The following is a 57,671-nucleotide window of genomic DNA, read 5'->3' as shown; positions in this document are numbered from 1 at the left end:
ATTGGCGCAGACTCTCTTGCCCTTGCGCGGGAAAGCGGTTCATAAAGGCGATTGCGGCAGAATTCTGGTGGTGGCTGGTTCTCTTGGCATGACTGGGGCGGCAGCCCTTGCGGCGACCTCTGCCCTGCGGGCGGGGGCAGGTCTTGTGACCCTTGCCGTACCTGCTTCCGTTCAGCCCATCTTAGCCGGACAGTTACTGGAGGTCATGGTTCAGCCGGTGGAGGAGAGTACGCCGGGCATGTTCAGCGGTGAAGTTGCCTTAAACCGCCTGCTGGAACTTGCGCAGAGCCATGATGTGGTATTGATTGGCCCGGGCATGGGGCGCGCCATGGAGACGCAGGAACTTATCCGCATGTTTACCGCCAGAGTCAACAAGCCCTTGATTATGGATGCGGATGCAATTTTTGCCTTTAACAGCACACCGGACGATTTGAGCAAGCTGCCTCAGGTGCCGGTGCTGACCCCGCACTTAGGGGAAATGGCGGGGCTGCTGGGCGTTTCCGTGCCGGAACTTCGCGAATCCCTGCTGCCCATCGTGCGGGAAGCGGCGAATGAGTATCAGTGCATCTTAGTGGTGAAGAGCGAGTGTACCTTGGTGGCCTATCCCGATGGCATGGCCTTCTTCACCTCGGTGGGCAACCCGGGCATGGCAACCGCAGGCAGCGGGGATGTGCTGGCAGGTACCATTGCCGGACTCATGAAACAGACGGAAAGTGGTCTGGCGCCTTTGGCAGGAGTGTACCTCCATGGCCGGGCCGGTGACATTGCCTATGGCGAAAAAGGAGAAGCGTTGCTGGCCAGCGATATTCGGGAAAATCTGGCACAGGCCCTAAAGGAATTACGTCAGAAGCAGATGGCAAGCCGCTAAACAGATGTCCTGTTAACAGGAACAGATTTGTAAAATAGGTATCTTTTTTGTAAAAATGCCAGCAAATCCTTGACATTTGTGTATTACAGGAATAGAATGTAGTTACTTTGAGGAAAAGAAAAGGGGTTTTAGCATGGCAAATGTAAACATTGACTGGTCAAATCTCGGCTTTAACTATCAGCCGATTACCAAGCGTTATGTGGCGAACTATAAGGATGGTCATTGGGAAAAGGGCGGTTTGACAGAAGATGCCACAATCGTACTCAATGAGTGTGCCGGTATTTTACAGTATTGCCAGGAGGTATTTGAAGGCTTGAAGGCTTATCGCACGAAGGATGGCCGTATCGTAACCTTCCGTCCTGACCTGAATGCCAAGCGCATGATGGATTCGGCTAAGCGCCTGGTTATGCCGCCTGTGCCGGAGGAAATGTTCATGGAGGCCGTAGACCAGGTGGTATCGGCCAATAAGGACTGGATTCCGCCTTACGAGTCCTGCGGTGCTCTGTACCTGCGTCCGTATCTCTTTGCTACGGGCCCGGTTATCGGTGTTAAGCCGTCGGATGAATATCAGTTCCGTCTCTTTGGTACGCCGGTAGGTTCTTACTTCAAGAATGGCATTAAGCCCATCACCATCTGTGTCAGTGACTTCGACCGTGCGGCACCTCATGGCACTGGTGATATCAAGGCTGGCCTGAACTACGCCATGAGCCTGCACCCCTACATCCTGGCCCATGAAAACGGCTTTGATGAAAATATGTATCTCGATGCGGCTACCCGCACCTACGTTGAGGAAACTGGCGGCGCCAACTTCCTCTTCGTCACCAAGGACAACGTCATCGTGACGCCGAAGTCCAACTCTATCCTGCCCTCCATCACCCGCCGCTCTTTGGTGGCTCTGGCTGAAAAACTGGGCTACAAGGTGGAACACCGTCCGGTTAAGTTCACCGAATTGGAGGAATTCGCCGAAGCAGGTCTTTGCGGTACGGCAGCCGTTATCTGCCCTGTGGGCAAAGTGGTTTCCAAGGACAAGACTATCGAATTTGCCAGCGGTATGCAGGAAATGGGCCCTGTTCTCACCAAACTCTACAACACTCTGCGTGGTGTGCAGCTGGGCACGGTGGAAGCACCGGAAGGTTGGATTCGCGAAATTAAATAAGTTTTTTGAAGCCGTCTCCTGTTGGGGATGGCTTTTTTCATATTATTTTTAGAAAAAAAGCGTAAAATTTTACAATAGCAACAAGGAGTTCTTTACAAAGGACACGAATTCTTCATATAATAGTAGATAGCAATATAACGGAAGTGTAACACTAGGGAGTTTTGTTTTATGCCGATTGATTTATCCTTGCCTGTACAATTTCATGGAATTCTCTCCACCATTGGCTGGTTCGATGTGCTGGATATCCTGATTGTGGCGGCAATTCTGTATAAAGTATATGAAATGCTTCAGGACACCCGGGCCATTACGCTGGTGAAAGGTATTCTGGTTCTGCTGGCGGTGACCATGGTCTGCAGCTGGCTCGATTTGCATGTCATTTCCTGGTTGCTGCAAAAAACCGTGACACTGCTCTTTGTGGCCTTGCCTATCGTCTTTCAGCCGGAACTTAGGCGGGCATTGGAGCATCTGGGGCAGGGAAGATTCTTAGGAAGTTCGGCTCTGCTGGATGATGAGGAAGCCCGGTCGGTTGTCAGCGAAATCACCAAGGCGGTGAAGCAGCTGGCTGCCACGAAAACAGGTGCCCTGCTGGTTATTGAGCGCAATATGGGGCTTAATGACGTAAGCGCCACAGGCATTCGGATTGACGGCTTGATTTCGGCAGAATTCCTGCTCAATGTCTTTATTGTCAATACGCCCCTTCACGATGGTGCTTCCGTTATCCGCGGCAATCGTCTGATTGCCGCAGGCTGCCTTCTGCCCTTGACGGAAAACCGCACCTTGTCTACGGAACTGGGCACCCGCCACCGGGCAGCTATTGGTCTGTCTGAGCAGTGCGATGCCCTTATTGTGGTGGTCAGCGAGGAAACCGGCACCATTTCCGTGGCGGAAAACGGCCATATCATGAGGCATTTAAGTCCTGAGTATCTGCAGGAAGTCCTGATGCCAGCCTTTGAAGTGCCAGCCACCGGCATCAAGGATATGGTGATGAACTGGAGGAAGAAGAAATGATTTCACGCTTTCGCAGTTTGATTCAACGAAATATCGCAGCAAAGATAGTAGCTATTCTGGTGGCCGTGATTCTCTGGGGCTATGTGATGAATGAGCAGAACCCGTCCACCGAGGGCAGCTTCACGGCGCAGGTGCAGCTCGTCAATGTGCCGGAGGGGTACAAGGTTACCCAGGGGACTGATAAAGTCAAGATTACCGTGCGCGGGGCACGCTCCCTCTTTGTCAGCAACAGCGATGTCAATTTTGAAGCCAGCGTGGACTTGCGGGAGGCAAAGTCCGGCAAGGGCGAATATAAGGTTCGCGTCAAGATGCCCCAAGGCTTTGAACTTGTGGATGTGCAGCCCGGCACGGTGGAAGTCACCCTTGACCCCATTGTGCGCCGCAAGGTGCGGGCGGATATCAACGTCAATGGTTCTCCCGCCAGTGGCGTGACCGTGGCCAAAGTAACTCAGGCCAGCTCTGAAGTCATGGTGGAAGGCCCGTCCACGGCCGTGAAAGAGGTGGAACGCCTTATCGGCTATGTGGGACTGACCAGCAAGAATGATGCAGACTTTGCTTTGCAGGTGCCCTTGACTGCCATCAATGCCGATGGCAAGGAGGTTTCCGGCGTAACCATCCAGCCAGCTACCATGTATGTGACGGTGCAGATGGCCCGGGGGCTTACCAAGAAAATTGTTACCATTCATCCCGTGAGCGAGGCGGATTTGCCTGCTTATTTGGAACTGGTGTCCATCAAGCCGAATCCGCTGCAGATTGAAGTGGCCGGTGCAGAAAACATTATTTCCGGTCTTACGGCGGTAAACACGGAAAAGATTACGTTGGCGGATGTTTTGCAGAACACCGACAAGACCGTAAAACTGGCCCTGCCGCCGGGGGTTACGGTGACGAACCATGATGTGCTGGTGCATATCGTGGTCAAGGATAAGAAAACAGGAAAAAGTATGGAGTGAAGCTACAAGTGATTCGCATAAAAAATTTGCAGGTGGCCTTTGATGATGAGCGCCCTCTGACAACACTTGCAGCCAAACGCTTGCAATTACCACCTCAGGCCGTTACTGAGGTGGTAATTGTGCGTAAGGCTGTAGATGCCCGCCGTTACCATGGGGCACCTGTGCAGTTTGTTTACATGCTGGATGTGACGGTGAATATGCCGGAGAAAAACATCCTCAAAAAACTGCGTAAGGATAAAAACGTGGAGCTGGTGGCGGGGACTAAGCCGGTTAACGCGAACTTCCGTTCCCGCAAGGAGGGTGAATTGCGCCCTGTCGTGGTGGGCTTTGGCCCCGCGGGTATGTTTGCGGCCCTGACCTTAGCCAAGGCTGGATGGAATCCTTTGGTACTGGAGCGTGGCGGTGATGTGGACAGCCGCAAGGCGGCTATCGAGCGTTTCTGGCAGACAGGCATATTAAACGAGCGTTCCAACGTGCAATTCGGCGAGGGCGGCGCAGGTACCTTCTCTGACGGCAAACTCACCACCCGCATCAGTGACAGCCATATACAGGATGTGCTGGCGGCTTTTATTGCGGCCGGAGCGCCCGAGGAAATCCGCTACTTGCATAAGCCGCATATTGGCACGGATTTGCTGCAGGGCGTGGTGAAAAACATCCGTCAGGAAATTATCCGCTTGGGCGGCGAAGTGCGCTTTGAGGCACAGGTGACGGATATGGAAATCGAAAATGGCCAGGTGCAGGCGGTAATCGTCAATGGTGAGGAACGTATCGCCTGTCATGATGTTTTCCTGGGTATTGGCCATTCTGCGCGTGACACGTATCGCATGCTGCTGGGCAAGGGCCTTAAGATGGAAGCAAAACCCTTTGCTATTGGCGTGCGTATTGAGCATCCGCAGGAATTTATCGACAGGGCACAGTATGGTGAGGATGTAGGACATCCCCGACTTCCGGTGGCCGACTATGCGCTGACCTATAAAGACCCTAAGACTGGGCGGGGGGCATACTCTTTCTGCATGTGTCCCGGCGGTCAGGTCGTTGCGGCAACATCTCTTAAAGGTCAGGTCTGCACCAACGGTATGAGCAATTACAAGCGCGATTCCGGCATTGCCAATAGTGCCCTATTGGTACAGGTGGGCCCTGATGACTTCGGCCAGGAAGTGCTCGCAGGTATGAATTTGCAAGATAGGCTCGAAAAACTGGCCTTTGAGCTCGGTGGCAGCAACTACTACGCCCCAGTGCAGACGGTTGGAGATTTTCTGGGCGGCACATCCGGTTCCACCCAGTTCCTGACCAAACCTACCTATCAGCCAGGTGTAAAAGCCGTGGATTTGCATAACTGCCTGCCAAACTTCCTGACGCAGACACTCGAAGGCGCACTGCCGCACTTTGACTGCAAAATCAAAGGCTTTGCCGATAAAGGCGCGGTGATGACCGGTGTAGAGGCTCGCTCATCCGCCCCCTGCCGCATCTGCCGCAGCCGCGAAACCATGTTGGCCGAAGGTGTAAACGGCCTCTATCCTATGGGAGAGGGGGCAGGCTACGCCGGTGGTATTATGAGTGCCGCCGTGGATGGCATGAAGGCTGCTCTGTCATTTTTGTCAGGTGATTAAAAAAATAGCAAAAGTAGGTTTTCTTAAATATTGGGGGATGAATATAATCATGAAAAAATATATTAGCAAGGAAGCTATAGAAAGACGTATATACATATATTTGTGCGCGTTTGCTTTTATGAATGTTATATCAGTAGCTGGTGCAAATATCTTTTTGGGGCTGGTAACAGCTGCTTTATTGCATCGATTGGTCAGGTATCATGAAGATGTAAAAGAGGCTTTCGCTGAATATAAAAGTTTGTTTTGTTTGCTTGGTCTGCTACTGATAGCATTATTATTATCATTGCTAAATGCTTTGGAGCCTGGGAAGGGCTTGACGAATATTATCAACGCATATATATATCGTCCTATACCTTTGTTGGCAGTGTTGTTTTGTGTGCATGAAAAACGAAAATTGATTAATATTGCTCTATGTATGGTTTTAGCGGCTTTTTTGAATAATATATGTGCTATTGGCCAAGGGATTATGGCATATCCTTTTGTAAATGGGCGATATTCAGGTTTTATGAATACTATGGTGCACGGGACACTATTATCTGTATTCCTACCTGCAACTATGGTGGTTTTTCTGTCAGCTAAAAAGGCAATAGTTCTCTGGGGAAGTGTTGTCTTTGGAGTAGTAGGACTGGCGGCTTTTGTTTTCAATGGTACTAGGGGGGCTTGGCTAGCAGCGGTATGCTCCATTCTTGTTATAGCTTATTTGCAAGTGAGGGATAAGCGGAAATACTTTGCGGGTATGCTGGTGGCTGGAATAATTATTAGTAGTATAACTTATATGGTACCTGACTTCCAACAGCGTGTTTATTCTATTTGCAATGCTCAGGAGAATTCCAATACTGAGAGAAGGCTATTGTGGCAGAGTGCTTGGCATATGTTTATGGATCATCCGTTTACTGGTGTTGGCTATGCAAATTTTAGGACAAATTATCAAAAACACTATATTTTGCCAGAGGCAAAACAACCATATTTGGAACATGCCCATAATAATTTTTTCCACTACCTGGCAGAAACAGGCATTTTGGGATTAAGTGCATTGGTGGCGTTATGGGGCTACTTGCTTGCATATGCTGTAAAAGGCTGGTGGGCGTATCGGGAACCGGTGTTTTTGTTGATGCTAGCAGTGTTGCTCGGGGTAATTATGCATGGTTTGACTGAATATACTTTTGGTGCAGCAGTGACGGTGAAAATGTTTTGGCTAGCTATGGGGCTAGGTTTTAAGTATCGTATATAAAAACGAGGCAATGACAAATGCGAATTTTGTCATTGCCTCGTTTTTATGTTTTACTCTGCTTCAAACAGCGGCAGAGCTTCCAAGAAGATGATATCCGTGCGCTTTGCGGCATCGCCTTCGGCTAATACGCAGGCTTCGCCGATTACTTTACCGCCGGCTTCTTCGGTGAGCTCGGCGAGGGCTTTCATGGAGCCGCCGGTGCTGATTACGTCATCGAGCAGCAGGACGTTTTTGCCTTTGAGGCGGTCAACGTCTACGCCGTCCAGGCAGAGTTTCTGTACGCCTTTGGTGGTGATGGAGATGTCTTCCACCCATACGGCGTTTTCCATGTAGGCCTTGACGGATTTGCGGGCTACGATGTAGCGTTCCATGCCCAGTTCGCGGGCAAGGTCTGCAGCCAGGGGAATGCCCTTGGTTTCTGCGGTGAGAATCACGTCCGTGCCTTCCGGAATTTTTTTCGCCAGTTCCTTGGCGCAGGCCAGCGTCAGTTCCGGGTCGCCGAGCATGATGAAGCCGGCAATTGCCAATTTGTCCGTGACATTCAGAATGGGCAGCGAGCGTTTGCAGCCGGCCACCGTCAATTCATAAAATCTATTTGCCATTTCCTAAATCTCCTCGTCTGAGAATTTTGCGTGTTGCAGAACTATTATACGCTCTTTTGGGCGTGAGCGCAAATATTATTGTAAGAAAAGAGGAAAATTGGTAGAATAGGAATGATGTGTTGCGGTGCAACGGTGAAGGAGGTTTTTGCTTGCGAATTTTATTATCCAATGATGACGGCATTAAGGCACCGGGGATTGAAGCCCTGGTGCGGGCCTTGCATAAAGAACATGAGGTGATTGCTTCGGCGCCGATGAAACAGCAGAGCGGCATGAGTAACGCGCTGACCATCGGCAAGCCGATTGAGGTGGCCCGTGATGCGGAGCTGGAAGAAAAGTACGGTATTGAGGCCTGGGTCGTGGGGGGGACGCCTGCGGACAGTGCCAAATTATATATCGAAGCCTTTATGACGAAAGAAAAGCCTGTGGACCTCGTGATTTCCGGCATCAATCATGGGGCCAATCTGGCCACGGATATCATTTACTCCGGCACGGTGGGAGCGGCCATGGAAGGTTATTTCCATGATATTCCCTCTTTTGCCTTGTCTCTGGATGTGGAAAGCGAGCTTTCCTATGATGAGGCGGCGGAGATTTTTGCGCGGGATTTACAGTCCTTGATGCCGGAGAGTGGCAAAACTTTCCTTTATAATATGAATTTTCCTTTATTCCTGAAGGATGGTGTGCCTCAGTATGTCTTTGGCCGTCAGGGCAAGCGGGATTATCTGAACGCTTTTACGAAGGAAGAGCGGGATGGCAAGGTCTTTTATACCATGGCGGGAGAGATTTATGACCGGGATAAGGGCAATGCCACGGATATCTATGCCACGGAGCAGGGGTATATTTCCATTACGCCACTTGTGGCGGATTTGACGGATTATGTGGAACTGGACCAGCGGCTCGAAAAATAGGGTGACGGCGAGAGGTCTTTCGTGCTACAATTAAGGTTGAGATTTTTACTGTATTTAGGGAGGTTGCTGACATGAAATCTATGATTAGAGATATTAAACTTGCACCAAGCGGTCACGATAAAATCGAATGGGTAAAGAACTTTATGCCTGTGATGCGTGCCGTAGATGAAGAATTTTCCCGGACCAAACCCTTTGCTGGCAAAAAGATGGTGATTACGCTGCATCTGGAAGCGAAGACTGCCTATATGGCGGAAGTCTTTATGCATGCCGGGGCAGAAGTAGCCATCACGGGCAGCAACCCCCTGTCCACGCAGGATGACGTGGCAGCCGCTTTGGTGGAAGACGGCGTCAATGTCTTTGCCTGGCATGACTGCACGGAAGAAGAATACTTTAAGTTCATTGATGAAGCCTTGAAGATTGAGCCGGATTTCATCATTGATGATGGCGGCGATTTGGTGCATGCGCTGCATACGACGCATCGCGACTTGTTGCCGAAAATCGTTGGCGGTTCTGAGGAAACGACTACGGGCGTACACCGTCTGCGTGGTCTGGCGCAGGACGGCAAGCTGGAATTCCCGATGATTGCGGCCAATGATGCCTATATGAAGTTCCTGTTTGACAACCGTTATGGTACGGGCCAGTCCACCTGGGACGGCATCATGCGCACGACGAATCTCGTGATTGCGGGCAAGACTGTGGTCATTGCTGGTTACGGCTGGTGCGGCAAGGGCGGCGCTATGCGGGCGCGCGGTCTCGGTGCAAATGTCGTGATTACGGAAGTTGACCCGATTAAGGCCATCGAAGCGGTCTTTGACGGTTTCCGCGTAATGCCCATGGATGAAGCGGCCAAGATTGGCGATATCTTCCTGACGCTTACGGGCGATAAGGATGTTATCGTGAAGCGTCATTTTGAATCCATGAAGGATGGCGCCATGCTCGCGAACTCCGGTCATTTTGACTGCGAAATCAACATTCCGGAACTCGAGAGCCTGTCTAAGTCCCGCCGCAAGGTGCGCAATAATATCGAAGAATTCCTGCAGAAAGATGGCCGCAAGATTTACCTGCTGGCCGAAGGCCGCCTCGTAAATCTGGCCGCTGGTGACGGTCACCCGGCAGAAATTATGGACCTGTCCTTTGGCGTACAGTTCTTCTCGATGATGCACCTCTTGGAGCATGGCAAGGAACTTAAGAAGGAAGTTCATCTGATGCCCAATGAAGTCAATGTGAAGCTGGCAGAGCTTAAGTTAAAGTCCTTGGGGATGGCGATTGACACGCTGACGCCGGAACAGCGGGCATATCTCAATATGGAGTAACAGGAGGAAGTAATTTTGAAAACGTTAATTAAAGATGTATATGTGGTTAAGCCGGACGGCACGACGCCACTTACGAATATCATGTTGGATGGGGATAAGATTGCCGCTATCGGCGATGTGCCGGAGGATTTCCGTCCGGGCAAGGTGATTGATGGCAAGAATCATCTGGCTACGCCAGGCTTTGTCAATGCCCATACCCATGCCTCCATGACACTTTTGCGCAGCTATGCAGACGATATGGCGCTGATGGATTGGCTCAACAATATGATTTGGCCGATTGAAGCCAAAATGAATGAGGACGATATCTACTGGGGCGCCATGCTGGCCATGCTGGAAATGGTGCGCAGCGGCACCACGACCTTTGCGGATATGTACGGCCCCTATATGAACCGTGTGGCTGAGGCGGCTATGGATGCAGGCATTCGTGGTGTGCTCTGCCGCGGCATTATCGGCGTGGCTCCGGATGGGGAGCAGAAACTGCAGGAAAATGTGGAGCTCTATAAGGATTACCATGGTGCCAATAACGGCAAGATTACGGTAATGTTTGGCCCGCATGCTCCCTATACTTGCCCACCGGAATTCCTCAAGAAGGTAGCCAAGGCTGCGCAGGATTTGGGCGCCGGTATCCATATCCACATGCATGAGACGAAGACAGAAGTGGAAGATTCCCTTAAGCAGTATGGCAAGCGTCCTTTCGCCTGGGTAGAAGAAACGGGCATCTTTGACAATGACCATGTACTGGCTGCTCACTGCGTGCATCTCGACGACAATGATATTGAAATCATCAAGAAGCACAAGATTGCCGTAGCTCATAACCCCGGCAGCAATATGAAGCTGGCCAGCGGTTTTGCACCGGTACCCCGCCTGCTCAAAGAAGGTGTTGTGACGGCTCTGGGCACGGACGGTGCTTCTTCCAACAACAATCTGGATATGCTCGAAGAAGTGAATCTCGCCGCTATGCTGCATAAGGTCAACGAGTATGACCCGCTGGCTGTTCCTGCTTTTGAAGCGCTGAAGATGGGCACGGAATACGGTGCGCAGGCTGTGAATATTGAAGGTCTGGGCCGTCTGGAGGCTGGCTATAAGGCCGATATTACGCTTTGGAATATGAACAGCGCGGTCTGGTTCCCGCGTAACAATCTCGTTTCCCTGCTCGTTTATGCAGCTAATGCCGGTTCCGTGGATACGGTTATCTGCGGCGGTCAGGTGATTATGGAGAAAAATGAACTCAAAACCCTCGACGAAGAGCGGATTTGTTACGAGGCTCAGCGTTGTGCTGACCGCCTCAAAAAGTAAGTACTGAGGTGATCCCTTGAATAAGAAGACGACGGAGCGCAAGACGGCTCCGCGGCGCAGAAAGGCTTCCGGGAAGAAGCGGGCTCCGGCCCAGCAGCCCGGAAGCCCGGAGCGCAAATATGAACTCTGGGGCCTCTTTTTGACAGCGGTAAGCCTGATTTCCATCTGTGGTCTTTGCGGGCTCAATGTGGGATTTGTGGGACTCTACTTTGCCAAATGCCTGAACTATATGTTTGGCATTGGCGCCATCGTGATTTCCCTGCTGATTCTCTTAATTGGCTATCAGTATATCGTCAAGCATCATGGCCTGCGGTATTCGCCGCGGTTTTTCGGGCTGGGGCTGTTGTTTTTGTCGGTGCTGGCCATCTGGCATCATATGGCCGTGGAACCAGGAGCGGAAATTCTGCCGGAGAGTCTGCCGCGGGGCGGCGGCCTTATGGCCGGCGGGCTGCTCTTAATTTTGCGGAAGTTCTTCGGTGTGGATGGTTCCATCATTTTGCTCGGGGCAGGCGTGATTGGCTCCATTTTGCTCTCCACGACCTGGTCTTTGGCGAACGGCGTCCTGCGCACGCAGCGCACGGCGGCCAAGAGTGCCGCTGTCACTGGCAAGGCCATGGCGGTGGCCTATGAAAAGGTCGCTGATGTCAGCGAACGGGTAGAGGAAAAGGTCGTGGAGAAAGTCAAGGCCTCCTTCTACAATCAGGAAACGGATGACCATTTTGCCGAGCCGCCTGCAGAAGAAAAAGCGGCAGCTGCCGAGACGGTGGCTGAACCTGCAGTAAGTACACCCGCACCTGAAATGGAAACAAAGGCAGAGGACTTGCCGCAGTTTACCATTGAATATGGCCGTCCGGATGATGGGGCGGAGGAAGAAAGCGTTGATTTGGAGGAAGTTGACATGTCAGAAATTGACATGTCAACAGTTGACCAGTCAAATTTGACAAGTCAGCCTGCTGTCAATGTGGCCCAGCCAAAACCGGTGGCTCCTTCGGCTAAGCCCATGAAGGATGCGGCCAAGCGTACGGCGATGCCCAGCTATGGGGAGATTGCGCCCATCCGGCCTGCGGCGGCTATTCTGGATGGCTCCGAGCAGGCGGCAGCAGAACCGTCCAAGCCGGTTAAGCCCTATGAACTGCCGAAGGTCACGGAGATTTTAAGCAAGCATGCCAAGGCCAAGAATACGGCCTTGGAAATGGAAATTGCCGATAATGCCCGGGTGCTGCAGCAGACGCTAGCTGACTTCAAGGTCAAGGCTACCATTCTCAATGCCTGCCATGGACCGGCCGTTACGCGCTACGAACTCGAACCGGCTCCCGGAGTGAAGGTCAGCAAGATTACCAATTTGGCGGACGACATTGCCCTAAGACTTGCGGCCGCTTCTGTGCGTATCGAACAGATTCCCGGCAAGAGCGCCATTGGTATCGAGGTGCCGAATAAGGAGCTTGAAGGCGTGCAGCTTCGCGAAGTTTTGGAAAATGCCAAGTTTGACAAGGCCAAGTCCAAACTTACCGTGGGCCTCGGCATGGATATCGGCGGGCAGGGCATCTTTGCCGACTTGGGCAAGATGCCGCATCTTTTGGTGGCTGGTGCCACAGGTTCCGGTAAGTCCGTCTGCATTAATACACTGATCACGAGTATTCTCTTTAAGGCCAAGCCGGATGAAGTCAAATTCATCCTCGTGGACCCCAAGATGGTCGAGCTGTCCAATTACAACGGCATACCCCATCTGATGGTGCCGGTAGTTACCGACGCCAAGAAAGCGGCATCGGTACTCAACTGGTCGGTGCAGGAGATGGAGAAGCGCTACAGCAAGTTTGCGGAAAAAGGTGTCCGCAATATGCAGGGCTATAACGACAGCTTCCCGGACGATAAGATGCCCGCCATCGTCATCATCATCGACGAGCTCGCGGACTTGATGATGGTCGCGCCCCATGATGTGGAAGACGCTATCTGCCGTCTGGCACAGAAGGCGCGTGCGGCTGGTATTCACATGGTGCTGGCTACCCAGCGTCCGTCCGTTGATGTTATCACGGGTATCATCAAGGCCAATGTGCCGTCAAGAATTTCCTTTGCGGTGTCCAGTCAGATTGACTCGCGTACCATCCTTGACCGCAGCGGTGCCGAAAAACTGTTGGGGCGCGGCGATATGCTCTTCTTCCCGATTGGCGCGTCCAAGCCCCGCCGCGTGCAGGGCGCCTTTATTAGCGATGAGGAAGTGGAAAAGTTGCTCGAGTTCATCCGCGCACAGGGACAGGAAATGGAACCCAACGAGGAAATCGAAGCCTTTACCCAAAAGGAAATGTCCGAGGCGGCAGAGGAAGACAGCGGCAAGGGGGCGCGCAGTGCACCCAAGACCGATGCGCTGCTAGCTGATGCGGTCAATCTCGTCATGAGTACGGGGCAGGCATCGGCATCGAGTATTCAGCGGCGCTTCCATATCGGCTTTACTCGGGCCGGGCGGCTGATTGACACGATGGAAGAGTTGAATATCGTGGGGCCGAATGTCGGCAGCAAGCCACGTGAAATATTGATGACCAGTGATGAAGCATTGGAAGTGCTGGCCAATTTGTAAGAGGTGTAAGTTTTTTGCATATTGTTTTAATCGAGCCGGAAATTCCCGGCAATACGGGCAATATTGCCCGTCTTTGTGCCGCTACCGGCATTGAGCTGCATCTGGTAAAGCCCTTGGGCTTTTCCACCGATGACAAGCATTTGAAGCGGGCGGGACTGGATTACTGGCATTTGGTGAAGGTTCATTATCACGAGAACTTCAATGAAGTGCTGGAAAAATATCCCGACCATAATTTCTACTATTGTTCCACCAAGGCGCCGCATGCCCATACGGAAGTGCAGTACACCTCCGAGGATATGCTGGTGTTCGGCAAGGAGTCGGCGGGGATTCCTGAGGAAATCTTAAACGCCCATTGGGATTCCTGCGTGCGCATTCCCATGATTGCGGATGCCCGCTCGCTGAACCTCTCCAACGCGGTGGCGGTAGTGGCCTATGAGGCTTTGCGGCAGCTTGACTTCGGGCAGCTCGCAGAAGTGGGCCCGGGCCTGCGCATGTGGAAAAAGTAAGTAATGTAAGATAGGAATGAATGCGAAAGATGATCAATGAGAATTTCATCGGGGCCTGCCGGGAATTTTTGCAGCCGGAACAGATTATGCTGAACGCTCCCATGAGTGAACATACCACCTTTCAGATTGGCGGCCCAGCAGATTGCCTGATAAAACCGGCCAATTTGGAAGAAACCCAGAAAATCCTGCAGCTCGTGCAGGAATATGAACTGCCGTTGACTTTTGTGGGCAATGGCTCCAACATGCTGGTCAGCGACAAGGGCATCCGCGGCGTGGTGGTAAACTTCGCCGATACCATCAGCAGCATTGCTGTGGATGGTACGAAGATGACCGTAGGGGCTGGCGCCCTGCTCAAGGATGTGGCCGAAGCTGCTGCCCAGCACAGTCTGGCCGGGATGGAATTTGCCTGTGGCATTCCCGGCAGCATCGGCGGTGCCGTCTTTATGAACGCCGGTGCTTATGGCGGAGAGACCAAGAATGTGGTCAAGGCCGTTAAGGCTGTTACCCGTGCCGGGGAAATCAAGACGTACACTCTGGAGGAGTTGGAGTTGGGCTATCGCCACAGCATCTTCCAGAATAACGGGGAAGCCATCGTGGAAGTGGAACTCGAACTGGTGCCCGGCAGCGAAGCAGAAATCCGCGCCGGTATCGCGGATTTTACCCAGCGCCGTGAGTCCAAGCAGCCGCTCGAAATGCCCAGCGCGGGCAGTACGTTTAAGCGGCCCGAGGGCTACTTTGCCGGTACGCTTATCGATCAGACGGGACTTAAGGGCTTGTCTGTGGGCGGCGCGCAGGTTTCCACCAAGCATGCAGGCTTCGTCGTGAACAAAGGCGGCGCCACCGCGGCGGATGTGCTGAACCTCATCCGCGAAGTGCAGAAGCGCGTCAAGGAAGCGCATGGTGTTGAACTGCAGCCGGAAGTCCGCCTGATTGGCGAAAAATAAATAAGCAGGAATTTCCCGCTCCTTTAAGGAATTATACAAGTATAATCCTGAAAGGAGCGGATTTTTATGCGGTTGGAATTTTTAGGCGCAGCGCATACGGTGACAGGTTCCTGCTATTTGCTCGAAACGCAGGAACGGCAATTCCTCATCGATTGCGGCATGTTTCAGGGAGCCCGGCGGATTCGCGAGCACAACTACGAGAATTTTCCCTTTAACCCCGCGGGAATTGAGGCGGTCATTCTCACCCATGCCCATGTGGACCACTGCGGATTGATTCCGAAACTGGTAAAGGAAGGCTTTAAGGGCACGGTATATGCTACCCAGGCCACCTGTGACCTGGCGCAGATTATGCTGCCGGATTCGGCCTTTATCCAGCAGTCCGACGCGGAATCCTTCAATCGCAAGAATCAGCGGCGGGGCGAAGAACCGGTGGAGCCCATCTATTCCATCGACGATGCCATGGATGCGCTCAAGCATTTTGTCCCCATGCCCTATGAGCAGGAATTTTCTCTGGGGGACAATGTGCAGGTAAAATTCTTTGATGCAGGGCATATCATCGGCTCGGCCATTGTGGAACTGATGGTGACGGAAGGGGATAAAACCACCAAGCTCGTGTTCTCCGGTGACCTGGGCCAGCCCAAGCAGCCCATCATCAAGGACCCCACGGTGATTGAAGGGGCAGATTTTCTGGTGGTGGAATCCACCTATGGTGACCGCAAACACAAAACCTACGACAAGGAAACAAAGCTGCTCGAAATCGTCAACGATACCATGGACAGGGGCGGCAATGTAATCATTCCTTCCTTTGCGGTGGGCCGCACCCAGACCCTGCTCTATTACTTCTATAATCTCTGGAAGCAGGGACGGTTGGATGGGGATATTCCCATTATTCTGGACAGTCCTTTGGCTATCAACGCCACCCGTATCTTTTTGAAGAATTATCAGGACTTTGACGAAGAAGCCATTGAGATGTTTGGCAACAGCGAGAAATTGACGGAATTTCCGCAGCTGCGCATCTGCAAGACGCCGGAAGAGTCCCGGGCACTCAACAGTTCCGAAGGTTCGGCCATCATCATTTCGGCTTCGGGTATGGCCGATGCCGGCCGCATCCTGCACCATCTGAAACACAATCTCTGGCGGCCGGAGTCCACGATTCTCTTCGTGGGCTATCAGGCGGAAGGCAGTTTGGGCCGCCGTCTCGTGGAAGGCATCAAACGCGTGCGGATTATGGGTGAGGAAGTGGCGGTCAAGGCGCAGATTCAGGTTATGAACGGCTTTTCGGCTCATGCGGATACCGACCAGCTTATGGATTGGATTAGCAATTTCCAGAATCCCAAGCCGGCGAAAATCTTTATCGTTCACGGTGAGGCACAGGGGCAGGAGTATTTGAAGGGGCGGATTCAGAAGGAGTATCAGGGCGAGGCCTATATTCCCTTCCGTGGCGATGCTGTGGTCATTCATGGCCGGGCCAGTGAGGTTCAGCCTTCTAATATTCCTGAAGTGTCGGTGGAAATGGAGATGGAGGAGCAGCTGGCAAACTTCGATGCAGAATATCGGAATCTGCGGCATAAGGTATTGCAGCTGGCCATTCGTCAGCCTAAGACCATGGAGCCGCTGTTAAAGGCCATCAGCAAAGGATTCAATTACCTGCGGAAACTCTTTGCGCCGTTTAATATTTAATCTTATAGGGATAACAGCGAAAATGTAATTGACAATGGTGGTTCTCTTTGATACTATACCTATAAGTAATACCTTATAGAAATTTATGGAGCCCCATGAGTAAATCGTGGGGCTCTTTATCGGTTCAAGCAACTGGTTCGAGGTGTATAAATATGTTCCGTTGTCATCTTTTGGTCGTTATGGCGGGTATGCCAGAGATTGCAGTCAGGGCTATGAAGAGTGCGGATATCCCTGCAAATTGTCAGGTGGAGCTGGAAGTGGTGGATTCTTTAGCTGCTTTGCCATCGATGGCCGAGCGAAAATGCGCTGCTGTGATCTTAAACACCGACGCTGACGGGGATACTGAACAATTTGATGCGCAATTTGGCCCGGATACGCGCTTAATCATTTGTTCCGACAAACTGGATGATTTATCGTCGGACAAAATTGCGCGTGCCTGTCGCGTGTGGCCGCTTAAGGGCATTGATAAGTATTGGCCGTTCTTCTGTCAGCACTTATTGGAAGACCTTTATAAGCAAAAGGAGCTTTGGCATACACGCAACTGCCTGCAGACGGTGGTGGACACCATGCCGGGCTTTGTCTGGTTCAAGGATATGGAAGGTCATCATCTCAAAGTCAATCAGGCTTTCTGTGAGATGGTGGGCAAGGACATGGCCGAAGTGGAAGGCAAAAAGCATTATGAGATTTGGGGCATCAGTCCGGAGCAGTATGCGGAAGGGGAGTATGTCTGTCTCGAAACGGATGCGGCGATTGCCGCCAATCCCAAGCCGACACTGTTTCAGGAGCAGGTGCTGCATTCCAAACTAGGCCTGCGGCAGTTGGAAACCTATAAGGCACCGATTTTTGACGAAGATGGCAAGATGATTGGCAATATTGGCGTGGCCAAGGATGTGACCGACGAATACGCCAATAAGGAACGTATTCTCCTGCTCTCCCGCACAGACGATTTGACGCGGTTGGCGAACCGGCGGTACTTCTATCAATTTGTGGACCATCACCGCAGCCACAGCGGCGGGGCACTGACCCTCTGCTATATGGATTTGGACCAGTTCAAGCAGCTCAATGATACCTTCGGTCATCAGTATGGTGATGCGGCTTTGATGGCGGTGGCGGAACTGCTGCAAAATGCGTTCCCCAAGGACTTTATCGCCAGAATTGGCGGCGATGAGTTCATCGTGGCCATCTTTGCTGTGCCGGAGCGGAAGAGTCTGATGTATAAGCTGGACCAGCTCTATAAGGCCGCCAGGGAATTTTTCAATCAGGACATCAGTTTTCGCGGGCTGGGCATGAGTATCGGGGTGGCTTCCACGGATCAGGCAGCGGTGACTTTGGACACCCTGCTGCAGCGCAGTGATGATGCTCTCTATTACAGCAAGGAACATTGTCGGGGACATTACACCTTCTACGAGGACATCAAGGAAGAAATCATTTCCCGCCGGGGAAATGGTGAAAATAATGGATAAGCATAAGGGCTTTGCGGATAATTTGCAAAAATTACCGCAAGCCCTTTTATTTATGGCCTGTTTTGTGCTAAAATAGGAACGTTAAGTTTGTAAATTACAGCAGAGCCCATCTGCTGCAAAATACCTATATGGGGGTAGATTTGTTTGAAGTATATGAGTGGTAACGAACTGCGCGAAGCTTATTTGCAGTTCTTTGCAGAAAAGAAAGGGCATCTTCGCCTGCCGAGTTTCTCGCTGATTCCGCAGGATGACCCGACCCTGCTCCTGATTGGTGCAGGTATGGCACCGTTGAAGCCGTTCTTCACGGGCAAGATGAAGCCGCCCCGCACGCGTGTGACGACCAGTCAGCGCTGCGTGCGTACCGGCGATATCGAAAATGTCGGCCGTACCGCCCGCCATCAGACGTTTTTTGAAATGCTGGGCAACTTCTCCTTTGGCGATTACTTCAAGGGCGAAGCTATTCCCTGGGCATGGGAATTTTTGACGGAAGTCGTTGAACTGCCGAAGGACAAACTCTGGGTTACGGTTTATCCGGATGATGATGAAGCCATCGAAATCTGGAAATCCCAGCCGGGCTTCCCGCAGGACCACATCGTTAAGATGGAAGATAACTTCTGGGAAATCGGCCCCGGCCCCTGCGGTCCGGACTCCGAAATCTACATCGACCTGGGCGAAGAACGCGGCTGCGGCTCGCCGGACTGCGCTGTTGGCTGTGACTGTGACAGATACCTTGAAATCTGGAACCTCGTGTTCACGCAGTACGACAAGCAGGAAGATGGTTCTTACAAGAACCTTGCCCATAAGAACATCGATACGGGCTGCGGTCTGGAGAGACTTGCTTCCGTTGTACAGGAAAAGAAGACCAACTTTGAAACCGACCTCCTGTACCCGATTATTGAATATGCTGCAGGCGTTGCCGGCGTGACCTATGGTGAAGATGCCGAAAAGGATATCTCCCTCAAGGTTATCGCTGACCATGCCCGCTCCATGGCCATCATGATTATGGACGGCATTCTGCCCTCCAACGAAGGCCGTGGCTATGTCCTGCGCCGCATCCTGCGCCGTGCTATCCGTCATGGCCGTATGCTCGGCATCAAGGACAAGTTCCTCGAAGGTGCAGTCAACGCTGCTGTGGAAATCTACCGCGGTGCCAAGGACTTTGAAGAACTCGTTAACAAGGCTGACTACATCAAGAAGGTTATCAGCCTCGAAGAAGACCGTTTCGCAGCTACCCTCAATCAGGGCATGGAACTTCTCGGCGCCGAAATCGAAAAGGTTAAGGCTGCCGGCAAGACGGCGCTCGATGGCGAAGTTACCTTCCGCCTTTACGATACCTTTGGTTTCCCCTGGGAACTGACGGAAGAAATTCTCCATGAAAATGGTTTGGAGCTTGATAAAGAAGGTTTTGACAAGGCTATGGACGAGCAGCGCACCCGCGCCCGCAACGCTCGTGCCGAAAACACTCGCGTGGCTGTGCCTGACCTGTCCTCCATCGATGTCAGCAAGCTGACGGTTGATGAGCAGGCTACGGCAGGCAAGGTTGTTGCTATCTGGCAGGATGGCAAGCTGGTGGACGAAATCACCGACGGCCAGGAAGCTGGTGTAATCCTCACGACGACGCCGTTCTATGCAGAAGGCGGCGGACAGGTTGGTGACGAAGGTATCCTGACTTCTGAATTCGGTCATATCAGCGTCAGCAACGCCAAGAAACTGCCGGATGGCACGGTTTACCATGTGGCCTATGTTGAAGAAGGTCAGCTTAAAGTCGGCGACGAAGTGCAGATTGCTGTCAACAAGGCACAGAAACTGGCTTCTGCCCGCAACCATACGGCTACGCATCTCTTGCAGGCTGCTCTCAAGAAGGTCGTTGGCGACCAGATCAGCCAGGCTGGTTCCTCCGTTACGCCGGAACGCCTGCGCTTTGACTTCACGAACTTTGAACCGGTGACGGCTCAGCAGCTCGCTGATGTGGAAGAACTCGTCAACAACGAAATCCTCAAGGGTCAGGATGTGGAAATTTCCCATATGAGCCTTGAGGAAGCCAAGGAAGCAGGCGCTATGGCACTGTTCTCCGAAAAATACGGTGATGTGGTACGTGTGGTCAAGGTTCCTGAATTCTCCATGGAACTTTGCGGCGGCTCTCATGTAGCTAATGTCGGCCAGATTGGCATGTTCAAGATTGTCAGCGAAAGTGGTGTAGCTTCCGGCGTGCGTCGTATCGAAGCCATCACGGGTAAGGCTGCGCTTGACTATGCCAATGCTAAGATGGCAGTGCTGGCGGAAGCTGCTAGCAAGCTCAAGACCAAGGAAGAAGAAGTTCCGGCACAGATTGAAAAGCTGCAGGGCGAAATGAAGGCTATGCAGAAGCAGCTCGACGAAGTCGCTGCTATGCGTGACAAGGCCGATGCGGCTAAACTCATTGCTGGTCTGCAGGAAGTAAACGGCGTGAACGTTGTCTGCGGCAAGACCAATGCCGGCAGCATGGACGAACTCCGTGAAGTTGCCGATATGACGAGCTCCAAGCTCGATACGCCGAGCGTTGTGGTTCTGGCCTGCGCAAATGATGGCAAGGTAAATCTCGTGGTTAAGGCAACGAAAGAAGCCAATGCCAAGGGCATCCATGCCGGCAAGATTATCAAGGAAGCAGCTGCTGTTGTCGGTGGTGGCGGCGGCGGCCGTCCGGACATGGCTCAGGCTGGCGGCAAGAATGCAGAAGCACTGCCGCAGGCATTTGATAAGGCTGTAGAAGTGATTAAGGCTCAGCTGGGCTAAGTGAATAAATAAGGGGATTGAAAAATTCCCTTAACTTAAAAGTCCGCTGGCAGAAGTGTCAACGGGCTTTTGAGTAGATTGCAGTTTATCGATGTTATTGCGAGATTATTTTTAGTTGTTACAGCTCAGTGGGGGCGGAGGTGGTAATACTTTTCGCCGTTGCACTAAATGACCCACAAGTAAAGGTATGGGCTTTTTAGTTACCTGCGCCGGGCAAGACCGGCGGCGCGTATGTTCAGCTCAGTGTTTAGTCTATGTTGCTTGTGGGCCAGTCCTCACTGTGTTCGGACAGTCGTTCCACGGCGAAAAGCATCACCACCTCCGCCCTAAGTGATGTCCATGTCAAAGGTCATTTTCGTGATGACAAGGAGCAAGTACATCGATGTTCTTGTTACGGGAGAGACGAGTTCGTGGCAATTGTATAGGCCGCAGCTGGGGGCGGACGGGGGAGTGATTTTTCTGTAGGGAGCGACTGCTTGAACGAAGTGAAGGCTGGCCCCTGCAGGTAGCTGCTAAGTAGATACGCTGAAAGCAGCGCCGTTGGCCTGCCCGGCGCGAGTAGCTGGACAGCGCTATTCCGCGAGGGGGTCGTTTAGCGGAAAACAGAAAAATTACTCCCCCGTTCACCCCTGACTACGTATGAACAGAATATTATTGGCACGAACTAACCTACAAACTGCACTTTATGGTAATAAAATCCCAAGGGGGGATATAGATGGAAGTAGATATTACAGAGAAAGCGAAAAATTTTATCCGCTTTGGCCTGCTGGGCTTGATTGCGCTGGCGGCATTGGCTGGCGGTGGCTTGTACCTTTATCAGCACAATCAGCGCGGCTTTACCGTCAGTGATGCGGTAGTCGTTGGCAACGAGTCGGTAATCAGCGCCAAGGGGGATGGTAAGATTACGGAAGTACTGGTGCAGGATGGCGACTATGTGGAAGAGGGAGCTGTCATTGCGCGGGTAGAATCCAAGATTACCCCGGAAGATATCGCGCAGCTCGAGCAGAATGTTCAGCTGGCCCAGCAGAGCTATGCGCAGCTGCAGAAGGGAACGACTGTAGCACAGCCTTCGGCACCAGTGGTGGACAGCGGTGCCCAGCAGCGGGCGGCCAATGCCTATGCCCGCATGCAGCGCATGAATGAACTCTTCAGCATGGGCGCCATCAGCGCGGCGAAGAGGGATGAAGCAGCGGCGGCTTATGCTGCTGCCCAGGCAGCGGCAAACTCTGCTCCTTCCGTATCGACGCAGACCACGGTGATTCCCACGAGTCCCGAGGTGCTGAAACAGGCGGAACTGCAGGTGAAGCAGGCGGAAGCAGCTTTGGCCAATGCCAAGAGTGACCAACAGGTCAAGGAAATCGTAGCTACAGCCTCCGGTGTAGTGCGCCTGGCCGACGGTCTGGCCGCTGACAGCGAGCTCAAGAACAATCAGGAAATAGCCCGCATTCAGGCCAGCAACGATGCCTGGCTTGAAGCCAAACTCACAGAAACGCAGGCGGCCAAAGTACGGCTCGGAGAATTTGTCAATTACGAAATCGACGGTCATAAGCTTCAGGGCACCGTGAAGGATATCAATACCCCGGAAGCTGACGCGTCAGAATCTGACCAGTCAAATGTTGACAAGTCAAAATCCCTGACCATTGTCAAAATCTCCCTGCCCGCTGACCCGTCCTTTACCATTAAATCCGGTATGAACGGAAAAATCGAATTCAAAGAATAACCTATGCTATAGCTGCTCTTTTCCTTGGGGAAAAGGGCAGTTTTTTTGTAAAAATGCATGTTTGTGGGGAATTTTTGACATTTAGCAATCGGGGGCAGGAAAAACACCTGTTATAGGCGAATATATAAAAGTATTTTATCCGTCCAAAAGGGAGCTTAATTCCTGCCGGATAAGAAGAGAGAAATAACAGGCAGGTGTTTTTATTGGCACAATATTTTATTCGTCATCCTTTGCAAGCGGTAGTGCTGGCTGTTTTGCTGACCTTGTTTGGTCTTGTGGCCGCTTTTCGCTTGCCGGTGGCGGAATATCCCAGCATTATGCCGCCGACGGTTTCCGTGTCGGCAACATATCAGGGAGCCGATGCGCAAACCGTGCAGGATACGGTGGCAACTATCATTGAAGGGGAAATCCGCGGGCTGAACGGTCTGCGTTCCATGACTTCCAATTCAGATGCCTCCGGCGAGTATCAGTTGAGCATCGAATTTGCCCCGGGAGTGGATGGCGAGATTGCGGCGGCCAGTGTGCAGAACCGGATTGCCACGGTGATGCCTTCACTGCCCCAGACGGTGCAGAACCACGGTGTGACCACCAGCCGGTCCCTGCCGGGGATGGTTTTTGCCATGTCGCTGTGTTCTCCCCATGGCACCTATGACAGTATTTTTTTGCAGAATTATGCCAAGACGTATTTTCTGGACAAGATAAAGCGGGTGTCTGGTGTGGGCAGTGTGGATGAGTACGCGGAAGATTACGCCATGCGCATCTGGCTGCAGCCGGATAAACTTGCGGCCAAAAAATTGGCGGTCAATGATGTGCTTTCTGCCGTTCAGGAACAAAATGCCCAGCCGGCGGCCGGTACTTTGGGCAAGATGCCGGTTGCGGGTCAGCAGGAACATCAGCTGACCGGCCGGGTGATGAACCGCCGGGAAACCCCGGCAGATTTTGGGCAAATTATTTTGCCTGCGCAAAAGAGCAGTGAAATTGTCCGCTTGCAGGATGTGGCCTCTGTGGCGGAAGGAAAGAAGGATACCCGCTATGCTTCCTATCAGGACGGCCTCGAAGCGGCTTCCTTCAGCATTTCGCTGACGGATAGTGCCAATGCTTTGGAGACCATTAGCGAAGTGAAGAAGATACTGGCGGAGGCACAGGAGATGTTCCCACCAGATATGGAATACCGCATTGTGGTGGACCAGACAAGTTTTATTGAGGAGTCTATGGCGGAGGTTGCCTATACCTTTGGGGAGGCCCTGCTGCTTGTGGCGCTTATCGTCTATCTTTTTCTGGGCAATGGCCGGGCTACGCTCATCACACTGCTGGCGGTGCCGGTCTCGCTGATTGCCACATTCTTTTTCTTTTACCTCTGCGGTTACTCACTGAACCTGCTGACTTTATTTGCCATGATTCTGGCCATTGGGCTCGTGGTGGATGATGCCATTGTCATCATCGAAAGTGTGTCCCGTCATCTGGAACGCGGCCTGCCGGTTAAAGAAGCGGCTTCAGCTGCCATGGCAGAAGTGCAGGCGCCGATACTGGCTATCGCCTTTGTGCTGGCGGCGGTCTTTGTGCCTGTGGCCTTCCTGCCGGGCATGACGGGAACTCTTTACCGGCAGTTCGCCCTGACATTGGTGGTCTCCATGGGACTTTCCGCCTTTGCGGCGTTATCCTTAACGCCTGCCTTGTGTGTGTTATTGCTGCGGAGCAAAGAACAGCTGGCGGAAAAGAATTGGCTATTGGCTCATTTTGCCCGCTGCCTGGCCTGGGTCGGCAGGAAATATCAGCGCATTCTGGGCGTATGCTTGCGCCGGGGGCGCTTGGCTCTGCTTATGCTGGTGCTGCTTACGGCAGGCACGGTGGGGCTTTATCTGCTGCTGCCCCGGGAATTCCTGCCGGAAGAGGACCAGGGCTATATCATGGCGGGCTTGAAACTGCCTGCGGGCACATCGCTCAATCATACCATCGATTCGATGCTGCAGCTGTCGGAAAAATTACAGGCCCATGAAGCGGTAAAGGCCGTTATCAGTATCGGCGGCGTGGATTTGATGGCAGACAATACCCGTTCGGATTCCGGGATACTCTTTGTGGCTTTGAAGGATTGGTCAGAGCGCTTGGCAGATGGGCAGGGTGTGGATGATTTGCTGAACTGGCTGGATGAAACCGCCCCGCAGATTGTGCCCGAAGCTGTGGTCCTAAGCATCAATCCACCGGCTATTCCCGAGATGGGGATGAGTGGCGGTGCGAATCTCCAGCTGCAGGATGTTTCTGGTCATTCGGAGGAGGAGCTTTGGGCGGTGGTCAATAAAATTACTGCCCTGGCCAAAGAGCGTCCGGAAATTGATGAGGTTGAGGCGGACTTTTCTATCGGCACGCCTTATGCAGATTTTACGGTAGACGAGGATAAGGCAAAACTTATGGGAGTCAATATGTCCGATGTCTACAGTGCTCTGCAGGTCAATTTGGGTGGCGAGGAAGTCAATGATTTTGTCCGCTATGGAAATGTCTATAAGGTGATTGTTCAGGCCGATAAGCCCTTTCGTGATGATTTAGCTGACATGCGCTTCCTGTTCGTCCGCAACAGTGATGGCGTGATGGTGCCGTTGGATACGCTGGTCAAAGCGGAACGCTCATCAGGACCTGCCAGCATATCCCGCTATGACGGGGTGCGCAGCATCCACTTCGAGATTTCTGCTGGAGAAGGGTATTCCTCGGGACAGGCTATGGATGCCATGGAAGAAGTGGTTCAGGAAGCTGCGCCACATGGATTCCATATGGCCTGGGCGGGAAGCAGCCGCCATGCCAAGGAGGCACAAGAGGAAACGGCGCTGCTCTTATTGCTGTCGCTGGTCTTTGTGTTCCTGTGTCTGACCTTTATTTATGAATCCTGGCGGCTGCCTTGGGCAGTGCTTCTGTCCGTGCCTGTGGGCATTGGCGGTGCACTTCTGTCGGAACTCATAGCGCAACAGCCCGGCAGCATCTATATGCAAATCGGCATCTTATTGGTGGTGGCGCTGGCGGCGAAAAATGCCATTCTCATTGTGGAATTTGCCAAACAGCGGCAAAAGAAGGGGGCTTCGGTTATCCGTGCTGCGGTGATGGCCGCCAAATTGCGCCTGCGGCCCATTCTGATGACCTCGGTGGCGTTTATTGCCGGCTGCCTGCCGTTAGCTTTGGCAAGTGGTGCCGGCAGCGGTGCCCGCAGCAATATGGGGATTGCTGTGGTGGGCGGCATGACGCTGGCCACCTTGCTCGGGGTACTGATTGTTCCGGTGCTCTATATGGCAGTAGCAGGAAAGGGAAAGAAATTTTAGGGGAATGGGGAGAAATGTTTGAAGATGAATGAGTATACGGACAGGTTATACGGCCTATGGCTGTTCCTGTGGCAGCGGCTGACATGGCAGATGATTTTTGTTTTTGGGGCAGGTATCTTTCTCTGGCGCAATATCCTGATGCCCATGGTGGGGGATGATTATTCTTATGCTTTTATCTGGGATGGAGCGGCTGCCGGTAATCTGGTGGACGGCATCGGACCCCGGCAGAGAATCCATTCGCTGCAGGATATTTGCACCTCCCAGTGGTCGCACTATTTTACCTGGGGCGGCCGGGTGCCGGCGCTCTTTCTCGTGCAGTTCTTTGCCTGGCAAGCGGATGGGGGACGCTTTTTGTTTGATTTTGCCAGTACCGCTGTCTTTGTACTGCTAATTTGTCTGCTCTATTGGCTGGCGGCGGGCAGGATTGAGTCCCCGGAGAAAAGTAAGGCCGGGCTTTACTGGCTGCTGCTTGGCATGTTCTTTGCCGTGCCTGCTTATATCTATACCATGATTTGGCTGACTGGTGCATGCGTGTACATCTGGACCGCGGCGGCTATCTGCGCATTTCTGCTGCCCTATAGCCTTGCCTATTGGAAGGATGGTTTCTGGCAAAAGAAGAAATGGTGGCATATTCCGCTCATGGCCTTTCTGGGATTATTGGCAGGCTGGTCCATTGAAGCCGGCAGCATCGTTACGGTATTGCTGACTTTGGCGTTTCTTCTGCTGTTTTACCAGCGGAAACGTCTGCAGAGCTGGCAGCTGGCAGGTTTTACAGGATTGGTGGCAGGAATGCTTCTCTTGCTGCTGGCGCCTGGCAGCTACATGCGCTTAAAGCTTATGCAGGAACTGGAGCCGGATTATACCATGCCACCGGAGCTCATGTGGACGACTGTAATGTTCCTGTATAATTTTGTGGAAGGCTTTTTGCCGGTATTCATCGGGGAACTGCCGCTATTTGTGCCCATCCTGCTCTATCTGTGGAAAGGGGAGCGGCGGCAGGCGCTGACGCGGTATATTCTGCTCTGGGTCAGTGGCAGTTTTCTGGTGCTTCTGGCCATGATGTTTTCGCCGGATTTTCGCGCACATGCCGGCTTCCATGCCGTCATCTTTCTCCTGATTGCCTCTGCGGCAGCTCTGCGGGCCATTGCGCCGCAAATTGAGGCTTGGTGCGCAGCAAAGGCCAAAGCGCGATTTTGTCTGGCCGTTCTGGGGATTTCCAGCCTAACTGTGTGGCTAATGGCATCAGCCATCTGCCTCGTTATTGAAACCTCTTACAATCAGCAGTGGGCGGAGCGTAAGAAAATCATTGCCGAGCATCGGCAGGACGACCTGATTGTCGTTCCGGCTATCGAAATTCCCTGGCAGCTGGATAAGGTGACGGGGAATCGCTCCCTGACCAACGTATTGCTGATGTTCGGGGCAGATTTGGAAAGCAATCCGCAGGACAATCGTTCCAATATCTATGCTCAATATCATGGGCTCAAGGGGATTATCATAGACAAGGAGATTGACTGGGGAAAATATGGGGAGGAGAACGAATGGTAAAAAAATATTTACCATGGCAGGGGATATTGCTGCTTTTTTTAGGACTGTTTTTTCTGCGCAACTGGATGTTGCCCATGGTATCGGATGATATTCCCTATGCCTTTATCTGGGATGGGGCTGACCGGGGAAATCTGTTGGACGGCGTGGGGATGCGCCAACGCATAACCTCTTTTGGTGATATCATCGTCAGTCAGTGGTCCCATTACATGACCTGGGGCGGACGTATACTGGGGATTGGACTTACCCAGCTGTTTGCCTGGCAGGGCAAGGAATTATTCAATGTATTGAACACGTTGGTGTTTGGTGGTCTTATGCTGCTGGTGTTCCGCATGGGCACAGGCCTTTCCCTGCGGCAGATGAACAGGACGTATATGCTCTGGCTGGCCTTTTGCTTTTGGTTCCTGCTGCCGGACCCCTTTTTGACGACTTTATGGATGTGCGGCAGCTGCGTGTTTTTATGGATGGGGCTGCTGGAATTTCTCTTTTTGCTGCCGTTTGCCTTGAAATACTGGCGTCCGGATTTTTGGAATCAGCCGCCCATCTGGGCGGTGCCGCTGATGGCACTCAGCGGCTTATGCGCCGGCTGGTCCGTGGAAACGGGGGCGGCAGCGACGGGGCTTATCATCCTGCTCGCCCTGTGGCATTTTAAGCGGCAGCATGAGTTGCAGCCCTGGATGGTGGCGGGCTTTATCTGCCTGTGTCTGGGCGGCATTATGCTGGTAGAGGCTCCCGGGGAAATGGTGCGGCTGGAATTGCAGCGGCAGTTTGAGTACAATCCCGGACTGCCTGCGGATATGTACTGGACGCCGTTGATGTTTCGCATAAATTTCTGGGAATGTTTTTGGCCGGTGACAAAACTCTGGTTGCCCTTAGTGCTGCTTATTGGCATTTATCTGCGGCAGCTGCCTCAAGGACAGCGTTGGAATAAAGTGACCAAATTTCAGGCGGTCATGGTGGCCGGTGCGCTGGGTGTCATGCTTGTCATGATGTTTGTGCCGATGGCGCCAGCAAGGGCGGGCTTTTTCTCCACAGTGGCGGTGATTGCCGCGTCCCTTTCGGCCTTAAAGGAACTATTGCCTAGTCTGAAGGTGTTCTATTCGAAGTATAAAGGGGCCTGCCATATGGTGCTGGCCAGCTGTTTGGCTCTAGGGCTCCTTACAGCGGGCCTTCTCTGCTATGTGGAATGGGATGTCCGCCAGCAGTGGCTGAGCCGTATAGACTATATCAATGCGCATAAGGAGCAGGAACTGGTGGTGGTTCATCAAATCGATGTGCTTCCCCTGGCTGATGAGCTATGTGAGCATTGGTCCTGTGTTACCTGGAATACCGATGTGCTGGCCTGGGGCTCCGACCTGGAACCCCGTCCCGAAGGCAGCCATAATCTCATGTATGCGCAATATTATGGCTGGAAAAAAGTTATAACGGACGGCGAGGACCGCCGTGTGGAATAAGATAACCTAGGATACAGATGGAGTGAATACAATGTCATTGGAGATTACCAAAAAACTTATGGGCGAATTATGGGAGCTTAAGCTGGCTGGCCGGTTGGATGCCGTAGAGGCTCCGGTTCTGGAACGGGAACTCGACCATATCCCGGAGAACTGCAAGACGATTGAGCTGGAATTTTCGGCGGTGGATTATATTGCCTCGGCAGGCTTGCGTTCCTTGGTGCTGGCCAGAAAAAAGGCGGATAAAGTGGGTGCTAGGCTTCTCATCAAAGACCCCAGGCAAAGTGTTAAGGAAGTTTTTGACGTTACCGGATTTGGTAACATTATGGAGATTGTCTATACGGGGCAGGATGCAGAAGTACAGGATACCACCAATGGGTTTTATCCGCTGCGTCCGATACAGCGTTGGCTGGTGGATACCCATTTCAACAAGGCGAATTCCACGATGATGAATGTGGGCGCGCTAGGCAAGCTCGATGACAGTGTGGATATGGAACGGCTGGCCGAAGCGGTGAATGGGGTGTTAAATGCCCATGATATTTTCCGTTGCCGTCTTGTATTCCACCCCGATACGGGAGAAATCTGCCAGCGGTTTGATGGCAGTGTGAAAAAAGTGGTGGTGGAGACCTTGTCAGAGGAGGCCTTCGCCCAGCGCAAATTGGAACTGGAAAAGCCCTTTCAGCTTATCGACCGGCCGCTGTATCGCATTTACCTGATGGTGACACCGTCAGGCAAGTTCATCTATGAAGATTTTTATCATGCCATTTTGGACGGTATTGGTGTTTGCGTGCTTTTCTGGCGGGAGATGGATATGCGCTATCAGGGCAGGAAGATTCGCCGTCAGGCCGGCAGTTATGCGGAATATGTGCTGGAGGAAAGCCGGAAGCTGCAGCAGGAAGATGAAGAAGGCCATAACTATTGGCGCCAGCAGCTGGCAGGCTTTGACACGAAGAAACACCTGCCACCCATGGACCGGCAGGATGATGGCAAATGGCATGAAAGCCAGGTCGTCCATGATATTCAGAACATTAGGCATGAATTCTTCCGGGACAGCAGTGCCAATGAACACAGTTTTATGCTGGCCGGGGCAATGCTGGCCATGGCCAAGGTGACAGGGGAAAAGGAAGTCATCATGAGCTGGGTGCATCATGCCCGTACCTCTGCCAAGGAACTCCGCCTGATGGGGCTGATGCTGAATCAGCTGCCCATTCGCAGTGCTATTGACGGGGCGATGACCGCAGCGCAGTTCCTGCAGGTCGTGGAGGAGAAAGTCAAGCAGGGCGAATCCTATGCGCACAGTTTGGATGAGGTGTATAAGAATGATTGGGAAGGCGAATGTGCCAGCTTTATCCTGCAAAAAAATACCGATATCAAAGCTGCGTTTGTTCTCGACGGCAAGCCCATTGCCATTCAGGAGCTGCCGGCCAATAAAATCTCGGCTGCTGAAAATGTACTGGATATCGCCCTGACTGGCCTCGATGATGGCAGTTACATCCTGACGCTGACCTATGATGGCAGCCGCTATTCCGAGGTGATGATGCAGCGGTATGCCGAGGCCTTTGATGAAGTCCTGCTGGCCCTGCAGACAGAAAATCGCTGTCTCGCGGAGATTCTGTCGTGAACAGTTGGCATCTTTTCGGTCCTAAGACCGTTATTTCCAGCCGTTTCCGCGCGGTTTTTACTGCGGCCATGTTCTCCATGGTCAGTGCCTATATCCTGATTCTGACGGACAACGTGGCGGCTGGGCAGCTGGTGGGGGAAGAAGCCGTTGTGAGCATGACCCTGGTCGTTCCGCTGCTTACCTTTATCATCTTTGTGAGTTATCTCATCGCTGACGGATTGGCCATGATGCTTTCCTATGCCATGGGCCGGGGGGACCGGGAGCAGGTAGACAGATTGTTCAGCATGGGAGTAATGCTGGCCCTGGGGATGGGCGGACTGTTTGCCTTGGGCATGTGGGCGCTGCGCACGCATCTGCTGGGCTTTTGGGATATTTCCTCGCAGCTTATGGGCTATGTCCAGGATTATTACGACGGGCTGTTATTCTATGCGCCGCTGATGTTTTTGAATGTCTTTTTCTATACGGTGTTTGTGGCGGAAGGGCAGGAGCGCGTCTGCGTGGTGGGATCTGTCTGCGCCTTTGTGGTCAATGTCCTGCTGGACATCTGCCTGTGTCTGCGCATTGGCGTTATGGGCGTCGGTATTGCTACCACCTGCGGCCTGGGGGCAGCCGTTCTCGTTCAGCTTTATTTCCTGTGGGGCGGACACAGCCGCCTGCATTTTCGCTGGTACTGGAATACGAATGATGTGCTCCATGGCGTCTTTTACAGTTTCTATCATTCCCTGGATACCCTGCTGCTGGCTCTGTTGCCGCTGGCTTTATCCAGCTGTGTCCTGCATCATTTTAGCGAGGCCCATATCATCGTGGTAACGGTGACGGTGAATCTGCTGACATTTATTGTGGCGCTTTATACGGGCGTGGTGGACTGTTTGCAGCCCATGGTCTGTCAATATCATGCGGAAAACAATCTGCCCAGCATACAGAAGACCATGGCTACCGGCATACGGGCCACGAATATAATCAGTTTGGCCATTATGGTGTTGGGGATGGCTGTGTCCGGCATTCTGCCCCAGCTCTTTGGCGTCAGGGATGAGCAAATGGTCGCTGAAGTGAGCATGGCCGTCTGCTGCTTTCTGCTGTTCATCGTGTTTTTGGGCTCTACCCTTATGTACAGCAATTATTATATCTATATCGAGAAGCGCAATTATGGAGCCTGCCTGAAATTCCTGCTCTTGTTGGGCTTTCCCTACATCGGCATGGAACTGGGCGCCGCTTATTCGCTGAATGGCATGATGTTGGGAACAAGCGCCGCCTTTTTGGCCGCCTTCGCCTTCAACTTATGGTGGACCCGTAAATCCGGCCGTTTGTTTCTGGACAGGGAAATGCTGACGCGGCAGTATTCCTATGATATCGACTGCAGCGTTGAGGCGGTGATTGGCTTGTCCAAACTTGTGCAGCGGATGATGGCAGCCAGAGGTCTTTCGGTTCACCGCGCTAATCTGCTGGCGCTGCTGGTGGAGGAAATTGGCATGCATGCCAATCAGCGGGCTAAAGGTGCTTTCTTTCAGCTGGAGTTTTCCATTCTGCTCGGGAAAAGTCCGGAGGATGATATCACCATGATTGTCCGGGATAACGGCAAGCCCTATGACATCATCAAGGAAGCTCTGCAGGGAAAGCACTCCTTCCGGGAGTATTTCATCGAATCCATCACGGCTAAATTCCCGCGCCGCCATTATTGGGTGAGCGGGGATGAGAACCGCATGACGCTGATGATTGGGGAAGGGGATGAACGAAAAAAATCTTGCGTGCCCAATTAACGAGAAGATTGAAAGACGAGGAGGTTGTATCATCTATGTTGGGAAGAAGTCATCTGTTACAAAAATCCGGCTGCAGAATACTGGCGGTAATATCCTGCCTGCTGATTCTGCTGATGGGCGCAGTACAGGCTGCCGCAAAACAAGAAGAAGCCGTCCTAAGGCTCGATGCCAAGACCGGGGCAGTATTTCCCCGCAGCCTGCGCTTTATGACGGATACGTTTACGAAGTCCTTGCAGCCGGTACCCTCCCGGCAGGGACTCGATAAATTGAGATGTTCTGCTAGTGCGGAATTCTCCGGCTCGGGTCTTTCGCTGATTCGGGATAAGATTTGTACAGCTACGGGCAGTGATGCGGTTATCTACGTGGTGGATTTGCGGAAGGAATCCCATGGTTTTGTGAATGGCGACATTCCCGTAAGCCAGTACATGAAAAAGAACAGGGGCAATGCCAATCTTAAAGCGGCGGCTGTAAAACAGGCCGAGGGCAAATGGCTGCAATCTCTGGTGGGCAAGGAATTGACATTTGTGCCGATGGGCAAAACCGATACCAAACTCTTTTCGGCCTGCAGTGTTAAAGTAGAGAAGGTTGAAACAGAGGAAGCGTTGGCTTCCCGTCTCGGCATGCGTTACAAACGGATTCCGATTACCGACCAGATGGCACCAACGGATGATGAGGTCGATGCGTTTATGGCATTTTATAAGAGCCTGCCGAAAAATGCCTGGCTGCATTTTCATTGCCATGCCGGCCATGGCCGCACCACGACCTTTGCGGTGTTCTATGATATTTTAAGCAATCCCGCTGTGGCCCTGGATGATATTGTGGCACGTCATTATGCGCTGGGCGGCACGAATCTCTTTGCTCCCGGCAAAAAGGACAACTGGAAGGGCAAAGAAATTCGTAAACGCGCCGAGCAAATCCGCAAATTCTATGCCTATGTACAAGCCAATCGCAGCAATCAGTACGCACAAACTTTCTCCGCATGGGTGAAAGTACAAAGATAAATGTATTTATCAAAATGACATTGTGAAACAAAAAGCCTTAGAAAGCAAAAAAATCTTTCGGAGGCTTTTTTTTTGTTTACGGTTATGCTATAATGAGTGACATAATTTCGCAAACTAAAGGAATAAAGATAAAAAGAAAATAAGGAGGAGAGGTAAGTGGTTAATCCGAAACTGCGTGATGAGCAGAATGATATGCTCTTTGAGGCCATCTTATCGTTAAAATCATTGGAGGAGTGCTATCAGTTCTTTGAGGATATCTGTACCATCAGCGAACTAAAAGCCCTGTCTCAGCGTTTGGCAGTGGCGCGTATGCTGCAGGGGGGGCATATCTATGATGATATCGTGGCCCGCACGGGTGCCAGCACGGCTACCATCAGCCGGGTGAAACGCTGTCTGAATTACGGCGCGGATGGCTACAAGATTGTGCTCGACAGAATACCGGCGGATAAGGCCGACTGATTAAGCTGACATATTGAGGGGAGTAGTGTTCATGGAAAAAGATAACAGCGTACTGAAAATTCCCTATGGAACCAGAGATTTCCTGCCGGCAGAAGCGGCGGGAAAGCGGGTGGTGGAAACCCGGCTGGCCGAGCTTTTTGCCCAATGGGGCTACGAAGAAGTGGTGACGCCGTCCATTGAGTATCTTGATACTTTAGGACTTGGAAGCAGCCAGAATATCGGCGACCATCTCTTCAAGCTTTTTGACAAGTCAAATCAGACTCTGGCTCTGCGCCATGAAATGACTACGCCCATTGCAAGGTTGGTGAGCACCCGTCTGCAGGACAGTCCGCTGCCATTGAAGCTCTCCTATATCAGTAGCGTGTTCCGCTATGAACAGACGCAGGCGGGCCGCCAGTGCGAATTCTATCAGGCTGGTGTCGAGCTTATGGGCCCCGGCAGTCCGGCTACCGATGCGGAAGTGGTGGCTTTGGCGGTTACGGGACTCTTGCGTTCCGGATTGACAGAGTTTACGGTTTGCCTGGGGCAGGTGGAATTCCTCAACGGCATTCTCAATCAATACCGTCTGAGCAGCCAGGAACAGGAAGATTTGAAGGCGGCCATGGAACGCCGCAATCTGGTGGAACTCAATCAGCTGGTGGATGAACTGAACCTGCCGGAAAACGCCAAGCAGGTATTAAAGGAACTTCCCCTGCTGAACGGTGGCGAGGATTTGCTCAAGCAGGCTTACGATATGGCACTGAACGAGCAGAGCCGCCGGGCACTCGATAACCTCGCAGAAATCTATCGCCTGCTGAAAGCCTATAAGGTGGAACAGTATGTGCGCTTTGATTTGGGCATCATCCGGGATTTCAGCTATTATACAGGTATGGTCTTTGAAGTCTATGCGCCGGGACTGGGTTATCCCCTCTGCGGCGGTGGCCGTTATGATCATCTGCTGGCCGACTTTGGTACGGCCTGTCCGGCAACGGGCTTTGCCTTAGGCATTGAGCGCATTTTGCTGGCCATTGAGCGGCAGAAACTGCCTATGCACAGCCTGCCCAGAGATGTCTATGTGGGCTATGCAGCAGGCAAGGAAACGACGGCTATTGAACGTGCGGCGCAGCTGCGTGAGCAGGGTAAGTCCGTGGAATTGGCGGTCAGCAGTCAGACGGAAGCTGCGGCCAAAGAAAGCCAGCAGGCAAAGAACTATGCGGCTTTTGAGTATATCGCATGATACAGCGGGTTAAGCAGTTTTACCGGGCCATAACCGCCCGGATAACGATGGCGGATAGAGCCTGGGTGGAGGAAACTTTGCCCGCGGCGGCGCAATCGTTGTTTTACGCCATGCATCCTGCCGACCAGTACCATGCCTTAAATGTGGCGAAAACGGCCATGCGGCTCTGGGGAGAAGCACTGGCAGGGGATAGAGATTTACTCCTGCGGGCAGCTCTGCTCCATGATGTGGGGCGGGTGCAGGGCGATATGGATATTATGGGCAAGGTGCTGGCTGTACTGGTCAAGCATTTTGCGCCAGTCAAAGCCCGTCAGCTGGCAGAAAAAAAGACAGGCTGGCTGGGACATATCCTCTATGTCTATTACCAGCACCCCGAAATCGGTGCAGTGAAGCTGGAAGGCATCGGCATGAAAGAAGAAGCGGCAATTATTCGCTGCCATCATCGAAAAAAAACAGAGAATGACCCGCCGGAACTGGCCCTTTTGCGGGCGGCGGATGAACTGAACTGACATTTGACAATTGACATTTGACAAGTCAAATCTGACATGTCAAAACGTGATAGAAATGGAGGCCTGTGCATGAAGTCTGAAATGGAATACCTTACCATAGCACTGCCCAAGGGCAAGCTTTTTGGCCTGTCGGCAAAGCTGTTGGAGAAAATCGGCTATACTGCCGAAGGTTTATCGGATAAATCCCGCAAGCTGATTATCAGCAATGAGGAGAAGAAGATAAGATTTATCGTATCCAAGACCGCTGATGTGCCCACCTATGTGGAATATGGGGCGGCCGATATCGGCGTGATTGGTAAGGATGTGCTGCTGGAAGCCGAGAAGGATGTCTATGAACTTCTCGATATGGGTTTTGGCAAATGCCACCTGATGATGGCCGTGCCCAAGGCAGAAAAGCGGGCCAAACTCATGGACTACAATCATACGCGTGTAGCGACGAAGTTCCCGCATATTGCCGAGAAATTCTTCCGTCAGCAGGGCATGCAGATGGAATACATCAAACTCAATGGTTCCATCGAGCTCGGGCCGATTGTGGGGCTTTCCGAAAGCATCGTGGATATTGTCGAAACCGGCACGACCTTGCGGGAAAATGATTTGGAGGAAATCGTCTCCATTCAGGAAGCCACGGCACGGCTGATTGCTAATCGGGTGAGCTTTAAGTTGAAATTCGACCGGATTCATAGTCTGGTGGAAGATTTGCGGAAGGTCTTAGAAGCGGAGGCGGCACAATGAAAATAGTCAAGGCAAGTGAATTAGGCGAAGCAGCCATCAATAAACTTTTGCAGAAGCCTGCTTTTGATGAGGTGGAACTGAGCCCGAAAATCCGGGAAGCCAATAAGGCAACTTTCGGCAAGGATATGACGGCGGCAGAACTCGTGGCACAGATTGTGCGTGATGTGCGCTTTGAAGGTGATAAGGCTGTTCTGCGCTATACCAAACTCATTGATAAAGTGGACTGCGATATCAAGGATTTAGTGGTGACGGAGGAAGAATTTGCCGCAGCAGAGGCGCAGGCTGACCCACAGGTGCTTGAATCCTTAAAGAAGGCGGCGGAAAACGTGCGCCGGTACCATGAGGAACAGAAGCCCAATTCCTGGATGACTTATCGCGAACATGGTTCCCTTTTGGGCCAATCATTGATTCCGTTAGATAGAGTAGGTATCTATGTGCCCGGCGGCACGGCGGCTTATCCATCTTCCGTCATTATGAACGCTATGCCGGCAGTTGTCGCAGGGGTTGGCGAAATCGTTATGATGGTGCCGCCGAAAAATGGCGCCATCAATCCCTATGTGCTGATTGCGGCAAGACTCGCTGGCGTGAAGAAAATCTACAAAATCGGCGGCGCCCAAGCGATAGCTGCGTTGGCCTTTGGCACGGAAAGTATTCCGCGCGTAGATAAGATTACCGGCCCGGGCAATATCTTTGTGACCCTGGCGAAAAAAGAAGTCTATGGTCATGTGGATATTGATATGCTGGCGGGCCCCAGTGAAATCCTGATTGTGGCGGACGACAGCGCTGACCCCGTCTATACGGCGGCCGATATGTTGAGCCAGGCCGAACATGACCCGCTGGCTTCAAGTATCGTGATTACCGACAGTGAAAAGTTGGCGCGCCAGGTGGCTATTGAAGCGGAAAATCAGCTGCAAAAACTGCCGCGTCAGGAAATTGCCCGCGCATCCATCGAGCGCAACGGACTCATTGTCATTGCCGAAAATATGCAGCAGGCTTTGCGCTTTGCCAATACCTCGGCGCCGGAGCATTTGGAACTTTTGACCCGTGAACCCTTCCAGCTGCTGCCCTATGTGCGCCATGCAGGCGCCGTGTTCTTGGGCGCGTACTCGCCGGAACCATTGGGCGATTATTTTGCGGGGCCGAACCATGTACTGCCCACGGGCGGCACGGCCCGTTATTACAGTGTGCTGAACGTGGAAACCTTTATGAAGCGCACGAGCCTGATTTCCTATACGCAGCCTGCTTTGGAAGCAGTCAGCGAGGATATCATCCGTCTGGCAGAGACAGAAGGCCTGCAGGCCCATGCTAATGCCATTCGTTTAAGGAGGAAGAATTGATGTTAAAATACCGTACCGGTTTGAAGGATATGCCGTCCTATGATGTGGTGGAGCGGGATTGGCAGATAAAAGTAAATGCCAATGAATGCAATATGAATCTGCCGCCCATGGTCGAGGACCGCGTGATGGGCCGCCTTTCCCGTGTGGCCTTTAACCGCTATCCCAATGAGGAATACGATTACCTCTGCGAGCAGATTGCCGACAATCACAGATTGCAAAAGGAAAATGTTTTGCTCGGCAATGGTTCCAGTGAAATCATTGAAAAACTCTTTTTCTGCTTTGGCGGCACTAAGGCAAAAAAAATCGTTTATCCTGTGCCCTCTTTTTCCATGTATGGTATCTATGCCAAAGCGGCACAGGCGCAGGGAATCGCTGTTGATTTGAATGAAGATTATACGCTGGATAAAGAAAAATTCGTGCAGGTCATCAACGAGGAAAAGGCAGGACTTGCCGTTATCTGCAATCCCAATAATCCGACAGGTACGGCTTATGCTCTGGCTGATATCGAATACATTGCGGCCAATATCCATAAAAACTGCGCGCTGCTGATTGATGAAGCCTATATGGAATTTTATGGTCAGACGGCAGTGGGGCTGCTAACAAAATACCCGAATCTGATTGTGGCGCGGACGTTTTCCAAGGCATATGGTTTAGCATCTGCCCGCGTGGGTTATATGCTGGCCAGCAAGGAAATCGTGGAAATGATTGGTAAGTCCTATATGCCCTATCATATGAATGTTTTGTCCCTGGTTACGGCCGATATTGTCTATCAGATGCGCCATGAATATGTGCCGCGCATTCAGATGATGATTGCCGAACGCAAGCGCATGACCACCCTTTTGGACAAACTTCCCGGCGTGACGGTTTACCCTTCGGAAACGAATTTTATTCTGATTAAATATGCCAAAGCGGAGGAATTAAACCAGTATCTGGAAGAAAAAGGCATCGGCGTGCGCAGCTTTGGCAAGGCACCGCGCCTTGAAAACTGCCTGCGCATTTCCATGGGCCTGCGCGAGGAAAATGATACCTGGTATAACGAGATGAAAGCCTTTGTGGAGGGACGGGCATGAATAGAATCGCTGCAGTAAACAGGGAAACGGCCGAAACGAAAATTGCTCTGCAGTTAAATCTTGACGGTGCGGGCAATGGTACGATTGATTCCGGTATCGGCTTTTTCGACCATATGTTAAATCTCATGGTGGTACATGGGCAGCTGGATTTGGACTTGCGCTGTGATGGGGATTTGGAAGTAGATGGCCATCACAGTGTAGAAGATATTGGCATCGCTTTGGGGGATGCCTTTAAGGAAGCCATTGGCGATAAAAAGGGAATCTGCCGTTATGGCACCTTTTATCTGCCGATGGATGAATCCTTGGCCTTTGTTACGCTCGATATCAGCGGGCGGCCATTTCTCGTCTATGATGGCGGCGAAATGGCTCCTATGGTGGGCGGTTTTGATACGGAACTCACCGAGGAATTTCTGCGGGCTTTTGCCATGCACGCGGGTATTACCCTCCATGTAAAAGTCCTTTATGGCACGAATACCCATCATAAGATTGAAGCGATTTTCAAGGCTTTGGGTCATGCACTGCGAATTGCGGTAAACCAGGACCCGAAGGTTAAAGGTGTTCCATCGACCAAAGGGATGCTCTAAGGAGGGCGGCTGATGATTGCAATAATTGACTATGGGGTAGGCAATTTATTCAGTGTAGAAAAGGCTTTTGCGGCTTTGGGTGCAGAGGCAAAGATTACCAATAATCCCGCGGAAATAAAATCGGCAGAAAAACTGGTGCTGCCCGGGGTGGGCGCTTTCGGTGACTGCATGAAGAATCTGGAAGACAGCGGACTTATCCCGCTGCTGAAAGAGGAAGTGGCAGCAGGCAAGCCCTTACTCGGCATTTGCGTGGGCTTGCAGATTCTCTTTGACGGCAGTGAGGAATCGCCGTCAGCAAAAGGTTTGGGGCTTATTCCCGGACAGGTAAAAAGAATTCAGGCCGAAGATTTGAAAGTGCCGCATATGGGCTGGAATCGGCTGCATATCGCTGAACCACGCCAGTCGCAGGACTTATTTGCGGGGCTGGAGCAGGATAAGGAATATGTGTATTTTGTGCATAGTTATTACGCAGTTCCTGCGGATAAAAATGTTATAACGGCCACGACAAATTATGGCGGGGAAGTTACGGCGGCGGTGCAATGGGGTAATATCTTTGCGGCGCAGTTCCATCCGGAAAAATCTGGAGACGTTGGTTTGCATATAATTGATAATTTCTGCAAACTAAGTTAGTGCGTTGTTCTGTACTTTTCTTTGGCGCAAAGAAAAGTACCAAAAGAAAACAGCGGACTGAAATCACATCACGTGATTTACGTCCGCGAGCGCTCATCCTTGAGCGCTGGGCTGGTGTTGGGGGAGGATGCTTATGATTATTTTTCCGGCGATTGATATTCGGGGCGGGAAATGTGTTCGGTTATTGAAAGGTGACTTTAATCAGGAAACGGTGTTTTCGGATAGTCCTGCGGATATGGCTCGTAAGTGGCAGTCGCAGGGGGCTGAGTATTTACACTTGGTTGATTTGGATGGCGCATTGGCAGGTTCCTCAAAAAACTTAGCGGCTATTGAAGAGATATTGAAAGTTGTCGATATTCCTACGGAACTCGGTGGCGGTATCCGCAGTATGGAACAGATTGATAAACTGCTTTCTTTGGGAATTACCCGGGTTATTCTTGGGTCCGTTGCGGTAAAAAATCCTGCTTTGGTAAAAGAAGCCTGCGCGAAATATGGGGAACGTATTGTCGTGGGCATTGATGCCAAAGATGGAATCGTGGCTGTGGAAGGCTGGGGCGAATCCGGCAATATCGGCGTAATTGAATTAGCGCAAAAGATGAAAGCTGCCGGCGTGAAGACCATCATCTATACGGACATTTCCCGCGATGGAACCTTGAGCGGTGTAAATGTCGAAGCTACGGTTAAACTTGCACAGGAAAGCGGTGTGAAAATCGTTGCTTCCGGCGGGGTAAAATCTCTGGACGATATAAAAGCGCTGAAAGAACATGAAAATGATGGTATCGAAGGTGTGATTGCAGGCAAATCCATTTATATGGGAACTTTGGATTTAGTGGAGGCAATAAAAATCGCCAAATAGGGATGATTTCTCAGAAAATTTTTCAAAAAATACTTGCCAAATTCTTTTTTATTGACTAAAATAAAAACAGATTATTTTTTCTATAAAGGAGAAATGGAAATGGCAAGAAAAGCAAATTACGACGAAAAGATTAGCGCAATCGAAGCAAAAATTGCAAAGAAACAGGATGAGCTCAAAGCACTGAAAGCTCAGCTTAATGAAATCAAAGCTAAGAAAGCTCAGGACGATTACAAAGAGCTGACGGAATACATGGCAGCTAACAACCTGTCCGCTTCCGAAGTGCTGGCTTCCATTAAGGGCTAATCAGCAGCAGTTTTATATCGGAATTTCCAAGGGAATCATTGCTCTGGCAGTGGTTCCCTTTTGCTGTGCCATCTTTGTGCGCGATAGGGAGGCGTATTTTTAAGGCGATTTTAATGAAATATTCAGATAGATTTCAGCTGGCAGGGGTAAAATAATCTCATGATTTCGGCAGGAGATTGTCATTCCTTGTGGAAGTCATAAGGTAGATGAGAATGCTCATCAATGGTTACCAATCTATACAGTAGGAGGCAAGCGTATGAGGATCAGCAAGTTGCGAAACATGTCAAAGTCGTTGTTCTGGGGCGACAGACCTTTACCTGAGGACTCTGAGATGAAGGGGGTTATTGAAACCGACACCGGGCGGACGGGGATTCTCCTGAAGCTGAAAAATGGGATGTACGTGCTGGGGACGGCAGGCACCCTGACGAAACTCAATCAGGAAAAGATTCGTCATAAATTAAAGGAAGCATAGGCAGGAAAGCCGATACCATATAACTGAATTGTGACAGAGGCACAGACAAGCTGCCCCTTCTGACCTATAATGACACTGTGTATTATATAAGTCAGAAGGGGTTGTTTCTTTATATGACGGAAAAGGTAAAAAAATTATCGCCCCGCCATGCGGTGGTGGATAGAGCTTCTTGTGTGGCCTGTGGCACCTGTGAGGATGTGTGCCCTCGGGGCGCTGTTGCCATTTATTGGGGGCAGTATGCTAAGGTGCAAGAGGAACGCTGTGTGGGCTGCGGCATCTGCGCTAGGGAATGTCCGGCATCCATCATCAAAGTGGAGGTGCGGCCATGAAGAAACGCTGGTATCATTATCTCTGGATTTGGTCGCTGCTTTATTTTGGCATGGGCTTTTTCAACATTCTCTTTGCCTGGCTGGGACTGGTGAGCTTTGCTTTGCCCTTGATTATGGCCATTGGTTTTGGTCATAAGGGCTTTTGCAACCGTTACTGTGACCGCGGACAGACGCTTAGGGCTTTGGGGCAGCTGGGCTTTTCGCGGTGGCGGGATATGCCGGGATGGATGAAGGGCCGGGCCTTTCGCTATGGCTTTATGGTCTTTTTCTTCGGCATGTTTGGCAGTGTTCTATATACGACCTGGCTGGTGTATAGCGGCGCAGAATCTCTGCAGCAGGTGGTGTCGCTGTTTTGGACTTTTCATTTCCCTTGGGAATGGGCATACAGTGGCGCGGTTTCTCCCTGGACGGCGCAGTTTGCCTTTGGACTCTACAGTCTGATGTTGACCTCCGAGGTCATTGCGCTCCTGACCATGCTGCTGTTCCGTCCCCGCTCCTGGTGTGTCTACTGTCCTATGGGCACGTTGACCCAGCTCATTTGTGAGGCCAAAGGGAGCAAGCAGGAAAGCTGATTTTTTTCGCGAATATGAACAAGGTGATTAGAAATTTTGTTCATAGGGGGCCTTTGGCATGTCAACGGGGCGGTTGTATTTTCTCGACAATCTGAAATGGTTTATTATCTGGCTGATGGTGGTGTTCCACGGAGCCATGTGCTATATGGCTTATGCACCTGACTGGTGGTACGTGGTGGACAAGGCCAATCCGGTGTTGTCGGCAACGCTCTTTGTCTGTTGGGCGGATATCTTCATCATGCCGGTGATGTTCTTTATTTCGGGGTACTTCGGGCTGATGTCCATGGCCCGTCATGGCATCCGTTTGTTCTGGCAAAAGAAGGTGGCGCGGATTATCCTGCCCTGGCTCTTTGGCAGTATCTTCATTGCGCCGGTGGTGACTTATATCATTCTGGCCAGTCGTCAGTCGGCTATGGGCTTTGGAGAGTTTTACACCACGCTCTTTTGGGGGCCGCTTTATGAGCAGGCGCAGTATTGGTATCTGGGCGCACTGCTGGCCCTGTATGTCTTGCTGATGATGGCTGTGCGGATTTTTCCCCGCCTTTGTGTGCAGCGGGCGGGAAAGCCCGGAGCAGGCTGGTTTGCAGCGCTGTTCCTGCTGGTATCGGCTAGCATTGGTCTGATTAGTTCCCATATGCATCCCGATACCTGGCGGTTCTTTGCCTATATCTTGGTCTTACAGCCCGTGCGGATTCCACTGTATATTATGGTGTTTTTCGCGGGTGCCTGGGCCTGGCGACAGAAATGGTTTGCAGATGGCGGCTACGCGCCCGGTGCAGGCAAGTGGGGCGCAGCCTTTGCTATGACAGGTGCCGTCTACCTTTGGCAGAAATTCGTCCTGCCGGTGTTGGGATTGAGTACGGGAACCATGGTCTGGGTTAATGCCGTTACCATGGGAGCTTTCGCCATATCATCCCTGTTCTTTTTGCTGGGGCTTTTCTATCTATATTTTAATTCTGCAGGGCGCTATCTGTCAGTCTTAGGGGGCACCTCTTATGGTGTGTATTATCTCCATATGCCCATACTGTTTCCCATAGCCTGGGTGTTTGTGGGCGTGGATATGAATGTGTACCTCAAATATATCTGCGTCTGCGTTTTGACTCTGGCTGTTTGTTATGCAGGGAGCCGCTATGGTTTGTCTCATATAAAGAGTTTTGCCTTGTCGAAGAAGTGAGAGGTCTGGAGGTGTTTGTATGCCGTTGTTAGGTGCTTGCGCGGTTCCCCATCCGCCGCTGATTATTCCGGAGATTGGACGGGGACAGGAGCAGGGGATTTCCGCTACCATTGAGGCGTATAAAAAAGCTGCCCAGTGGGCGGTGGAAAAAGAGCCGGATTTAATTGTCATCACCAGTCCCCATGCAAAGATGTATGCCGACTATCTGCAAATTTCTGCAGGAGCAGGGGCCAAGGGGAGCTTTGCGGCTTTTGGTCATCCCGAGGTGGCCTTTGCTGTGGATTATGATGCAGAATTTGTGGCAGAGCTTTGCGCATTGGCGGATAAAATCAAACTGCCTGCGGGAACCTTGGGCAAGCAGGATGGCGGCCTTGACCATGGCACCATGATTCCCCTGTATTTTTTGCAGCAGGCAGGTTATCAGGGGAAAATTGTCCGCATTGGCCTGTCGGGGCTGCCAAGGGATAATCATTATGCCCTGGGCGTCCTCTTGGCGCTGGCAGCAGAAAAACTTGGGCGGCGCATGGTGTTGGTGGCTAGCGGCGACCTTTCCCATAAGCTAAAAGAAGATGGGCCGTATGGCTTTGACCCTGCAGGGCCGGTATTTGACGCTCGCATGGGTGAGTGTTTTAAGGATGGGGACTTCCTGAAACTTTTGACCACACCGGCAGAAATGGCGGATGCCGCGGCTGAATGCGGTTTGCGTTCCTTCTGGATTATGGCGGGCGCCTTGGATAGATGGCAGGTCAGGCCGCAGCTGCTCTCACTGGAGGGACCCTTTGGCGTGGGCTATGGCGTGGCGCTTTTTGATTTGGCTAAGCGCGACGAAAGCCGTAACATCGGAGAACAGGCTGCAGAAGCACAGCGGGCAGAGCTGGAAAAACTCCGGGCGCGGGAGGACGAGTATCTCGCATTGGCCCGATATTCCTTGGAACATTATGTGCGTACGGGCCGGCGGGCGGCGCTGCCGGATAATCTGCCGCAGGAGCTCACGGGGCAGAAGGCCGGGGCCTTTGTCAGCATCAAGAAGGATGGCCAGCTTAGAGGTTGTATTGGCACCATCCTGCCGGTGCGGGGGAACCTTGCCGAGGAAATTCTTTACAATGCGGTGTCGGCAGGTACTGGCGACCCGCGCTTTTCGCCTGTGACCGAGGCGGAACTAGCCGAACTGGTCTATGATGTGGACGTGCTCTCGGTGCCGGAACCCATTGCAGGCACCGAGCAGCTCGATGTGAAGCGCTACGGCGTTATCGTGGAGTCGGCAGACGGCAATCGCCGAGGGCTGCTCCTGCCGGACTTGGCTGGCGTGGATACGGTGGCCAAGCAGGTGGACATCGCCCGCAAGAAGGGCAATATTGCCCCTGGGGAACAGGTGAAACTCTATCGCTTTACTGTAACCCGTCATGTATAAAATGGAGTGGACTGCATATGAAACTAGCAATTTTAGGAACAGGTTTTATCGTTAAAGAAGGGGCACTGCCTGCTCTGCAGGAAGTACCCGAAGTGGAGGTCACGGCGATTTTTGCCCGGCCCCGCAGTCAGGAAAAGGCCGAGGCTTTGGCCCGGCAGTACAAGATTCCGCAAGTTTACACAGATTATGATGAACTGCTGGCCTCTGCGGATGTGGATTTTGTCTATGTCGGGCTGACCAACAGTGTCCATTATGAATACGGGAAAAAAGCCCTGTTGGCAGGCAAACACGTTATCATGGAAAAGCCCTTTGCCTCCACGGCAGCAGAGGTGCAAGAATTGCGGGAATTGGCACTGGCGAAAGGCCTTTATATGTTCGAGGCGGTTACCTGCCTGCATTTGCCCAATTTCCATGCCATCAAGGAGATGCTGCCGCAGTTGGGAAATATCAAAGGGGTGCAGGCTAATTACTCGCAGTATTCCAGTCGTTATGACCGGTATCTGCAGGGGGAGGTGCTGCCTGCCTTTGACCCGGCTTTGTCCGGCGGCGCCCTCTACGATATCAACATCTATAATCTGAATTTTATCGTGGGACTCTTTGGCGCGCCTGCGCAGGTTTCCTATAAGCCCAACAAGGGCTTTAACGGCATTGATACCTCTGGCGTGGCCCTGCTCGATTATCCGGGCTTTACGGCGGTGGCTGTGGGGGCAAAAGACGCGGATAGTCCCTGCTTTATCACCATACAGGGGGAGAAGGGCTGGCTGCAGGTGACAGGGGCACCCAATGCGCTCAAGACGTTTGCCGTGGCTTTGCATGGGGAGCGGAAGGTTACCCATTATGAACTGAACCGCTATGCCCATCGCATGGTGCATGAGTTCCAGGAGTTTGCCGATTGCTATGCCCGGCAGGATTACGAGACCATGCGGCGGGGGCTGGATGTATCGCTGACGGTCATGGAGACAGCCGAAAAGGCCCGCAAAGGAGCCGGAATTGTCTTTGCCTGCGATTGTGAATAGTTTGAAATTTATCAAATGCAAAAGAATAGGATAAAATTACTTGAAGTATTCGCTTTTGTTATGATATAATAGCGCGGGTGAATATTTTATGGTAGGTCCGGTGGAAGAGCATTTATCTGCTATGGTACTTGGGTAAAATGGCAGATAAGTGCTTTTTTGTGTTTGGACCAAGAGAGGATGTGTCTAATTGAAAGACGAGATTTTTAGCGTACTGCAACGCGTCGGCCGCAGTTTCATGCTGCCGGTTGCGGTACTGCCCATTGCTGGTCTGCTGTTAGGCCTGGGGGCGTCGTTTACCAACCCGACGACCATCAAGACCTACGGCCTCGAAGCCATCTTCGGTGATGGCACGGTGCTGCATTCGCTGCTCACAGTTATGAGCGCAGCGGGCGGCACCATCTTTGGCAATCTGCCGATTATCTTCGCGGTAGGCGTAGCCATCGGTATGGCAAAAGCCGAGAAGGAAGTAGCGGCTCTGGCTGCCATGATTTCTTTCTTCGTTATGCATGTTTCCTGTAATGCAATGCTGCAGCTCACGGGCAAAATCCTGGCTGACGGCTCCATTGCGCCGGGCGTGCTCGAAGGTACGATTGCGTCAAGCTGTGGTATCATGTCCCTGCAGATGGGCGTGTTCGGCGGTATTATCGTGGGTATCGGCGTTTCCGTGCTTCACAACCGCTATTATAAGATTGTCTTGCCGGATGCCCTGTCCTTCTTTGGCGGCTCCCGCTTTATTCCCATCGTTTCCACGGTGGTATTCTTGTTTGTAGGTATTGCCATGACCTTTATCTGGCCGATTGCGCAGGATATTATCTTTGGTCTTGGCAATGTGGTTACGGGCACGGGCTATATCGGTACATTGATTTTCGGTATCGTGAAGCGTGCGCTGATTCCCTTCGGTCTGCACCATGTATTCTATCTGCCGTTCTGGCAGACGGGCGTGGGCGGCAGCATGATGATTGACGGTCAGCTCGTTCAGGGCGGTCAGAATATCTTTTTTGCACAGCTGGCTTCTCCGAATGTCGCACATTTCAGTGCTGATGCTACCCGTTATTTCTCCGGTGAATTTATCTTCATGATTTTTGGTCTGCCTGGTGCGGCTCTGGCTATGTATCGCTGCGCCCGTCCGGAAAAGAAAAAGGTGGCTGGCGGTCTGCTGCTGTCTGCAGCCCTTACGTCCATGCTCACGGGTATCACGGAACCGATTGAGTTCTCCTTCCTGTTTGTTGCTCCGCTGCTCTTCGGTGTGCAGGTTGTCCTGGCCGGTGCAGCTTATATGATTGCTCATATCCTGAATATCGCCGTAGGTCTGACGTTCTCCGGCGGTCTGCTCGATTTGTTTATCTTCGGTATTCTGCAGGGCAATGACAAGACCAGCTGGATGCTTATCATCCCCGTTGGTATCGTGTATTTCTTCCTGTATTACTTTGCGTTCTCCTTCCTCATCAAGAAGTTCGACTTCAAGACGCCGGGCCGCGAAGAGGATGATGAAGAAACAAAACTCTACACCAAGGCGGATGTCAACGCCCGCAAGGCTGGTGCGCAGGGAGAAAGCGGCAGTGTTGATGAACTGAGTCAGACCATTGCCCGCGCTCTGGGCAGCAAGCGCAACATCACGTCTGTTGACTGTTGTGCAACCCGTCTGCGCTGCTCGGTAGCTGATTCCGAGTTGGTTGACCAGAAACTCCTGAAGGCTACGGGGGCTTCCGGCGTAATCGTCAAGGGCACCGGCGTACAGGTTATCTATGGCCCGAAGGTTGCGGTCATTAAATCCAACCTCGAAGAATATCTGGCTACGGCTCCGGAAGTCGAAGCAGATGCAGCTGCTCCGGCTATGGAAGAAACGGCAGAGGTTCAGGCTGAAGCTCCGGTAGCTGCGCATGGCGACCATGAATTCTTCGCTCCGGTTGCCGGTACGGCTCATGCTATCACGGAAGCACCGGATGCCGCTTTTGCCGGCAAAATGATGGGCGATGGCTTCTTCATTGCTCCGGCAGATGGCCATGTGGTGGCTCCGTGCGATGCCGAAGTCATGTTTGTGTTTGACACGAAGCATGCCATTGGCATGAAGGCCGCTGACGGCACGGAATTCTTGATTCACTTCGGCGTTGATACCGTCAAACTGGGTGGTCAGGGCTTTGAAGTGTTCGTGGAACAGGGTCAGCAGGTCAAGAAGGGCGACAAGCTCATGGAAGTTGACCTCGACTATGTCAAGGCCAATGCACCGTCTGATGTCTGCCTGGTAATCTTCACCGGCGGTCAGGCTGTCCATATGGAAAAATCCTATGGCATCAAGGCTCTGGATGCAGTAGCTTCCTATTGATTGTCAATTTCATAAGCATAAAAGTGCAGCAACGTTACGTTGCTGCACTTTTAGTATGAACAATTTTATAGAAATTTACTCCTTGGGTTGTAAACTTGTAACAAAGAGCGTATACTGTAAACTTGTAAATGTAATTTACGGGAATTCTTGTAGTAAAGGGGATAGATTATAGTGTTTAAGCCACATAAATTAGCAATCATCGGATTAGGTCATGTAGGTTCTGCGGTTTTGGCAAGAGCCATTGCCTGCCAGCTGGCGGCAGATATTGCCTGCATTGACATCAAGCCGGAAGTGGCCCATGGCGAGGCGCTGGATGCCGTACATTCGCTGTCCTGCAGCTATGTGCCGGGCATTCATGTTCATTCCGGGGGCTTTGAGGAATGTCGTGACGCGGATGTGATTATCTGTGACGCCGGCCCCAGTATTTTGCCGGGACAAAAGATGGACAGACTCACTTTGGCCAAGGAAAATATCGCGGTCATTCGCGAGGTGATGAAAAATGTCACTCAGTATACCCGTGAAGCTGTCTTTATTATGATTACCAATCCCCTGGATATAACGACCTATGTGGCCGCTACGGAGTTTGATTATCCCGTTGGCCGCCTCTTTGGTACGGGTACCACGCTGGAAACAATGCGCCTCAAGAGCATCATCGGCCGTCATTACCACGTGGATGCGGCAGATGTGCAGGGCTATATGCTGGGCGAGCATGGCAATTCCGCATTCCCGGCCTGGAGTACGGTAAATATTGGCGGCGTGCCGTTGGCTGGTCTTGATGAATTCTATGACCATGAAAAGGCTCTGGACCGTCAGGAAATTGCCCAGGAAGTCGTCAACACTGCCTATGATGTGCTGCAGTCCAAAGGCTGGACCAACACGGGCATAGCCATGGGCGCCTGCCGTCTGGCAAAGGCAGTGCTCTTTGATGAACACGCCGTACTGCCGGTGTCCATGCCCTTTACTGGCGAGTATGGCCTGAAGGATGTGGCCCTGTCCCTGCCGAGCATTATCGGCAAGAACGGCGTAGAAAAGCGCATCCCGCTGCATCTGCCAGCAGACGAGCTGGAAATGATGAAGAAGAGCGCCGAAAGCGTCAAGTCCGTAATGCGGGCGAATCAGGTGATTGACTGAGTGGATGTGTGGCTGATAGAAAAATATGTGACAATATATAACTATCGGTGGTAAAATAGATATATAAGATTTGCATAGCGATATTACCGGGCATAGAAGGTTCCTGTTTGAGAATAAATGCGCCGCCCTTTATTGGCGGCGCAGATGATACCTTCCGCCCGGTTTTATTTTATATGGGGTATGGGGAGATTATTCCAGAACATTATTCTTAAGCAGCGCAATTTCCTGAGCGTAGCCAGCAAGTTCGTTGGGCGTTTCCAGGATAAAGGGAAGGTTTCGCAGCTGTGGATGGTTTATGACGCTTACCAGTGCGTCAAGACCGATGCAGCCCTCACCGATGCGTGCGTGCCGGTCTTTGTGGGAACCACAGGGATTCAAGCTGTCATTCAGATGGATAGCCTTGAGGCGTTCAAGACCGATAATCCGGTCAAATTCATTCAGCACGCCATCCAGGTCATGGACGATATCATAACCGCCATCCCAGATGTGGCAGGTATCAAGGCAAATACCCAGCTTATCTTGCAGTTCTACCCGGTCAATGATGGCCCGCAGTTCCTCGAAAGAACGGCCAATTTCGGTGCCTTTGCCGGCCATGGTTTCCAAGAGCACTGTGGTGGATTGAGCAGGCGTGAGGACTCGGTTGAGTTCTGCGGCAATTAAGGCAATGCCGTGTTCACTGCCCTGTCCTACATGACTGCCGGGATGAAAGTTGTAGTAGTTTCCGGGCGTGGCTTCCATTCGCTGCAGGTCATCTGCCAGTATCTCATGGGCAAATGTGCGTAAATTGTCTTTGGCTGCACAAAGGTTCATCGTATAAGGGGCATGGGCGACCAACTTGGTAAAATGATGCTCCTTGGCGAAAGCGATAAAGGCATCTACATCTGCATGGTTGATGTCCTTAGCCTTGCCGCCACGGGGATTGCGGGTGAAAAAGGCGAACGTGTCAGCATTGATGCTGACGGCATCTTTGCCCATAGCAAGATAGCCTTTGGCTGATGATAAATGACATCCGATATGAAGCATACTTACTGCCAGCCTTTCCAAATATCCGGCTCATAGCCTAAAGTTGACTCTTTGCCATTTCGTACCACAGGGGTCTTTATGACCTGTTGGTTCTCAAGGATGGTTTCCAGTTTGTCTGCCATATAGTTGACACGAGCAAGAGCGTCCTTGTCCTTGCACTCCGGATTTATCATACCATCGATGCCGCCATGAGCTTTGGCTACGGACTGGAACTCGCCCTTGCTCATACCCTTGTCCAGGATATCAATAAACTGGAACTTTATGCCGCGTTCTTTGAAGAAACGCTGTGCTTTCTTGGTGTCGTTACACTTCTTGGTGCCGAAAATCTGAATGTTCATGTTTACCCTCTTTCACTGTTTGGTTATAAATGGCCTGCCTCAAGTATAATGTGGTTTTTCGGCAACGTCAAACAACGTAATAACACATTGGGGGAAGGGCTTTGGCTAAATATCCGGGGCTTCATAATGAGATGCAGGCTGAGCGGCTGTTCTCAGTCTTTTTATAACAGTGGATATAAACGCAGCTCCTTGTTTTTCGTTGACCTGTGGTAATTGATGTAATATAATGGCTGATGTAATGTTGATGGATACAACTAGGGTTGAGGAGGTTTTCTATGCAGTTTTCTTTTTGTCTGCCGGTAGCCAAATGGTCACCTCCAAGCCGCTGGTTTAGTGGAAGAGGCTGAGTAAGAACATGCATGATATCTGGAATCCATGGCATGGCTGCAAGAAAATCAGTCCCGGCTGTGCCAACTGTTATATGTATACGCTGGATAAGCAAAGGGGAAAAGATGGTGCGGACATTTACCGGACAGAGAATTTTAACTATCCGCTGCAGAAAGACCGCTACGGCGGTTATAAGGTAAAAAGTGGTGAGCTTATCCGGGTGTGCATGACTTCGGATTTTTTTCTGGAAGAGGCTGACAAATGGCGGGAAGATGCATGGGAAATCATGCGGCAGAGGTCGGATGTCATTTTCTATCTGCTCACCAAGCGGCCGGAACGGGTGCCTGCCTGTTTGCCGCAGGATTTTGGCAAAGGCTGGGAGAATATCTGGTTTAATGTAACCTGCGAGAATCAGAGAATGGCCGATATCAGGCTGCCGCTGCTCAGGGAGTTGCCGTTCAAACACAAAGGTGTTATGTGCGCTCCCCTGATTGGTGCCGTGAGTCTGAAACCATATCTGGAGGATGGCATCATAGAGCAGGTTATCTGCGGTGGTGAGAATTACGAAGGGGCAAGGCCATGCAACTATGATTGGGTTCTGGCGCTGCATAAAGAGTGCCGGGAAAACAATGTATCCTTTTCCTTCATCGAAATAGGTTCGCATTTCATTAAAGATGGCAAGCACTATCGCTTGAGCAGCAAACAAAAGCAGGCGGAACAGGCCTTTCGGGCAGGTTTGAATTTTAAGGGCAAGCCGATGTATTTTGACCTGAGATATGCGATTGGGCTGCCTGTAACGCCGGATGAGTGTTACCGTTCCGTTTATGACGGCCCCCATTGCCATGCCTGTGGCAGTCGTTTGATATGCAATGGATGCAGCCATTGCGGCAAGTGCGGATAAGCGATTGGATTCGTATAGGCACACAATAGCAGAGAAAAGTAGTGGCGAGGAAGGTACGTTAAAGAGGAAGTTTTAGCAATGAGAAAGACAGATGGGTGGTATGAGTTGGCGGCTGGGGAAATACCGAAACTGCTGGTAGATAAGCTGGCTCCTTTTGGCTTTCGCCGTGATGGAGATGCCTATTTCTACGCAGAGGATTTGCTGGCAGGCAGTTTTCGGCTTCATATAAGGGTCAATAAGAATGGTGATGTGTCAACTTTGCTGATGGACACGGAGTCAGAGGAGCCTTATGTGCTGCATTTGGTGGAAAATGCGCAGGGAGCTTTTGTAGGAGAAGTACGGGCTGCCTATCGGGCAGTCCTTGACCGTATTGGTGCATCCTGCGGCGAACATGGCAGCTTTCATGGGCAGTATGTAGAGGAACTTTTGCAGTATGTGCAGAATACCTATGGCGATGAACTCGAATATCCGTGGAAGGATATGGATGCGGCGGTTATTCGTTCCCATTTGTCACAGAAATGGTATGCGGTCTTTATGAAGGTACATCCCAGCAAAATCGGCATTGGCGGCAGCCAGCCTATTCGTATCATGAATCTGCATGGTACGGCAGAGCAGGTGGCCGCCTTAGTAGATGGGGAAAGGTATTTTCCGGGCTGGCACATGAATCGGAAATACTGGTATACCATATGTCTGGATGGCAGTATACCGATGCCGGAACTTCGACAAAGAATCGACGAAAGCTTTGTATTGGCACAGCCAAAGAAGCGGCGATAATAGGGAGGCCGAACAATTAAGAAATAAGGATATAATATATAAATGAGGCTATGCGAATGCATGGCCTCATTTTGTCCACCAGATAAGGTGCTTCACCACATTATGGGCGAAGGCGATATGGACATGATTATCAGAAATACAAGTAAAGTTATTTTCTCCAGGGCTCCTGTCCTTGATTGAGAATTTCTACTTGAATCGCTTTCATGGCTGCCAGTGCCGTGTCGTGGGATTCCGGTGTGACTCCAGCGCAGCAGGCGGCGTCAACCGCCACATGGCTGTTCGGGCAGGCAGATTTTGCAATTACAGCGTTGGAAAGCACACAAATATCCGTACATAAGCCAACGAGTTCAATAGAGTCAATCTTGTTTTCATAAAAGCTGGCTAGGGACAGCCCCATATTGTAAGCACCAAATGTAGTTTTTTCTATAACATCAGCTTCCAGAGGAACGTTCAGCTGGCTGCTAATGGCCCAGCCCTCCGTATTTTTGATGCAATGGGGGACCGGCAGATTCTTGCCTTCTTCCGTTTCCATGTAGTCGTCATAATGGGTATCCTGCGTAAAGATGATGAAGTCATTATTGGCTCTGGCTTCTTCGATTTTCTTCGCCACATTGCTGACAATGGCTGCAGCTTCCGGGGAACCCAAAGCGCCGTTGATAAAATCATTCTGCATATCGACAACAATCAAAAGTTTTTTCTTGTTCATTTCTTTCTCGTCCTTTCAAAAATCGTCAGCCATAATCGGCATAGACGTAAGCGTCGGCATCATTCTTATGATAGCACAGGAACACGCCGCCCCGCCAGTTGTCATTTTATGAATATTCGCCAATACCTGCTGAATTCCTTCCTTAACATAAGTCCGAAACCTGGTCACGGGAACCTAAAAGTTCAGTGATTTTTTTCGGTTCACAAAAGGAAATGTCTTACAGTTATCGAATTTATATGAGAATTAGAACGCCTTAAGGCATGGCACTCAGGTATCCGACATTGTGGGTGCGAGCAAGAACGGTATCAGCGTGAATAAAGGAGCTTGGAAAAAGGAGCAAAGTTTATGATAAGAAAGACATTATTTCTTCTATTGGTTTCACTTTTTCTTATGACAGAAACTTTTGCCGGTGGATTACAGATAATTGATAAACCAATACGATGGTCGGATTTTAGAGAGCAGCTTATTCGTGAGTATGCTGCAGCACACTACAACTTGGAGCAAATAGATATCATTCCCAAAGCTGTTGTTGTGCATTGGACAGCCTCTAGTACTTGGGAATCTGCTTATAATCATTTTTACAATGAGGCCCGCGCTGATGGGACGCTGAACGTTGCATCTCACTTTCTGGTGTCACGGGATGGGCGAATATACAGACTCACACCTGAAACAGCACTTAATAGACATATTATAGGATATAACTGGTGTGCCATTGGCATAGAAAATGTAGGTGGAGTTAATGGCGTGGAAGACTTAACAGACGCGCAACTGGAAGCAAATGTTGAGCTAATCAAATATTTACATAAAAAATACGCGACGATTTCCTATGTCTTTGGTCACTACCAGCAGGATGCAGCCCGAAGCAGTGGATTATACATTGAAAATGTACCGAACTATCGCTCAGAAAAAATAGACCCGGGCTATATTTTCATGACTGCGTTGAAAAGTCGCTTGCAAGGTGAAGGGCTTAAATTTTACGATAACTAGGATGAAGCATCGCCAAGGTTTTCTTCCCAGATGTAGTTGTTGCTGAATTCATGAATAATTTTTCCGTTCACAAAAGGAATTGCCCTGATAATTGTCGAAATAATTAGGAAATTGATTTAATGTTTCGACGGATTGGGGAATGTAGTGTGGAGGGAATGAACATGGAAAAATCATTTTCAATTCCGATTTCTCGGCGGGCTTTTATGAAACTGGTGGGGATGGGAACCGTAGGGATGCTCGCGGAAACAGCCATGCCGAGCGGCAAAGCCGCAGCAGCCCCGGCAGGAGTGAATGGCGAAGGCCTGCCCACTCTGCTGACCGCTGATGTTTGCGTGGTTGGCGGCGGTGCGGCAGGGACAGCGGCGGCTATCAGTGCCGCACGCGCAGGCGTAAAGGTTGTACTGGTCGAGCGGGGTATTTCTCTTGGCGGCCTGGCCACTCAAGGGTGCGTTTTCCCTTGTATGCCTACTTATGCATTTGATAGCGATACGCCTTATATAAAAGAACTTAACAAACGCATAGAGGTTAAGGCTGGCTTTGCGCCAGTGCCTAATCTCCCGGAAACGGACACACATTATGGGGATGGAATGGGCGCTTATGTACCGGAATTGCTGACAGAAGTCTATGATGAATGGTGCGAGAAAACGGGAGTAACGGTTTTATATGATGCTGCTCTTGTGGGCGCGACTGTAGAAGATGGAACCATCACGGCCTGTGTGGTGCAGACCGTAGAGGGACTGGGGAAAATCCAAGCCAAGACGTTTATTGATGCCACAGGGGATGCCCTGCTGTCGCGATTTGCCGGAGTCCCCACGGAAAAAGGTTCGGAAAAAAACGGGCGAAACCAGCCTATGAGCCTGCGGTTTGAAATGGGAGGCATAGATGTAACGAAAGTTTATCATTTCTTTCATGATAAATTGAAGGACACTTGGTTACCGGAAGAATGTTCTAAAAAATTTAAGGAAGATGTGAAAAAAGGCCGCGATCCGTTTTGGGAATTTGCCAAATGGAAGAAAACCGAGAGTTTCTTTCGGGAAGGCGTTAAGAAAGGCGAGCTTACGGAAGATGATGTTCTGTATATCCAGGCATTTTCCATACCGGGTAAGCCACATACCATGTCCATGAACTGTCCGGAAATGCCTCCTTTGCTGTTTTCGGCCACAGATGCTGTGTCACGCAGCAAGGCAGTATCCTTTGGACGGAAGATGATGCGCCGTTTGGCAGCTTATTTCAAGAGGAATATTCCCGGCTTTGAAAAAGCCTATATCAGCCGCGAAGCCAGCATGGTAGGTGTGCGCGAGTCTTGGCGGATTCGTGGGAAATACTATATGGGAGCCGATGATTATCTGAAGGCACGTCATTTCCCTGATGCAGTCTGCCGCTCGGCATATCCTATAGATATTCATGATGTGAAGCTGGATTTATTTGAAAAGCTGAAAAAGGGACAGTATTACGAAATCCCCTATCGCGCGCTGGTGACCAATGAGATGTCCAATCTGCTTGTGGCAGGACGCTGCGCCAGCGGCAGTTTCGCTGCGCAGGCTTCCTTCCGTATACAACCCACCTGTATGAGTATGGGAGAGGCAGCCGGTATTGCGGCAGCTTGGGGACTATCGCGGAACATTCCTGTAAATGAAGTTAAATGGGAGGATATACCTGCTGAAAAACGCAGTTATGTAAGCCAATAACACGGCTCGCTAAGATATATTCTGCTGTGTCAGGGAAAACGCCTGCGTACTTGGTGACGCAGGCGTTCTGTCATGATTAGCCGTTGCAGGCAGGATGTTCACGATGTTTGTCGAATTTGTAAAGAAATAGATAAATTTAGCATATTCCTTTATAGAAGGGGCAGATGATATGGCAAGTGAGGTTGTACAGAAAGAAACAAAGTTGGCTAATGGCTGGTTGACTTGGCGTGTTGAGGGACGGATAGATATTTCTACCGCTGAGTCTATTTATTCAAGTGGAGAAAAAATCGTTGAGCGTGAGGAGAAGACTGTTCTGGATTTGGAGGCTGTGTCGTATATTTCCAGCGCGGGACTCCGAGTACTTTTGCGTCTGTTTAAGAAAGCCAGCAAGGAAGGTAAGGCGTTTGCGGTAGCAGGGGCTGCTGGTATGGTGAAGAAGGTTCTAATCGATAGTAATATGAACTCGTATTTAACCATGCATCAATCACTCGATGAACTTTGAGTTCAGCAGACTGGGAGTGCGGGGACAAAAGGGGCGTCGTTAAAGGAGTAGTTTAGGAATGGGCGATTACTGGCGGATTGTACGAAAAATATTGCGCAGACGGCTGAGTATCCGGGAGCGTTTACTGCTGCTCTTGTTTATCAGCAGCTTGTTGTCGGCCCTGGTGTTTGCAGGCTTGTCCTTTTATGGCGTTACCTTCGTGCAAAAAGATATAGCAGATTTTGGGGGGCAGCTTTCGCAGGAGGGAGCTGCATACACACAGGAATATATAAATAAAACCAGTAAGGAGACGATAGCAGACTTAGCCAGGTCGAAAGCTAACTTTATTGACTATGAGTTGGCACATATGGAGCATGATGTGACCATTTTAGCAGATGCTTTGACTTGGATACATAAGCATCCGTCCAATTATCTGCCAGCTGCTGTTCTTGACCCGTATAATGGGAAAGTTCCGCCGGCTGCGCCCTGTATTATCTATAGTCCTGAGGTGCGAAAACGTGGTATTGAAACGGTACGGCAAGAAGTTGAGCTGGCCGCCAATATAACGGGTACGATGGTGCCGATGGAAAAAAACTATGGTTATTATAGTTATTCCGCAACCTATTTTGGCAGTAAATCTGGGTTTTTAATTTGCAGCAGCGTCTTTGTTGGGGATAAGTACAGTCCGATGTCTGATGACCCGGCTTTTAGTTATGACCCTTGTGTCCGCCCGTGGTATCAAAATGCCATCAAGGCTAATAGGGCGGTATTTTCTTTGCCTTATCTCACAATTTTGACGGCGGAACATAGTGACGTTGAAGTTATAAGCTGCTCAGCGCCATATTATGACGCGGAGGGAATTGCTGGCGTAGCAAGTCTTGATATAGCGACTAAAGAGCTGCGTCAATATATTACGAATACGGCCATTGGTGATAAGGGCATTAACTTTATCATGAACAATGATGGCAAGGTGATTTTTTCACCGGTACACGAGGGCGTGCTGGCCGAGACAGATAAACAGCAGGATTTACGGAAATGCGAGTCGGCGGAGT

At 51.3% G+C, this 57,671-nt stretch carries 50 protein-coding genes (2 of these 50 cut by a window edge); 46 read left to right on the top strand and 4 right to left on the bottom strand.

Annotated elements, in window-relative coordinates:
* From T320_RS02670 to T320_RS02645, 6 genes are all read left to right on the top strand, one after another.
* Nucleotides 1–868 carry the 3' portion of a bifunctional ADP-dependent NAD(P)H-hydrate dehydratase/NAD(P)H-hydrate epimerase gene (locus T320_RS02670; RefSeq protein ID WP_037352924.1) on the top strand. Its footprint begins 698 nt before the window's first position, so only the last 868 of its 1,566 coding nucleotides appear in the window; its start codon lies off the left edge, out of view; it ends in the stop codon at nt 866–868.
* Between the two features lie 91 nt (nt 869–959).
* On the top strand, nt 960–2,024 hold the full coding sequence (locus T320_RS02665; RefSeq protein WP_255327081.1) for a branched-chain amino acid aminotransferase: 1,065 nt from the start codon (nt 960–962) through the stop codon (nt 2,022–2,024).
* A gap of 168 nt (nt 2,025–2,192) precedes the next feature.
* Complete coding sequence (gene cdaA / locus T320_RS02660; RefSeq protein ID WP_026760383.1) at nt 2,193–3,032, top strand: diadenylate cyclase CdaA; 840 nt, start codon at nt 2,193–2,195, stop codon at nt 3,030–3,032.
* Nucleotides 3,029–3,982, top strand: a complete 954-nt coding sequence (locus T320_RS02655; RefSeq protein WP_037352920.1) for a CdaR family protein — start codon at nt 3,029–3,031, stop codon at nt 3,980–3,982. The genes cdaA and T320_RS02655 overlap by 4 nt, the downstream gene beginning before the upstream one ends.
* A gap of 8 nt (nt 3,983–3,990) precedes the next feature.
* Nucleotides 3,991–5,592, top strand: coding sequence for an NAD(P)/FAD-dependent oxidoreductase (locus T320_RS02650; protein ID WP_037352918.1), 1,602 nt, complete (start codon nt 3,991–3,993; stop codon nt 5,590–5,592).
* Nucleotides 5,585–6,823 carry an O-antigen ligase family protein gene (locus T320_RS02645; RefSeq protein WP_037352916.1) on the top strand — a complete coding sequence of 413 codons (1,239 nt, stop codon included), beginning with the start codon at nt 5,585–5,587 and terminating at the stop codon, nt 6,821–6,823. The genes T320_RS02650 and T320_RS02645 overlap by 8 nt, the downstream gene beginning before the upstream one ends.
* Nucleotides 6,824–6,873: 50 nt before the next feature.
* On the opposite strand, the gene T320_RS02640 is transcribed toward T320_RS02645, so the two are convergent.
* The gene (locus T320_RS02640; protein WP_037352914.1) at nt 6,874–7,425 is read right to left on the bottom strand and encodes a phosphoribosyltransferase family protein; all 552 of its coding nucleotides are present in this window, start codon (nt 7,423–7,425) and stop codon (nt 6,874–6,876) included.
* 149 nt (nt 7,426–7,574) lie between these two features.
* Between T320_RS02640 and surE the strand changes: the two genes are divergently transcribed.
* From surE to T320_RS02470, 34 genes are all read left to right on the top strand, one after another.
* On the top strand, nt 7,575–8,330 hold the full coding sequence (gene surE, locus T320_RS02635; RefSeq protein WP_037352913.1) for a 5'/3'-nucleotidase SurE: 756 nt from the start codon (nt 7,575–7,577) through the stop codon (nt 8,328–8,330).
* A gap of 71 nt (nt 8,331–8,401) precedes the next feature.
* Nucleotides 8,402–9,643 (top strand): adenosylhomocysteinase, encoded by a 1,242-nt coding sequence (locus T320_RS02630; RefSeq protein WP_026760417.1) that lies wholly within the window; start codon nt 8,402–8,404, stop codon nt 9,641–9,643.
* 15 nt (nt 9,644–9,658) lie between these two features.
* Nucleotides 9,659–10,939 (top strand): amidohydrolase, encoded by a 1,281-nt coding sequence (locus T320_RS02625; RefSeq protein ID WP_037352912.1) that lies wholly within the window; start codon nt 9,659–9,661, stop codon nt 10,937–10,939.
* A gap of 16 nt (nt 10,940–10,955) precedes the next feature.
* Entirely contained in the window at nt 10,956–13,511 is a 2,556-nt protein-coding gene (locus tag T320_RS02620; RefSeq protein WP_037352911.1) for a DNA translocase FtsK, read from the top strand.
* A gap of 14 nt (nt 13,512–13,525) precedes the next feature.
* Nucleotides 13,526–14,017: a tRNA (uridine(34)/cytosine(34)/5-carboxymethylaminomethyluridine(34)-2'-O)-methyltransferase TrmL gene (gene trmL, locus T320_RS02615; RefSeq protein ID WP_037352910.1), complete on the top strand. Its 492-nt coding sequence runs from the start codon at nt 13,526–13,528 to the stop codon at nt 14,015–14,017.
* A 29-nt stretch (nt 14,018–14,046) separates the two neighbouring features.
* Nucleotides 14,047–14,961, top strand: a complete 915-nt coding sequence (gene murB, locus T320_RS02610; protein ID WP_197019360.1) for a UDP-N-acetylmuramate dehydrogenase — start codon at nt 14,047–14,049, stop codon at nt 14,959–14,961.
* A gap of 66 nt (nt 14,962–15,027) precedes the next feature.
* Nucleotides 15,028–16,641 carry an MBL fold metallo-hydrolase gene (locus T320_RS02605; protein WP_037352908.1) on the top strand — a complete coding sequence of 538 codons (1,614 nt, stop codon included), beginning with the start codon at nt 15,028–15,030 and terminating at the stop codon, nt 16,639–16,641.
* A gap of 212 nt (nt 16,642–16,853) precedes the next feature.
* Nucleotides 16,854–18,104, top strand: a complete 1,251-nt coding sequence (locus T320_RS02600) for a sensor domain-containing diguanylate cyclase (RefSeq protein ID WP_197019359.1) — start codon at nt 16,854–16,856, stop codon at nt 18,102–18,104.
* Nucleotides 18,105–18,257: 153 nt separating this feature from the next.
* Nucleotides 18,258–20,876, top strand: a complete 2,619-nt coding sequence (gene alaS / locus T320_RS02595) for an alanine--tRNA ligase (protein ID WP_231465835.1) — start codon at nt 18,258–18,260, stop codon at nt 20,874–20,876.
* A 715-nt stretch (nt 20,877–21,591) separates the two neighbouring features.
* Nucleotides 21,592–22,596: an HlyD family secretion protein gene (locus T320_RS02590; RefSeq protein WP_037352901.1), complete on the top strand. Its 1,005-nt coding sequence runs from the start codon at nt 21,592–21,594 to the stop codon at nt 22,594–22,596.
* Between the two features lie 203 nt (nt 22,597–22,799).
* Nucleotides 22,800–25,898: an efflux RND transporter permease subunit gene (locus tag T320_RS02585; RefSeq protein WP_051608562.1), complete on the top strand. Its 3,099-nt coding sequence runs from the start codon at nt 22,800–22,802 to the stop codon at nt 25,896–25,898.
* Nucleotides 25,899–25,922: 24 nt separating this feature from the next.
* Nucleotides 25,923–27,443: a DUF3329 domain-containing protein gene (locus tag T320_RS02580; RefSeq protein WP_037352899.1), complete on the top strand. Its 1,521-nt coding sequence runs from the start codon at nt 25,923–25,925 to the stop codon at nt 27,441–27,443.
* A complete protein-coding gene (locus T320_RS02575) occupies nt 27,437–28,894 on the top strand; it encodes a DUF3329 domain-containing protein (RefSeq protein WP_037352897.1) in 1,458 nt (485 codons plus the stop codon). Before T320_RS02580 ends, T320_RS02575 begins: the two co-directional genes overlap by 7 nt.
* Before the next feature lie 31 nt (nt 28,895–28,925).
* A complete protein-coding gene (locus T320_RS02570) occupies nt 28,926–30,512 on the top strand; it encodes an anti-sigma factor antagonist (protein WP_037352895.1) in 1,587 nt (528 codons plus the stop codon).
* Nucleotides 30,509–32,269, top strand: a complete 1,761-nt coding sequence (locus tag T320_RS02565; protein ID WP_037352893.1) for an MATE family efflux transporter — start codon at nt 30,509–30,511, stop codon at nt 32,267–32,269. Before T320_RS02570 ends, T320_RS02565 begins: the two co-directional genes overlap by 4 nt.
* A 35-nt stretch (nt 32,270–32,304) precedes the next feature.
* The gene (locus T320_RS02560) at nt 32,305–33,270 is read left to right on the top strand and encodes a phosphatase domain-containing putative toxin (protein ID WP_051608561.1); all 966 of its coding nucleotides are present in this window, start codon (nt 32,305–32,307) and stop codon (nt 33,268–33,270) included.
* Nucleotides 33,271–33,426: 156 nt separating this feature from the next.
* A complete protein-coding gene (locus tag T320_RS02555; RefSeq protein ID WP_026760427.1) occupies nt 33,427–33,729 on the top strand; it encodes a YerC/YecD family TrpR-related protein in 303 nt (100 codons plus the stop codon).
* Between the two features lie 31 nt (nt 33,730–33,760).
* Nucleotides 33,761–34,945, top strand: a complete 1,185-nt coding sequence (hisZ, locus tag T320_RS02550) for an ATP phosphoribosyltransferase regulatory subunit (RefSeq protein ID WP_037352890.1) — start codon at nt 33,761–33,763, stop codon at nt 34,943–34,945.
* A complete protein-coding gene (locus T320_RS02545; RefSeq protein ID WP_037352887.1) occupies nt 34,942–35,454 on the top strand; it encodes an HD domain-containing protein in 513 nt (170 codons plus the stop codon). Before hisZ ends, T320_RS02545 begins: the two co-directional genes overlap by 4 nt.
* A 69-nt stretch (nt 35,455–35,523) precedes the next feature.
* On the top strand, nt 35,524–36,186 hold the full coding sequence (hisG, locus tag T320_RS02540; protein ID WP_037352884.1) for an ATP phosphoribosyltransferase: 663 nt from the start codon (nt 35,524–35,526) through the stop codon (nt 36,184–36,186).
* Nucleotides 36,183–37,523, top strand: coding sequence for a histidinol dehydrogenase (gene hisD / locus T320_RS02535; RefSeq protein ID WP_037352881.1), 1,341 nt, complete (start codon nt 36,183–36,185; stop codon nt 37,521–37,523). Before hisG ends, hisD begins: the two co-directional genes overlap by 4 nt.
* Nucleotides 37,523–38,593 carry a histidinol-phosphate transaminase gene (gene hisC, locus T320_RS02530; protein WP_026760432.1) on the top strand — a complete coding sequence of 357 codons (1,071 nt, stop codon included), beginning with the start codon at nt 37,523–37,525 and terminating at the stop codon, nt 38,591–38,593. Before hisD ends, hisC begins: the two co-directional genes overlap by 1 nt.
* The gene (hisB, locus tag T320_RS02525; protein WP_026760433.1) at nt 38,590–39,177 is read left to right on the top strand and encodes an imidazoleglycerol-phosphate dehydratase HisB; all 588 of its coding nucleotides are present in this window, start codon (nt 38,590–38,592) and stop codon (nt 39,175–39,177) included. Before hisC ends, hisB begins: the two co-directional genes overlap by 4 nt.
* 12 nt (nt 39,178–39,189) lie before the next feature.
* The gene (gene hisH / locus T320_RS02520; RefSeq protein ID WP_037352878.1) at nt 39,190–39,807 is read left to right on the top strand and encodes an imidazole glycerol phosphate synthase subunit HisH; all 618 of its coding nucleotides are present in this window, start codon (nt 39,190–39,192) and stop codon (nt 39,805–39,807) included.
* A 133-nt stretch (nt 39,808–39,940) separates the two neighbouring features.
* Nucleotides 39,941–40,663: a 1-(5-phosphoribosyl)-5-[(5-phosphoribosylamino)methylideneamino]imidazole-4-carboxamide isomerase gene (hisA, locus tag T320_RS02515; RefSeq protein ID WP_037352875.1), complete on the top strand. Its 723-nt coding sequence runs from the start codon at nt 39,941–39,943 to the stop codon at nt 40,661–40,663.
* 99 nt (nt 40,664–40,762) lie between these two features.
* A complete protein-coding gene (locus tag T320_RS02510; RefSeq protein WP_026760436.1) occupies nt 40,763–40,966 on the top strand; it encodes a protein kinase in 204 nt (67 codons plus the stop codon).
* 256 nt (nt 40,967–41,222) lie between these two features.
* Nucleotides 41,223–41,438 (top strand): hypothetical protein, encoded by a 216-nt coding sequence (locus T320_RS02505; protein WP_026760437.1) that lies wholly within the window; start codon nt 41,223–41,225, stop codon nt 41,436–41,438.
* Between the two features lie 113 nt (nt 41,439–41,551).
* Nucleotides 41,552–41,767 (top strand): 4Fe-4S binding protein, encoded by a 216-nt coding sequence (locus T320_RS02500; protein WP_037352871.1) that lies wholly within the window; start codon nt 41,552–41,554, stop codon nt 41,765–41,767.
* Nucleotides 41,764–42,339, top strand: coding sequence for a hypothetical protein (locus tag T320_RS02495; protein ID WP_037352868.1), 576 nt, complete (start codon nt 41,764–41,766; stop codon nt 42,337–42,339). Before T320_RS02500 ends, T320_RS02495 begins: the two co-directional genes overlap by 4 nt.
* 58 nt (nt 42,340–42,397) lie before the next feature.
* A complete protein-coding gene (locus T320_RS02490; protein ID WP_037352866.1) occupies nt 42,398–43,513 on the top strand; it encodes an acyltransferase family protein in 1,116 nt (371 codons plus the stop codon).
* A gap of 19 nt (nt 43,514–43,532) precedes the next feature.
* A complete protein-coding gene (gene amrA / locus T320_RS02485; RefSeq protein ID WP_037352863.1) occupies nt 43,533–44,924 on the top strand; it encodes an AmmeMemoRadiSam system protein A in 1,392 nt (463 codons plus the stop codon).
* Between the two features lie 17 nt (nt 44,925–44,941).
* The gene (locus T320_RS02480; protein ID WP_037352860.1) at nt 44,942–45,940 is read left to right on the top strand and encodes a Gfo/Idh/MocA family protein; all 999 of its coding nucleotides are present in this window, start codon (nt 44,942–44,944) and stop codon (nt 45,938–45,940) included.
* A gap of 187 nt (nt 45,941–46,127) precedes the next feature.
* On the top strand, nt 46,128–48,263 hold the full coding sequence (locus T320_RS14350; RefSeq protein ID WP_081824755.1) for a PTS sugar transporter subunit IIABC: 2,136 nt from the start codon (nt 46,128–46,130) through the stop codon (nt 48,261–48,263).
* Between the two features lie 171 nt (nt 48,264–48,434).
* The gene (locus T320_RS02470) at nt 48,435–49,394 is read left to right on the top strand and encodes an L-lactate dehydrogenase (RefSeq protein ID WP_037352858.1); all 960 of its coding nucleotides are present in this window, start codon (nt 48,435–48,437) and stop codon (nt 49,392–49,394) included.
* Nucleotides 49,395–49,583: 189 nt separating this feature from the next.
* On the opposite strand, the gene T320_RS02465 is transcribed toward T320_RS02470, so the two are convergent.
* Nucleotides 49,584–50,417: a deoxyribonuclease IV gene (locus T320_RS02465; protein WP_037352856.1), complete on the bottom strand. Its 834-nt coding sequence runs from the start codon at nt 50,415–50,417 to the stop codon at nt 49,584–49,586.
* Between the two features lie 2 nt (nt 50,418–50,419).
* Nucleotides 50,420–50,755 carry an arsenate reductase family protein gene (locus T320_RS02460; protein ID WP_026760446.1) on the bottom strand — a complete coding sequence of 112 codons (336 nt, stop codon included), beginning with the start codon at nt 50,753–50,755 and terminating at the stop codon, nt 50,420–50,422.
* A gap of 355 nt (nt 50,756–51,110) precedes the next feature.
* Here T320_RS02460 and T320_RS02455 point away from each other — a divergent pair, with 355 nt between their 5' ends.
* Nucleotides 51,111–51,983, top strand: a complete 873-nt coding sequence (locus T320_RS02455; protein WP_037352853.1) for a DUF5131 family protein — start codon at nt 51,111–51,113, stop codon at nt 51,981–51,983.
* Nucleotides 51,984–52,061: 78 nt separating this feature from the next.
* Complete coding sequence (locus T320_RS02450) at nt 52,062–52,757, top strand: MmcQ/YjbR family DNA-binding protein (protein WP_037352851.1); 696 nt, start codon at nt 52,062–52,064, stop codon at nt 52,755–52,757.
* A 148-nt stretch (nt 52,758–52,905) separates the two neighbouring features.
* On the opposite strand, the gene T320_RS02445 is transcribed toward T320_RS02450, so the two are convergent.
* Complete coding sequence (locus tag T320_RS02445) at nt 52,906–53,463, bottom strand: cysteine hydrolase family protein (protein WP_037352849.1); 558 nt, start codon at nt 53,461–53,463, stop codon at nt 52,906–52,908.
* Between the two features lie 345 nt (nt 53,464–53,808).
* On the opposite strand from T320_RS02445, the gene T320_RS02440 reads away from it, so the two are divergent.
* From T320_RS02440 to T320_RS02425, 4 genes are all read left to right on the top strand, one after another.
* The gene (locus tag T320_RS02440; protein ID WP_037352846.1) at nt 53,809–54,450 is read left to right on the top strand and encodes an N-acetylmuramoyl-L-alanine amidase; all 642 of its coding nucleotides are present in this window, start codon (nt 53,809–53,811) and stop codon (nt 54,448–54,450) included.
* A 161-nt stretch (nt 54,451–54,611) separates the two neighbouring features.
* The gene (locus T320_RS02435; RefSeq protein ID WP_051608560.1) at nt 54,612–56,138 is read left to right on the top strand and encodes an FAD-dependent oxidoreductase; all 1,527 of its coding nucleotides are present in this window, start codon (nt 54,612–54,614) and stop codon (nt 56,136–56,138) included.
* A 169-nt stretch (nt 56,139–56,307) separates the two neighbouring features.
* On the top strand, nt 56,308–56,640 hold the full coding sequence (locus T320_RS13835) for an STAS domain-containing protein (protein ID WP_051608559.1): 333 nt from the start codon (nt 56,308–56,310) through the stop codon (nt 56,638–56,640).
* A 58-nt stretch (nt 56,641–56,698) separates the two neighbouring features.
* Nucleotides 56,699–57,671 carry the 5' end (the start) of a SpoIIE family protein phosphatase gene (locus T320_RS02425; RefSeq protein WP_037352843.1) on the top strand. Its footprint extends 1,247 nt past the window's final position, so 973 of the gene's 2,220 nt are visible here — the first part of the coding sequence; the start codon lies at nt 56,699–56,701; its stop codon lies off the right edge, out of view.

Source organism: Selenomonas sp. FC4001 (genome assembly GCF_000701565.1).
Classification (GTDB): Bacteria; Bacillota; Negativicutes; order Selenomonadales; family Selenomonadaceae; genus Selenomonas_A; species Selenomonas_A ruminantium_B.
This window is presented reverse-complemented; position numbering and strand designations above follow the sequence as displayed.

Bases quoted from the DNA above. Each gene is read 5' to 3' on its own strand.
- T320_RS02455 (WP_037352853.1), top strand. From the start codon at position 51,111: ATGCATGATATCTGGAATCCATGGCATGGCTGCAAGAAAATCAGTCCC.
- T320_RS02510 (WP_026760436.1), top strand. From the start codon at position 40,763: ATGGCAAGAAAAGCAAATTACGACGAAAAGATTAGCGCAATCGAAGCA.
- T320_RS02460 (WP_026760446.1), bottom strand. From the start codon at position 50,755: ATGAACATTCAGATTTTCGGCACCAAGAAGTGTAACGACACCAAGAAA.
- T320_RS02605 (WP_037352908.1), top strand. From the start codon at position 15,028: ATGCGGTTGGAATTTTTAGGCGCAGCGCATACGGTGACAGGTTCCTGC.
- T320_RS02450 (WP_037352851.1), top strand. From the start codon at position 52,062: ATGAGAAAGACAGATGGGTGGTATGAGTTGGCGGCTGGGGAAATACCG.
- hisA (WP_037352875.1), top strand. From the start codon at position 39,941: ATGATTATTTTTCCGGCGATTGATATTCGGGGCGGGAAATGTGTTCGG.
- T320_RS02445 (WP_037352849.1), bottom strand. From the start codon at position 53,463: ATGAACAAGAAAAAACTTTTGATTGTTGTCGATATGCAGAATGATTTT.
- hisZ (WP_037352890.1), top strand. From the start codon at position 33,761: ATGGAAAAAGATAACAGCGTACTGAAAATTCCCTATGGAACCAGAGAT.
- murB (WP_197019360.1), top strand. From the start codon at position 14,047: ATGATCAATGAGAATTTCATCGGGGCCTGCCGGGAATTTTTGCAGCCG.
- T320_RS02655 (WP_037352920.1), top strand. From the start codon at position 3,029: ATGATTTCACGCTTTCGCAGTTTGATTCAACGAAATATCGCAGCAAAG.
- T320_RS02560 (WP_051608561.1), top strand. From the start codon at position 32,305: ATGTTGGGAAGAAGTCATCTGTTACAAAAATCCGGCTGCAGAATACTG.
- hisD (WP_037352881.1), top strand. From the start codon at position 36,183: ATGAAAATAGTCAAGGCAAGTGAATTAGGCGAAGCAGCCATCAATAAA.
- T320_RS13835 (WP_051608559.1), top strand. From the start codon at position 56,308: ATGGCAAGTGAGGTTGTACAGAAAGAAACAAAGTTGGCTAATGGCTGG.
- alaS (WP_231465835.1), top strand. From the start codon at position 18,258: ATGAGTGGTAACGAACTGCGCGAAGCTTATTTGCAGTTCTTTGCAGAA.
- amrA (WP_037352863.1), top strand. From the start codon at position 43,533: ATGCCGTTGTTAGGTGCTTGCGCGGTTCCCCATCCGCCGCTGATTATT.
- T320_RS02600 (WP_197019359.1), top strand. From the start codon at position 16,854: ATGAAGAGTGCGGATATCCCTGCAAATTGTCAGGTGGAGCTGGAAGTG.
- cdaA (WP_026760383.1), top strand. From the start codon at position 2,193: ATGCCGATTGATTTATCCTTGCCTGTACAATTTCATGGAATTCTCTCC.
- T320_RS02465 (WP_037352856.1), bottom strand. From the start codon at position 50,417: ATGCTTCATATCGGATGTCATTTATCATCAGCCAAAGGCTATCTTGCT.
- T320_RS02545 (WP_037352887.1), top strand. From the start codon at position 34,942: ATGATACAGCGGGTTAAGCAGTTTTACCGGGCCATAACCGCCCGGATA.
- T320_RS02570 (WP_037352895.1), top strand. From the start codon at position 28,926: ATGTCATTGGAGATTACCAAAAAACTTATGGGCGAATTATGGGAGCTT.
- hisC (WP_026760432.1), top strand. From the start codon at position 37,523: ATGTTAAAATACCGTACCGGTTTGAAGGATATGCCGTCCTATGATGTG.
- hisH (WP_037352878.1), top strand. From the start codon at position 39,190: ATGATTGCAATAATTGACTATGGGGTAGGCAATTTATTCAGTGTAGAA.
- hisB (WP_026760433.1), top strand. From the start codon at position 38,590: ATGAATAGAATCGCTGCAGTAAACAGGGAAACGGCCGAAACGAAAATT.
- T320_RS02575 (WP_037352897.1), top strand. From the start codon at position 27,437: ATGGTAAAAAAATATTTACCATGGCAGGGGATATTGCTGCTTTTTTTA.
- T320_RS02435 (WP_051608560.1), top strand. From the start codon at position 54,612: ATGGAAAAATCATTTTCAATTCCGATTTCTCGGCGGGCTTTTATGAAA.
- T320_RS02480 (WP_037352860.1), top strand. From the start codon at position 44,942: ATGAAACTAGCAATTTTAGGAACAGGTTTTATCGTTAAAGAAGGGGCA.
- T320_RS02580 (WP_037352899.1), top strand. From the start codon at position 25,923: ATGAATGAGTATACGGACAGGTTATACGGCCTATGGCTGTTCCTGTGG.
- hisG (WP_037352884.1), top strand. From the start codon at position 35,524: ATGAAGTCTGAAATGGAATACCTTACCATAGCACTGCCCAAGGGCAAG.
- T320_RS02505 (WP_026760437.1), top strand. From the start codon at position 41,223: ATGAGGATCAGCAAGTTGCGAAACATGTCAAAGTCGTTGTTCTGGGGC.
- T320_RS02440 (WP_037352846.1), top strand. From the start codon at position 53,809: ATGATAAGAAAGACATTATTTCTTCTATTGGTTTCACTTTTTCTTATG.
- T320_RS02590 (WP_037352901.1), top strand. From the start codon at position 21,592: ATGGAAGTAGATATTACAGAGAAAGCGAAAAATTTTATCCGCTTTGGC.
- T320_RS02640 (WP_037352914.1), bottom strand. From the start codon at position 7,425: ATGGCAAATAGATTTTATGAATTGACGGTGGCCGGCTGCAAACGCTCG.
- T320_RS02490 (WP_037352866.1), top strand. From the start codon at position 42,398: ATGTCAACGGGGCGGTTGTATTTTCTCGACAATCTGAAATGGTTTATT.
- T320_RS02500 (WP_037352871.1), top strand. From the start codon at position 41,552: ATGACGGAAAAGGTAAAAAAATTATCGCCCCGCCATGCGGTGGTGGAT.
- T320_RS02630 (WP_026760417.1), top strand. From the start codon at position 8,402: ATGAAATCTATGATTAGAGATATTAAACTTGCACCAAGCGGTCACGAT.
- T320_RS02495 (WP_037352868.1), top strand. From the start codon at position 41,764: ATGAAGAAACGCTGGTATCATTATCTCTGGATTTGGTCGCTGCTTTAT.